Annotated in this window: 54 protein-coding genes and 18 pseudogenes (1 of these 72 running past the window's edge); 48 read left to right on the forward strand and 24 right to left on the reverse strand. The window is 71.8% G+C overall.

The features are described from left to right. Positions 1–29, reverse strand: a pseudogene (locus ACZ8AI_RS07535) (MFS transporter); its annotated part reaches 274 nt to the left of the window's first position; the annotation flags it as partial. Positions 30–307: 278 nt separating this feature from the next. Between ACZ8AI_RS07535 and ACZ8AI_RS07540 the strand changes: the two are divergent. Continuing rightward, a complete protein-coding gene (locus tag ACZ8AI_RS07540) occupies positions 308–964 on the forward strand; it encodes a TetR/AcrR family transcriptional regulator (protein WP_464857725.1) in 657 nt (218 codons plus the stop codon). 171 nt (positions 965–1,135) lie between these two features. Here the strand turns inward: ACZ8AI_RS07540 and ACZ8AI_RS07545 are convergent, their stop codons facing one another. Together ACZ8AI_RS07545 and ACZ8AI_RS07550 are read right to left on the reverse strand one after the other, a co-directional pair. Further along, the gene (locus ACZ8AI_RS07545; RefSeq protein WP_464857727.1) at positions 1,136–1,978 is read right to left on the reverse strand and encodes a dolichyl-phosphate-mannose--protein mannosyltransferase; all 843 of its coding nucleotides are present in this window, start codon (positions 1,976–1,978) and stop codon (positions 1,136–1,138) included. Between the two features lie 178 nt (positions 1,979–2,156). Beyond that, positions 2,157–2,777: pseudogene (locus tag ACZ8AI_RS07550) on the reverse strand (phospholipid carrier-dependent glycosyltransferase); the annotation flags it as partial. A 44-nt stretch (positions 2,778–2,821) separates the two neighbouring features. Between ACZ8AI_RS07550 and rsmI the strand changes: the two are divergent. The 4 genes and pseudogenes from rsmI (at position 2,822) to rsmA (ending at position 7,102) form a co-directional block, all read left to right on the forward strand. Further along, positions 2,822–3,644: pseudogene (rsmI, locus tag ACZ8AI_RS07555) on the forward strand (16S rRNA (cytidine(1402)-2'-O)-methyltransferase). A 120-nt stretch (positions 3,645–3,764) separates the two neighbouring features. Beyond that, complete coding sequence (gene metG, locus ACZ8AI_RS07560; protein ID WP_071290785.1) at positions 3,765–5,342, forward strand: methionine--tRNA ligase; 1,578 nt, start codon at positions 3,765–3,767, stop codon at positions 5,340–5,342. Continuing rightward, positions 5,339–6,247 (forward strand): TatD family hydrolase, encoded by a 909-nt coding sequence (locus tag ACZ8AI_RS07565; RefSeq protein WP_464857730.1) that lies wholly within the window; start codon positions 5,339–5,341, stop codon positions 6,245–6,247. The genes metG and ACZ8AI_RS07565 overlap by 4 nt, the downstream gene beginning before the upstream one ends. Positions 6,248–6,249: 2 nt before the next feature. Next, a pseudogene (gene rsmA, locus ACZ8AI_RS07570) lies at positions 6,250–7,102 on the forward strand (16S rRNA (adenine(1518)-N(6)/adenine(1519)-N(6))-dimethyltransferase RsmA). A 150-nt stretch (positions 7,103–7,252) separates the two neighbouring features. Here the strand turns inward: rsmA and ACZ8AI_RS07575 are convergent. Together ACZ8AI_RS07575 and ACZ8AI_RS07580 are read right to left on the reverse strand one after the other, a co-directional pair. Then, positions 7,253–7,486 (reverse strand): annotated as a pseudogene (locus ACZ8AI_RS07575) (pentapeptide repeat-containing protein); the annotation flags it as partial. A gap of 31 nt (positions 7,487–7,517) precedes the next feature. After that, a complete protein-coding gene (locus ACZ8AI_RS07580; protein ID WP_464857732.1) occupies positions 7,518–7,907 on the reverse strand; it encodes a hypothetical protein in 390 nt (129 codons plus the stop codon). A gap of 252 nt (positions 7,908–8,159) precedes the next feature. Between ACZ8AI_RS07580 and ACZ8AI_RS07585 the strand changes: the two genes are divergently transcribed. Next, a complete protein-coding gene (locus tag ACZ8AI_RS07585) occupies positions 8,160–8,537 on the forward strand; it encodes a hypothetical protein (protein ID WP_464857734.1) in 378 nt (125 codons plus the stop codon). A 124-nt stretch (positions 8,538–8,661) separates the two neighbouring features. Here the strand turns inward: ACZ8AI_RS07585 and ACZ8AI_RS07590 are convergent, their stop codons facing one another. Beyond that, positions 8,662–9,450 (reverse strand): SDR family oxidoreductase, encoded by a 789-nt coding sequence (locus ACZ8AI_RS07590; protein ID WP_464857736.1) that lies wholly within the window; start codon positions 9,448–9,450, stop codon positions 8,662–8,664. A 53-nt stretch (positions 9,451–9,503) separates the two neighbouring features. On the opposite strand from ACZ8AI_RS07590, the pseudogene ACZ8AI_RS07595 reads away from it, so the two are divergent. The 7 genes and pseudogenes from ACZ8AI_RS07595 to ACZ8AI_RS07625 form a co-directional block, all read left to right on the forward strand. After that, positions 9,504–9,686, forward strand: a pseudogene (locus ACZ8AI_RS07595) (helix-turn-helix domain-containing protein); the annotation flags it as partial. Between the two features lie 139 nt (positions 9,687–9,825). Further along, positions 9,826–10,356, forward strand: coding sequence for an MmyB family transcriptional regulator (locus tag ACZ8AI_RS07600; protein ID WP_464857738.1), 531 nt, complete (start codon positions 9,826–9,828; stop codon positions 10,354–10,356). Between the two features lie 52 nt (positions 10,357–10,408). Continuing rightward, on the forward strand, positions 10,409–10,726 hold the full coding sequence (locus ACZ8AI_RS07605; RefSeq protein WP_464857740.1) for a hypothetical protein: 318 nt from the start codon (positions 10,409–10,411) through the stop codon (positions 10,724–10,726). Positions 10,727–10,741: 15 nt separating this feature from the next. Then, entirely contained in the window at positions 10,742–11,407 is a 666-nt protein-coding gene (locus ACZ8AI_RS07610) for an ATP-grasp domain-containing protein (RefSeq protein ID WP_464857742.1), read from the forward strand. 87 nt (positions 11,408–11,494) lie between these two features. Further along, positions 11,495–12,544 carry an LLM class flavin-dependent oxidoreductase gene (locus ACZ8AI_RS07615; protein ID WP_464857744.1) on the forward strand — a complete coding sequence of 350 codons (1,050 nt, stop codon included), beginning with the start codon at positions 11,495–11,497 and terminating at the stop codon, positions 12,542–12,544. After that, positions 12,544–13,863, forward strand: a pseudogene (locus tag ACZ8AI_RS07620) (O-acetylhomoserine aminocarboxypropyltransferase/cysteine synthase family protein). Before ACZ8AI_RS07615 ends, ACZ8AI_RS07620 begins: the two are co-directional and overlap by 1 nt. Then, complete coding sequence (locus ACZ8AI_RS07625; protein ID WP_464857746.1) at positions 13,860–14,792, forward strand: 4-(cytidine 5'-diphospho)-2-C-methyl-D-erythritol kinase; 933 nt, start codon at positions 13,860–13,862, stop codon at positions 14,790–14,792. Before ACZ8AI_RS07620 ends, ACZ8AI_RS07625 begins: the two are co-directional and overlap by 4 nt. A 3-nt stretch (positions 14,793–14,795) precedes the next feature. Here the strand turns inward: ACZ8AI_RS07625 and ACZ8AI_RS07630 are convergent, their stop codons facing one another. Genes ACZ8AI_RS07630 through ACZ8AI_RS07640 form a run of 3 tightly spaced genes read right to left on the reverse strand, consistent with a single transcriptional unit; the run spans position 14,796 to position 16,458 of the window. After that, entirely contained in the window at positions 14,796–15,041 is a 246-nt protein-coding gene (locus ACZ8AI_RS07630) for a hypothetical protein (RefSeq protein WP_464857748.1), read from the reverse strand. Continuing rightward, positions 15,038–15,721 (reverse strand): hypothetical protein, encoded by a 684-nt coding sequence (locus tag ACZ8AI_RS07635; protein ID WP_464857750.1) that lies wholly within the window; start codon positions 15,719–15,721, stop codon positions 15,038–15,040. Before ACZ8AI_RS07635 ends, ACZ8AI_RS07630 begins: the two co-directional genes overlap by 4 nt. Beyond that, positions 15,718–16,458 (reverse strand): glycosyltransferase family 39 protein, encoded by a 741-nt coding sequence (locus ACZ8AI_RS07640; protein WP_464857752.1) that lies wholly within the window; start codon positions 16,456–16,458, stop codon positions 15,718–15,720. The genes ACZ8AI_RS07635 and ACZ8AI_RS07640 overlap by 4 nt, the downstream gene beginning before the upstream one ends. 91 nt (positions 16,459–16,549) lie before the next feature. On the opposite strand from ACZ8AI_RS07640, the gene ACZ8AI_RS07645 reads away from it, so the two are divergent. The 8 genes and pseudogenes from ACZ8AI_RS07645 (at position 16,550) to ACZ8AI_RS07680 (ending at position 21,806) form a co-directional block, all read left to right on the forward strand. Continuing rightward, the gene (locus ACZ8AI_RS07645; RefSeq protein WP_464857754.1) at positions 16,550–16,957 is read left to right on the forward strand and encodes a TOBE domain-containing protein; all 408 of its coding nucleotides are present in this window, start codon (positions 16,550–16,552) and stop codon (positions 16,955–16,957) included. Next, positions 16,954–17,205, forward strand: a pseudogene (locus ACZ8AI_RS07650) (ThiF family adenylyltransferase); the annotation flags it as partial. The gene ACZ8AI_RS07645 and the pseudogene ACZ8AI_RS07650, both read left to right, overlap by 4 nt. After that, complete coding sequence (locus ACZ8AI_RS07655) at positions 17,114–18,016, forward strand: ThiF family adenylyltransferase (protein WP_464858121.1); 903 nt, start codon at positions 17,114–17,116, stop codon at positions 18,014–18,016. The pseudogene ACZ8AI_RS07650 and the gene ACZ8AI_RS07655, both read left to right, overlap by 92 nt. A 26-nt stretch (positions 18,017–18,042) precedes the next feature. Continuing rightward, positions 18,043–18,864 (forward strand): molybdate ABC transporter substrate-binding protein, encoded by an 822-nt coding sequence (gene modA / locus ACZ8AI_RS07660; RefSeq protein WP_464858122.1) that lies wholly within the window; start codon positions 18,043–18,045, stop codon positions 18,862–18,864. 81 nt (positions 18,865–18,945) lie between these two features. Further along, complete coding sequence (locus ACZ8AI_RS07665; protein WP_464857756.1) at positions 18,946–19,683, forward strand: ABC transporter permease; 738 nt, start codon at positions 18,946–18,948, stop codon at positions 19,681–19,683. A gap of 23 nt (positions 19,684–19,706) precedes the next feature. Beyond that, positions 19,707–19,970: pseudogene (locus tag ACZ8AI_RS07670) on the forward strand (ATP-binding cassette domain-containing protein); the annotation flags it as partial. 62 nt (positions 19,971–20,032) lie between these two features. Then, a pseudogene (locus ACZ8AI_RS07675) lies at positions 20,033–20,092 on the forward strand (hypothetical protein); the annotation flags it as partial. A 615-nt stretch (positions 20,093–20,707) separates the two neighbouring features. Beyond that, positions 20,708–21,806 (forward strand): annotated as a pseudogene (locus ACZ8AI_RS07680) (calcium:cation antiporter). On the opposite strand, the gene moaA reads toward ACZ8AI_RS07680, so the two are convergent. From moaA to ACZ8AI_RS07700, 4 genes are all read right to left on the reverse strand, one after another. Continuing rightward, complete coding sequence (gene moaA, locus ACZ8AI_RS07685) at positions 21,781–23,250, reverse strand: GTP 3',8-cyclase MoaA (RefSeq protein WP_464857758.1); 1,470 nt, start codon at positions 23,248–23,250, stop codon at positions 21,781–21,783. The pseudogene ACZ8AI_RS07680 and the gene moaA overlap by 26 nt on opposite strands. A gap of 84 nt (positions 23,251–23,334) precedes the next feature. After that, the gene (locus tag ACZ8AI_RS07690; RefSeq protein WP_464857760.1) at positions 23,335–23,790 is read right to left on the reverse strand and encodes a hypothetical protein; all 456 of its coding nucleotides are present in this window, start codon (positions 23,788–23,790) and stop codon (positions 23,335–23,337) included. A 165-nt stretch (positions 23,791–23,955) separates the two neighbouring features. Beyond that, on the reverse strand, positions 23,956–24,126 hold the full coding sequence (locus ACZ8AI_RS07695; RefSeq protein WP_464857762.1) for a hypothetical protein: 171 nt from the start codon (positions 24,124–24,126) through the stop codon (positions 23,956–23,958). Between the two features lie 9 nt (positions 24,127–24,135). Beyond that, positions 24,136–24,456, reverse strand: coding sequence for a hypothetical protein (locus tag ACZ8AI_RS07700; protein ID WP_464857764.1), 321 nt, complete (start codon positions 24,454–24,456; stop codon positions 24,136–24,138). A gap of 112 nt (positions 24,457–24,568) precedes the next feature. Between ACZ8AI_RS07700 and ACZ8AI_RS07705 the strand changes: the two genes are divergently transcribed. From ACZ8AI_RS07705 to ACZ8AI_RS07725, 5 genes and pseudogenes are all read left to right on the forward strand, one after another. After that, positions 24,569–25,459, forward strand: a complete 891-nt coding sequence (locus ACZ8AI_RS07705) for a cytochrome b/b6 domain-containing protein (protein ID WP_464857766.1) — start codon at positions 24,569–24,571, stop codon at positions 25,457–25,459. Between the two features lie 31 nt (positions 25,460–25,490). Beyond that, entirely contained in the window at positions 25,491–25,865 is a 375-nt protein-coding gene (locus ACZ8AI_RS07710) for a hypothetical protein (RefSeq protein WP_464857768.1), read from the forward strand. A gap of 39 nt (positions 25,866–25,904) precedes the next feature. Then, the gene (locus tag ACZ8AI_RS07715; protein WP_464857770.1) at positions 25,905–26,489 is read left to right on the forward strand and encodes a molybdopterin-dependent oxidoreductase; all 585 of its coding nucleotides are present in this window, start codon (positions 25,905–25,907) and stop codon (positions 26,487–26,489) included. A 49-nt stretch (positions 26,490–26,538) separates the two neighbouring features. Then, entirely contained in the window at positions 26,539–26,805 is a 267-nt protein-coding gene (locus ACZ8AI_RS07720) for a hypothetical protein (RefSeq protein ID WP_464857772.1), read from the forward strand. A 642-nt stretch (positions 26,806–27,447) separates the two neighbouring features. Continuing rightward, positions 27,448–27,621: pseudogene (locus ACZ8AI_RS07725) on the forward strand (prephenate dehydratase domain-containing protein); the annotation flags it as partial. A 292-nt stretch (positions 27,622–27,913) separates the two neighbouring features. On the opposite strand, the gene ACZ8AI_RS07730 reads toward ACZ8AI_RS07725, so the two are convergent. Next, positions 27,914–28,849, reverse strand: a complete 936-nt coding sequence (locus tag ACZ8AI_RS07730; protein WP_464857775.1) for a diacylglycerol/lipid kinase family protein — start codon at positions 28,847–28,849, stop codon at positions 27,914–27,916. Between the two features lie 142 nt (positions 28,850–28,991). Next, positions 28,992–29,387, reverse strand: a pseudogene (locus ACZ8AI_RS07735) (diacylglycerol/lipid kinase family protein); the annotation flags it as partial. A 104-nt stretch (positions 29,388–29,491) separates the two neighbouring features. On the opposite strand from ACZ8AI_RS07735, the pseudogene serS reads away from it, so the two are divergent. From serS to ACZ8AI_RS07750, 3 genes and pseudogenes are all read left to right on the forward strand, one after another. Beyond that, a pseudogene (gene serS, locus ACZ8AI_RS07740) lies at positions 29,492–30,756 on the forward strand (serine--tRNA ligase). After that, entirely contained in the window at positions 30,753–31,607 is an 855-nt protein-coding gene (locus ACZ8AI_RS07745; protein ID WP_464857777.1) for an HAD family hydrolase, read from the forward strand. Before serS ends, ACZ8AI_RS07745 begins: the two are co-directional and overlap by 4 nt. A 141-nt stretch (positions 31,608–31,748) precedes the next feature. Further along, on the forward strand, positions 31,749–32,354 hold the full coding sequence (locus tag ACZ8AI_RS07750; RefSeq protein ID WP_464857779.1) for a GrpB family protein: 606 nt from the start codon (positions 31,749–31,751) through the stop codon (positions 32,352–32,354). Here the strand turns inward: ACZ8AI_RS07750 and ACZ8AI_RS07755 are convergent. Both ACZ8AI_RS07755 and ACZ8AI_RS07760 read right to left on the reverse strand, forming a co-directional pair. After that, positions 32,329–32,778 (reverse strand): hypothetical protein, encoded by a 450-nt coding sequence (locus ACZ8AI_RS07755; protein WP_464857781.1) that lies wholly within the window; start codon positions 32,776–32,778, stop codon positions 32,329–32,331. The genes ACZ8AI_RS07750 and ACZ8AI_RS07755 overlap by 26 nt on opposite strands. Positions 32,779–32,815: 37 nt before the next feature. Continuing rightward, positions 32,816–33,514 (reverse strand): SDR family oxidoreductase, encoded by a 699-nt coding sequence (locus tag ACZ8AI_RS07760; protein WP_464857783.1) that lies wholly within the window; start codon positions 33,512–33,514, stop codon positions 32,816–32,818. Between ACZ8AI_RS07760 and ACZ8AI_RS07765 the strand changes: the two genes are divergently transcribed. Next, positions 33,513–34,061, forward strand: coding sequence for a winged helix-turn-helix transcriptional regulator (locus ACZ8AI_RS07765; RefSeq protein WP_464857785.1), 549 nt, complete (start codon positions 33,513–33,515; stop codon positions 34,059–34,061). The genes ACZ8AI_RS07760 and ACZ8AI_RS07765 overlap by 2 nt on opposite strands. A 645-nt stretch (positions 34,062–34,706) precedes the next feature. Here the strand turns inward: ACZ8AI_RS07765 and ACZ8AI_RS07770 are convergent. The 3 genes and pseudogenes from ACZ8AI_RS07770 to ACZ8AI_RS07780 form a co-directional block, all read right to left on the reverse strand. After that, positions 34,707–35,588: pseudogene (locus ACZ8AI_RS07770) on the reverse strand (glycoside hydrolase family 36 protein); the annotation flags it as partial. A 186-nt stretch (positions 35,589–35,774) separates the two neighbouring features. Further along, positions 35,775–36,275, reverse strand: a complete 501-nt coding sequence (locus ACZ8AI_RS07775) for a DeoR/GlpR family DNA-binding transcription regulator (RefSeq protein WP_464857787.1) — start codon at positions 36,273–36,275, stop codon at positions 35,775–35,777. Continuing rightward, positions 36,175–36,615 (reverse strand): DeoR family transcriptional regulator, encoded by a 441-nt coding sequence (locus ACZ8AI_RS07780; protein ID WP_464857789.1) that lies wholly within the window; start codon positions 36,613–36,615, stop codon positions 36,175–36,177. Before ACZ8AI_RS07780 ends, ACZ8AI_RS07775 begins: the two co-directional genes overlap by 101 nt. Positions 36,616–36,700: 85 nt before the next feature. Between ACZ8AI_RS07780 and ACZ8AI_RS07785 the strand changes: the two genes are divergently transcribed. From ACZ8AI_RS07785 to ACZ8AI_RS07820, 8 genes and pseudogenes are all read left to right on the forward strand, one after another. Continuing rightward, entirely contained in the window at positions 36,701–37,078 is a 378-nt protein-coding gene (locus ACZ8AI_RS07785) for a family 4 glycosyl hydrolase (protein ID WP_464857791.1), read from the forward strand. Then, on the forward strand, positions 37,035–38,015 hold the full coding sequence (locus ACZ8AI_RS07790) for a family 4 glycosyl hydrolase (RefSeq protein WP_464857793.1): 981 nt from the start codon (positions 37,035–37,037) through the stop codon (positions 38,013–38,015). The genes ACZ8AI_RS07785 and ACZ8AI_RS07790 overlap by 44 nt, the downstream gene beginning before the upstream one ends. A 22-nt stretch (positions 38,016–38,037) precedes the next feature. Beyond that, complete coding sequence (locus tag ACZ8AI_RS07795) at positions 38,038–39,396, forward strand: extracellular solute-binding protein (RefSeq protein ID WP_464857795.1); 1,359 nt, start codon at positions 38,038–38,040, stop codon at positions 39,394–39,396. Between the two features lie 8 nt (positions 39,397–39,404). Next, positions 39,405–40,112, forward strand: a pseudogene (locus ACZ8AI_RS07800) (carbohydrate ABC transporter permease); the annotation flags it as partial. A 412-nt stretch (positions 40,113–40,524) separates the two neighbouring features. Continuing rightward, complete coding sequence (locus tag ACZ8AI_RS07805; protein WP_464857797.1) at positions 40,525–41,265, forward strand: carbohydrate ABC transporter permease; 741 nt, start codon at positions 40,525–40,527, stop codon at positions 41,263–41,265. 44 nt (positions 41,266–41,309) lie between these two features. After that, complete coding sequence (locus ACZ8AI_RS07810) at positions 41,310–42,017, forward strand: SIS domain-containing protein (protein ID WP_464857799.1); 708 nt, start codon at positions 41,310–41,312, stop codon at positions 42,015–42,017. Beyond that, the gene (locus tag ACZ8AI_RS07815; RefSeq protein ID WP_464857801.1) at positions 41,963–42,457 is read left to right on the forward strand and encodes a phosphoheptose isomerase family protein; all 495 of its coding nucleotides are present in this window, start codon (positions 41,963–41,965) and stop codon (positions 42,455–42,457) included. The genes ACZ8AI_RS07810 and ACZ8AI_RS07815 overlap by 55 nt, the downstream gene beginning before the upstream one ends. Positions 42,458–42,640: 183 nt before the next feature. Continuing rightward, a pseudogene (locus ACZ8AI_RS07820) lies at positions 42,641–43,444 on the forward strand (BadF/BadG/BcrA/BcrD ATPase family protein); the annotation flags it as partial. Positions 43,445–43,533: 89 nt separating this feature from the next. On the opposite strand, the gene ACZ8AI_RS07825 reads toward ACZ8AI_RS07820, so the two are convergent. Both ACZ8AI_RS07825 and ACZ8AI_RS07830 read right to left on the reverse strand, forming a co-directional pair. Beyond that, the gene (locus tag ACZ8AI_RS07825) at positions 43,534–44,556 is read right to left on the reverse strand and encodes a LacI family DNA-binding transcriptional regulator (RefSeq protein ID WP_071290816.1); all 1,023 of its coding nucleotides are present in this window, start codon (positions 44,554–44,556) and stop codon (positions 43,534–43,536) included. 66 nt (positions 44,557–44,622) lie between these two features. Beyond that, a pseudogene (locus tag ACZ8AI_RS07830) lies at positions 44,623–45,856 on the reverse strand (Gfo/Idh/MocA family protein). Positions 45,857–46,057: 201 nt separating this feature from the next. Between ACZ8AI_RS07830 and ACZ8AI_RS07835 the strand changes: the two are divergent. The 8 genes from ACZ8AI_RS07835 (at position 46,058) to ACZ8AI_RS07870 (ending at position 51,365) form a co-directional block, all read left to right on the forward strand. Beyond that, on the forward strand, positions 46,058–47,029 hold the full coding sequence (locus tag ACZ8AI_RS07835; protein ID WP_254785899.1) for a carbohydrate ABC transporter permease: 972 nt from the start codon (positions 46,058–46,060) through the stop codon (positions 47,027–47,029). Positions 47,030–47,045: 16 nt separating this feature from the next. After that, positions 47,046–47,987, forward strand: a complete 942-nt coding sequence (locus ACZ8AI_RS07840) for a carbohydrate ABC transporter permease (protein WP_071290818.1) — start codon at positions 47,046–47,048, stop codon at positions 47,985–47,987. A 23-nt stretch (positions 47,988–48,010) separates the two neighbouring features. Beyond that, a complete protein-coding gene (locus ACZ8AI_RS07845) occupies positions 48,011–48,142 on the forward strand; it encodes a hypothetical protein (protein WP_464857805.1) in 132 nt (43 codons plus the stop codon). After that, positions 48,139–49,389, forward strand: a complete 1,251-nt coding sequence (locus tag ACZ8AI_RS07850) for an ABC transporter substrate-binding protein (protein ID WP_464857807.1) — start codon at positions 48,139–48,141, stop codon at positions 49,387–49,389. The genes ACZ8AI_RS07845 and ACZ8AI_RS07850 overlap by 4 nt, the downstream gene beginning before the upstream one ends. Positions 49,390–49,482: 93 nt before the next feature. Further along, the gene (locus tag ACZ8AI_RS07855) at positions 49,483–49,953 is read left to right on the forward strand and encodes a BLUF domain-containing protein (RefSeq protein WP_071290819.1); all 471 of its coding nucleotides are present in this window, start codon (positions 49,483–49,485) and stop codon (positions 49,951–49,953) included. Between the two features lie 89 nt (positions 49,954–50,042). Then, entirely contained in the window at positions 50,043–50,654 is a 612-nt protein-coding gene (locus ACZ8AI_RS07860; protein WP_464857810.1) for a ScbR family autoregulator-binding transcription factor, read from the forward strand. Positions 50,655–50,658: 4 nt separating this feature from the next. After that, positions 50,659–50,919 (forward strand): hypothetical protein, encoded by a 261-nt coding sequence (locus ACZ8AI_RS07865; protein ID WP_464857812.1) that lies wholly within the window; start codon positions 50,659–50,661, stop codon positions 50,917–50,919. Continuing rightward, positions 50,916–51,365 (forward strand): luciferase domain-containing protein, encoded by a 450-nt coding sequence (locus ACZ8AI_RS07870; protein ID WP_464857814.1) that lies wholly within the window; start codon positions 50,916–50,918, stop codon positions 51,363–51,365. The genes ACZ8AI_RS07865 and ACZ8AI_RS07870 overlap by 4 nt, the downstream gene beginning before the upstream one ends. 39 nt (positions 51,366–51,404) lie before the next feature. Here ACZ8AI_RS07870 and ACZ8AI_RS07875 read toward each other — a convergent pair whose 3' ends face one another. Further along, on the reverse strand, positions 51,405–51,833 hold the full coding sequence (locus ACZ8AI_RS07875; RefSeq protein WP_083402567.1) for a BLUF domain-containing protein: 429 nt from the start codon (positions 51,831–51,833) through the stop codon (positions 51,405–51,407). 113 nt (positions 51,834–51,946) lie between these two features. Here ACZ8AI_RS07875 and ACZ8AI_RS07880 point away from each other — a divergent pair, with 113 nt between their 5' ends. After that, a complete protein-coding gene (locus ACZ8AI_RS07880) occupies positions 51,947–52,708 on the forward strand; it encodes a DUF3800 domain-containing protein (RefSeq protein WP_464857817.1) in 762 nt (253 codons plus the stop codon). A gap of 68 nt (positions 52,709–52,776) precedes the next feature. Here ACZ8AI_RS07880 and ACZ8AI_RS07885 read toward each other — a convergent pair whose 3' ends face one another. Further along, positions 52,777–53,970, reverse strand: a complete 1,194-nt coding sequence (locus ACZ8AI_RS07885; protein ID WP_464857819.1) for an MFS transporter — start codon at positions 53,968–53,970, stop codon at positions 52,777–52,779. 57 nt (positions 53,971–54,027) lie between these two features. Between ACZ8AI_RS07885 and ACZ8AI_RS07890 the strand changes: the two genes are divergently transcribed. After that, positions 54,028–54,750, forward strand: a complete 723-nt coding sequence (locus tag ACZ8AI_RS07890; RefSeq protein WP_464857821.1) for a histidine phosphatase family protein — start codon at positions 54,028–54,030, stop codon at positions 54,748–54,750. Positions 54,751–54,783: the final 33 nt, after the last annotated feature.

Genomic DNA, 54,783 nt, shown 5'->3' on the forward strand with positions numbered 1-54,783 from the left:
TTCACGATGGTCGCGTCGAGCACGACCATCAGCTGCCGCGAGGGCGATGACCGCCAGGGCGATCCAGCGGTGGTTGGCCTTGGCGGGGGTGGTGCCGGGATTCGTGGGTGCTGCCCCGGTGGGGGTCGGCACGGTTCGTTCTGCCGTCACGGCAGCCTCCTTCGAGAAGGTGGAGGGAGGAACGCGCGCCGTCGGGCGTCCTCGGGGAGGAACAAATGGATGCGACGCATCCGTTTGTGAGCAGTGTAGACCGAAACGGAAGGTTCGCATCCACTTATTCCCAGAAAGTTCAACTACGTTCGACGTCGTGAGCACCACCGACTCCGCTGAACTCGAGCGCCCCCTCCGAGCCGACGCCGCCCGCAACCGCGAGCTCATCCTGCAGACCGCTCGGAAGTGCTTCGCCGAGCGCGGCCTGTCCGTCACGCTCAACGACATCGCGCACGAGGCCGGGGTCGGCGTGGGGACCGTCTACCGCCGGTTCGCCGACAAGGACTCCCTGATCGAGGCGCTCCTCGCCACCAAGTTCGAGGCGATGAACGACGCAGCGGCCCGCGCCGCCGACGAGACCGACCCGCGTGAGGCGCTCCGGGTCTACCTGATGGGCGTGTTCGAGTTCCGCGCCCGCGACCGCGCGCTCGCCGACGCCATCGTCCGTGCCGGCAAGTCCCGCCCGTCGATCGTGCACGAGCGCGACCGGCTCGAGTCGCAGGTGAGCGAGATCATCGGTCGAGCCAGCGCCGCCGGCGTCGTGCGGGCCGGTTTCGACTACCGGGACCTGCCGATGCTGACCACGATGGTCGGCTCCGTCGCGGACGCCACCCGTGCGCACGACCCCAACGCGTGGCGTCGCTACGCCGAGCTCGTCATCGAGGGCGTGCTGCCCGGCGGGACGGAGGCCCCGATGCTCGGTGCGCCGCTCGACCGCGAATCGATCGAGCGGGCGCTGCACGCCCAGTCCTGACGGGCGCTCCGCGCCGTCGTGACCATCTGACGGCCGCAGGCGCCTGCCCGAGCCGCACCGCGCCTCCAGGCCGTGTACCGGCCGGCCGCCCGCGGCAGCCCGACCGCTACAGCCCGACGCGACAGCCCGACGCGACAGCCCGACCGCGACAGCCAGACAGTCAGCGAGCCGCTACAACCAGCTGGGCACCCAGTAGTGCGACCTGATGAAGTCCCACGGCATCTGGATGCCGGTCCACATCGGGTACCAGTACGCCGACGCCAGCACCACGACCCCGAGGTACACGCCGACCCAGACCACGGCACGGGTCCGTCGTGGCCGCGGGTCCGTCCGCCTCCCGAGCACCAACCCGACGGCGGCGGCCAGGGCCATCACCATGAAGGGCTCGAAGGCGATCGTGTAGAACTGGAAGACCGTCCGGTTGACGTACAGCAGCCACGGCAGGTACCCGGCCGCGACGCCCATCAGGACGAACGCGTACTCCCACTGGCGCCGCAGGACCCAGAGCACGAGCAGGGCCACGGTCGCGATCACCGCCGCGTACCAGATGAACGGGTTCGCGATGCCGGTGATCGCCTCGCCGCACCGGGTCGCCGTGCAGCCGTCCTGTCCGGCGTTCGTGCCGACGTAGTACATCGACGTGGGCCGCTGCATGACGAGCCACAGCAGCGGGTTCGCCTGGTACGAGTGCGGCGTGTGCAGGCCGATGTTGAAGCCGTAGATCTCGGACTGGTAGTGCCACCAGTTCTGCAGGCTGTCCGGCACCCACGACAGCACGCCGGTCCAGCGCTGCCCGCCGGAGGCGATCCAGTTCCGGTCCCAGCCGTCCTTCGAGACGAACCACCCGGTCCACGAGGCCACGTACGTCACCGCGGCGATCGGCACGGTGAGCAGGAACGAGACGGGGGCCTGCTGCAGCCAGGCGCTCGACGACCAGAACTCCACGCCGGCGCGCTTCCGCAGCATCATGTCCGTCAGGACGGAGTACACGGCGAAGAAGGCCAGGAAGAACATGCCGGACCACTTGGTCGCCGTCGCGGAGTCCGAGCGCGAGCCCCATCGCGAACAGCCAGGGCCGCCACCACATCACGGGGCCCCACAGGGTGTCGCGTCCGGCCGCGGAACGCTCCGCGACCCAGCGGTCGAGCCGACGCGCGGTCCACCGCCGGTCGAGCAGCAGTGCACCGAAGCCGAGGACCACGAAGAACGTCAGGATGCCGTCGAGCAGCGTCACCCGGGACAGCACGATCGCCTGCCCGTCGACCGCCAGGAAGAACCCGGCGAGCGTCCCGATCAGCGTCGAGCGGAACAGGGACCGGGCGATCACCGCCGTGAGGAACACCGTCGCGATGCCGAGCACCGCCACCGCGAAGCGCCAGCCGGCCGAGTCGTCCGCGCCGAACAGCAGCATCCCGAGACCGATGAGGTACTTGCCGAGCGGCGGGTGCGCGATGAACTCCGCCGCGCTCGTGAACAGCGACGTCTCACCGGAGGCGAACCGCTGGTCCGTCGTCGGCAGTGAGTCGTCGTTCGGGTTCGCCGGCCACGTGCCCTCGTACCCGAGGTGCACGATCGACCAGCCGTCCTTGACGTAGTACGTCTCGTCGAACACCAGCGAGTGCGGGTGCCCGAGGTTCACCAGGCGCAGCACCGCGGCCAGCAGGGTCACCGCGAGCGGACCGGCCCAGCGCCAGGCGGCGACCCGCCACGAGACCGACAGGACACGCCCCCACCAGTCGTCGAGGCGGGAGCCGACCGGCCCCGCGGGGACGGCGGTGCGGTCGTCGGTCAGCTCGCTGGTCATCGCGCACATCCTACGGATGCGGGCGACGGCCGTGCTGCGACGAGAATGGTCGTGTGATCGTCCTCGCAGCAACGCCCATCGGCAACCTCGGCGACGCCTCCCGGAGGCTGGTCGAGACGCTCTCGAACGCGACCGTGGTGGCGGCCGAGGACACCCGGACAGCGATCCACCTGATGCGCGCGCTCGGGATCGAGAACCGGCCGCGGCTCATCGCCCTGCACGAGCACAACGAACGGGCGAAGGCCGCCGAGGTCGTGGAGCTCGCCCGCGACGAGGACGTGGTGGTCCTGACCGACGCCGGGATGCCGGCGATCAGCGACCCGGGCTTCCCGCTGGTCGAGGCCGCCGCGGCAGCCGGGGTGACGGTCACGGCGCTGCCCGGGCCGTCCGCGGTGCTCATGGCGCTCGCCGTGTCCGGGCTGCCCACCGACCGCTTCAGCTTCGAGGGGTTCCCGACGCGCAAGGCGGGGGAGCGCCGCCGGCTGTTCCGCGTCGCTGGCCGGCGAGCAGCGCACGATGGTGTTCTTCGAGTCGCCGCACCGGCTGGCGGACACGCTCACCGACATGGCCGCCGGCTTCGGCGCCGACCGACGAGCCGTCGTGTGCCGCGAGCTCACCAAGCTCTACGAAGAGGTGCGACGCGGCTCCGTCACCGAGCTCGCGGAATGGGCTGCGGAGGGGGTCAAGGGCGAGATCTGCATCGTGGTCGAGGGGTCGTCCGGTTCCGGCGACGACGTCTCGCTCGAGGACGGCGTCCGGCTCGTGCTCGAACGCGTCGCCGCCGGCTCTCGCATGAAGGAAGCGGCGGCCGCCGTCGCGGACGCGACGGGGCTGTCGAAACGGGACCTCTACGAGGGCGCCCTGGCCGCTCGGTAACAGGACCGGGTGCCGGACTGGAGGCGCGGGACGGCCCCGCCACGGGCCTCCCGTCCGGTTCTCCACAGGCTGCGCGCGGGGCGCGTCATGCGGTCCCGGTGCGCCCGTAGGATGGTCCGCATGTCCGACGGGTCCTCGTTCAGCATCACCACGCCGATCTTCTACGTGAACGACGTGCCCCACATCGGGCACGCCTACACCGAGGTCGCCGCGGACGTCCTCGCACGCTGGCACCGGCAGCGCGGCGACGACACCTGGCTCCTCACCGGCACCGACGAGCACGGGCAGAAGATCCTGCGGACCGCCTCGGCGAACGACGTCACGCCGAAGGAGTGGGCCGACCGGCTCGTGACCGACGCCTGGAAGCCCCTGCTCGACACCGTCGACGTGGCGAACGACGACTTCATCCGCACCACCGACGAGCGCCACGAGCGGGGCGTCACGGCGTTCCTGCAGAAGCTCTACGACGACGGCTACATCTACGCCGGCGAGTTCGAGGGCTTCTACTGCGTCGGGTGCGAGGAGTACAAGCAGCCGAGCGACCTCGTCCCCGGCACCGGTGCGTACGAGGGGCAGCAGGTCTGCGCGATCCACTCGATCCCGGTCGAGGTGCTGTCCGAGCGCAACTACTTCTTCCGGATGTCCGACTTCGAGCAGCGGCTGCTCGACCTGTACGAGTCGAACCCGCTGTTCATCCAGCCGGAGAGCGTCCGCAACGAGATCATCTCCTTCGTCAAGCAGGGGCTGCGCGACCTGTCGATCTCGCGGTCCAGCTTCGACTGGGGCATCACGATCCCCTGGGACAGCGACCACGTCCTCTACGTGTGGTTCGACGCCCTGCTCAACTACGTCACGGCGCTGGGCTACGGCAGCGACGACGACGAGGCGTTCCGGCGACTCTGGCCGAGCGTGCACATCGTCGGGAAGGACATCGCCCGGTTCCACGCGGTGATCTGGCCGGCGATGCTCATGGCGGCCGGGCTGCCCGTCCCCGAGCGGGTGTTCGGCCACGGCTGGCTGCTCGTCGGCGGCGAGAAGATGTCGAAGTCGAAGCTGACCGGCATCGCGCCGTCGGAGATCACCGACACGTTCGGCTCGGACGCGTTCCGGTACTACTTCCTCCGCGCGATCACCTTCGGGCAGGACGGCAACTTCAGCTGGGAGGACATCTCCGCCCGCTACCAGGCCGAGCTCGCGAACGGCTTCGGCAACCTGGCCTCGCGACTCGTGGCCATGCTGCAGAAGTACTTCGACGGTGCCGTGCCGTCCCGTGGCGAGCTGTCCGCGTCCGACCAGGCGATCGACGACCTGGCGGTGTCGGTCACCGAGCGCGCCGACGCGGCCATCGCGGCCTTCGCCCCGCACGAGGCGATCGCCGCCGTGTGGGAACTCGTCGACGCCCTGAACGGCTACATCACCGAGCAGCAGCCGTGGGCGCTGGCGAAGGACGACGCGAACCGCGAACGCCTCGGCACCGTGCTCGCCACCGCGCTCCGCGGCCTCGGCACCGTCGCGGTGCTGCTCTCCCCGGTCATGCCGAAGGCGACCGAGAAGCTCTGGGCCTCGATCGGTGCCGGCGGTTCCGTCGCCGAGCAGCGCGTCGACCGTGCGTGGGAGTGGCAGGGTGCATCGCAGGTCGTGCCGCTCGAGAGCGGGCTCTTCCCGCGCATCGAGCAGGCGGAGCAGGGCGCAGCGTGACCGACGCGCACCTCCGCTCCCGCGGCGACGGGGACGGCTCCAAGCGGGACCTGACCTACCCGCCGCTGCCCCAGGCGCTCGTGGTGCCGGTCTACGACAACCACACGCACATGGAGATCGCCGATGGTGGCGACGGTGCGCTCGACTACCGCGAGCACCTCGACCGCGCGTCGAGCGTCGGAGTGCGTGGTGTCGTGCAGGTCGGCACCGACCTGGCGACCTCGGAGTGGTCGGCCGCGATCGCCGCGCGCGAGCCCCGGGTCCTCGCCGCCGTCGCGCTGCACCCGAACGAAGCACCGGTGCTGCACGACCAGGGGCTGCTCGACGAGCACCTCGCCGGGATCGAACGGCTGGCCGCGCTGCCGCGGGTCCGGGCGATCGGCGAGACCGGGCTCGACTTCTTCCGCACCGGCGAGGACGGCCGCGACGCCCAGATCCGCTCCTTCGAGGAGCACATCCGCATCGCGAAGGAGCACGACCTCGCGCTGACGATCCACGACCGCGACGCGCACGACGCCGTCGTCGAGGTCCTCGATCGCGTCGGTGCCCCCGAGAAGACGGTCTTCCACTGCTTCTCCGGCGGTCCCGACCTGGCTCGGCTCTGCGCCGAGCGCGGCTGGTTCATGTCGTTCGCGGGCACGGTCACGTTCAAGAACGCTGAGCCCCTGCGTGAGGCCCTGCGCGTCGCACCGCGGCACCTGGTCATGATCGAGACGGACGCGCCGTTCCTCACCCCGACGCCGTTCCGCGGCCGGCCGAACGCGCCGTACCTCATCCCGATCACGCTGCGGTCGATGGCGGACACCCTGGGGACGGACGCCTCGATGCTCGCGGCGCAGATCGCCTCGACCACCGAGCTCGTCTACGGGGCGTGGGACGCCGAGCCCGTCACCGTGGACGAGTGACCGTGGCGAGCCTGCTCGGCCCGGCGGAGATCCGGGACCTCGCGGCCAAGCTCGACGTCACCCCGACGAAGAAGCTCGGCCAGAACTTCGTGCACGATGCCAACACCGTCCGTCGGATCGTCGCGTCCGGCCGAGTCACGCCGGACTCGAAGGTGCTCGAGATCGGCCCCGGGCTCGGCTCGCTGACACTCGGGCTCACCGAGACCGGCGCGTCCGTCACCGCGGTGGAGATCGACGGCCGTCTCGCGGCCCAGCTGCCCGCGACCGTCGCCGCCATGCAGCCGGACGCCCGGCTCCGGGTCGTGCACCAGGACGCCCTCGCCGTCACCGCCGACGACCTTCCGGAAGCGCCGACGCACGTCGTCGCCAACCTGCCGTACAACGTCTCCGTCCCGGTGCTGCTGCACCTGCTGGCGACGTTCCCCTCGATCGAGCGGGCATCCCGTGATGGTGCAGGCCGAGGTCGGGTACCGCATCGCCGCCGACCCGGGCAGCAAGGTCTACGGCTCGCCCAGCGTGAAGGCCGCCTGGTACGGCTCGTGGTCGATCGCCGGACAGGTCAGCCGCCAGGTCTTCTGGCCGGTGCCGAACGTCGACAGTGTGCTCGTCGGCTTCGACCGGCACGACCAGCCGGGCGACGAGCGGCTGCGTGCGCAGGTGTTCGCGCTGGTCGACGGTGCCTTCCAGCAGCGGCGCAAGATGCTGCGGCAGAGCCTGTCGGGCGTGCTCGGCGGGAGCACTCGTGCGTCCGAGCTCCTCACGGCAGCCGGGGTCGACCCGACCGCTCGTGGCGAGATGCTCAGCGCCGACGACTTCGTGCGCCTCGGCCGGACGGTCCTGAGCGCCGCGGAGTAGCACCCGTCGTCGCTGGCCCCGTACGCCAGTGGCCGGGGCGCTGGAACCCGCCCGCAGCAGCGTCTCGGCGTCACCCCGGGCAGCGTTGACCTGCATCTGGGTCAGGAACAGCGCGCCGCGGAGGTCGGCGCCGCGCACGTCCGCGTCACGGAGGTCCACTCCGAGCACGTCGCACCGGTCGAGCGTCGTCCCGCGCAGGTCGGCGGCGATCGCGAGGCTGCCGCGCAGGGTCCGCCCGCGGAGGTCGCCGCGACGGAGGTCGGCACCGACGAGGTCCGACCCGGGCACGAGTCGAGGGTCCGGCGGTCCCGTCCGCACCCCCGCACGAGCGCGTTCGCTGGCCTCGACCAGGAGCGGGCGAGCCCGGTCGTACTCGGCGTCCACGTCGAGCGCGGCGAGGTCCTCGGGGGTGCCGTCACTCAGTCGACGGACGCGCTCGAACGCCTCGGAGCCACCGAGCGGCGTCGGCGTCGGCGTCGGCGTCCGGCCGGTCGCGGCTCGCGAGCGTGACCGCCTCGTCGAGGTACCGCAGCAGGTCGTGCAGTCGCCGGACGATCGGGAACGTCGCGAACATCGACCGCTGGGTCTCGGCGTCGTCCCGCCACGACCGCCCGGCGAAGGTGTGCTGCGAGACCTTCTGCCCGGCGCCGGAGCAGTCGAACACCGTGCAGCCGGAGAACCCGCGGTCGCGCAGGTGCGGGTGGATCCGGCAGCCGTCCGCCTCGTCGAGGTTCTCGCAGGGCTCACCGGCGGCCTTGTCGAACGGGAAGTCGGCGGACTTCGCGAACGCCAGGCGACGCAGCACAGCCCGAAGCAGTTCGCGCAGTCGGCGCCGAGGTCCTCGCGGCGGCCGAGGGCCACGCGTGTCCGTGTCATCGATCCATCATGTCGTGCCGGGCAGGGTCCTCCGCGTCGCGGGGCCAACTTCGTCCACGTCGATGTCCGATCCGGACGGCGGAACCCGGGGATCACGGTCCGGATCCGACGCCGCCGGCTCCGGCACCGACCACCCGCCTGACGCGCCGCCACCGTTCGCCGACGCCGTAGGCTCGCGGACGTGCGCGCACCACGTTCCCGGATCGCTTCGGCGATCACGCTCCTGTTCCTCGTCGGGGGTGCCCTCGTCGTCGTCCTCGCGGTCGTCGCCGTGGCACGGGACGTCCGGGACGACGCCGCGTGGGCCGCGATCGTCCTCGGCGTGGCCCTCGCCGCCTGGGGCGTGTGGTTCCACCGGCTCGCCGACGCCGACGCCGACGCCGACGCCGACTCCGAGGTCGGCACCCCGGGCACGGTGCCGGAGGCAGGACGCACGCCGACACCGCACTCCGGCCTGATCGGGACGGCCGCGATCGCCGGGATCATCGTCGCGGGTGGCTACTGGCTCCTCCGCGGGCCCTCGACCGTGGTGTCGCCGAGTCAGTGGTCGTCGCCGTGATCGTGTTCGGCCTGTGGCTGCTGAACCGCAGCCTCGACGCACGGATCCGCCGCCGCCGTGCCGACGAGGCGGACGAGGCGGACGGGACCGCGTAGGCCGTCCCGATCGGCCCGCGACAGCGCGCTCAGTGTCCGCGGGACGCGAGCATCTCGAGCAACTGCTGGTGCGTGCCGTCGCGCTCGGCGAACCGGAGGGGCTGCACGTTCTGCACCAGGATCTCCGGGGAGGCACCGGACTCCAGCAGCGCCATGACCTCGTCCGAAAACGCGTCGAGCTCCATCCCGCCGAAGTCCGCGCCGCCCATCAGGTCGGTCTTGACCGCCGGCGGCACGAGCTCGAGCACCGACACGGACGACCCGACGAGCTGCTGCCGGAGCGCCTCGGTGTAGGCGTGCACACCGGCCTTCGTGGCGCTGTACGTCGGGGTCGCGGTGAGCGGCACGAACGCCAGGCCCGACGAGACGGTGACGACGGTCGCGGCCGGACGGGTAAGCAGGTGCGGCAGGAAGGCGTCGATGAGCCGGATGGTGCCGACCAGGTTCGTCTCGATCGTGGCGAGGGCGTCGTCGATGTGGGCGGGGGAGCGGAGGTCCTCGTTCCGCATGATGCCCGACATCGTGACGAGGGTGTCGAGCGACGGGTAGGCGTCGAGCACGCTCGCGGCGGCGGCGGTGATCGACGCCGCGTCGCTGACGTCGATCTCGACCGTGCCGAAGCCGTACTCGTCGTGCAGGGACGACAGGAGCGCGGCGCGGCGTCCGCCGATGACGACGGTGCTGCCCGCGGCCTGCAGCCGCTGGGCGAGTGCGAGCCCCAGGCCCGAGGTGGCGCCGGGGATGAAGACGGTGCTGTTCGTGATGTCCATGTCGACCACGATGCGCGTGCGCCGAGGTGACAACCAGAGCGCGCTCATCGGGGGACCGCCGATCCCTGGCAACCCTGAACGGAACGGTCCAGGATCGGAGCATGGACCGCGCCGCACTCGCCGACTTCCTCCGCCGCCGCCGCGAGCTCCTGCGCCCGGAGGACGTCGGGCTCGGCACCGGGCCACGGCGACGGACCCCGGGTCTCCGGCGCGAGGAGGTCGCAGCCCTGGCCGGGATGAGCGTCGACTACTACACGCGCCTGGAGCAGCAGCGCGGCCCGCAGCCGTCCGAGCAGATGGTCGCGGCGATCGCCCGGGCGCTCCGCCAGCCTCGACGAACGCGATCACCTGTTCCACCTCGCCGGCCAGAACGCCCCGGTCCGGCTGCACCGCTCCGACCACGTCGACCCGGCGATCCTCCGCGTGCTGGACCGGCTCGAGGACACCCCGGCGATCGTCGTCAGCCACCTCGGGGAGACCCTCGTGGAGAACCGGCTCGCGGCTGCCCTGCTCGGCAGCTCGGTCGGACTCGCGGGCAACGACCGGTACCAGGCGTGGCGGTGGTTCGTGACCGGCGACGAACGGACGAAGTACGCGCCGGAGCAGCACGAGCGACTGGCCCGCGTCGTGGTCGCGTCCCTCCGGGCGGCCGTCGGGCTCGCCGGCCCCGGCGACCGTCGGGCCGTCGCGCTCATCGCGGAGCTCGAGGAGCGGAGCCCGGAGTTCCGGGAGATCTGGGCGCTGCACGAGGTCGCCAGCCGCTGGTCGGACAACAAGACGATCGTGCAGCCCGAGCTGGGCCCCATCACGGTCGACTGCCAGGTGCTCCACGCCGACGACCAGGCGCAGGCGCTCCTGCTCTTCACGGCGCCCCCGGGTTCCGAGGACGCGCAGAAGCTCGAGCTCCTCGGCGTCCTCGGCACGCAGCAGTTCCAGCCGGAGTCCACGAGGTAGCACCGCGTCACACACTTGGGCGCGTGCGGTATACCGTGCCTAAGGTGGGCGGGTGAGCACTCCCCGCGTGTACGTCATCCACGAGAACCCCGAGTGGTTCCCGCCGCTCGCCGCCGCCTTCGAGGCCGAGGGCGTGCCGGTCGAGGAGATCCTCCTGACCGAGGGGCAGATCGACCTCGGCGCAGAGCCGGAGCCCGGCGTCTACTGGAGCCGGATGTCGGCGTCGAGCCACACCCGCGGGCACGAGCACAGCAAGGAGTACACCCGCGCGGTCCTCGGCTGGCTCGAGCGCGCCGGCCGCCAGGTGGTCGGCGGCAGCCACGTGCTCGAACTCGAGGTCTCGAAGGTCGCGCAGCACGGGTTGTCGTAGCGGGCCGGGTTCGACGTGCCCCGCACCACCGCGGTGTTCGGCACGACGACCCTCAAGCAGGCGGCGAAGGACTTCACGAACGGCCAGGACGTCCCGTTCATCACGAAGCACAACCAGGGCGGCAAGGGCCTGGGCGTGCGGCGGTTCGACTCGCTCGCCGAGTTCGACGCCTACGTCGACAGCCCCGAGTTCGAGGCTTCGGTCGACGGCATCACCCTGCTGCAGGAGTACCTGACGGCGCGCGAGCCGTTCATCACCCGCGTCGAGTTCGTCGGCGGCGAGTTCGTGTACGCCGTCCGCGTCGACACGAGCGCCGGCAGCTTCGAGCTCTGCCCCGCCGACGCGTGCGAGGTCCCGCAGACCATCGCGGGAGCAGTCTGCGACGTCCCCGGCACCGAGACCGTCGGCGCGCCCCCGGCGTTCGCCGTCCGGACCGAGATCACCGCCGAGCACCCGCTGGTCCAGCAGCTCCGCACGTTCCTCGCCGACCAGCGCATCACCATCGCGGGCGTCGAGTTCATGGAGACCACGGACGGACGGACCGTCGTGTACGACATCAACACGAACACGAACTACAACCCCGCCGTCGAGGAGACCGCGCCGGCCTCCGGCCCGCGCTCCATCGCGAAGTACCTCGGTGGGCTGCTGGAGACGCAGTACGCGGCGCAGCTCACGGCCTGAGAACGCAAGAACCACCGGACTGGAGGCCCGTGGCGGGCCCGCCCCGCGCCTCCCGTCCGCCTTTCCCTCACCACCCAAGGAACACACGTGCGATTCGGATACTGGACCCCGCTCTTCGGCGGCTGGCTGCGCAACGTCGACAACGAGCACATGCCGGTCACCTTCGACTACGTGAAGCGCTTGGCGCAGCGCGCCGAGCGGATCGGCTTCGACCTCACGCTCGTGCCGGAGCTCAACCTCAACGACATCAAGGGCACGGCCGCGCCCTCGCTCGAGGCGTGGTCCCTCGCGGCGGCGATCGCGGCGACGACCGAGCGCCTCGAGATCATGGCGGCGATGCGTCCGGGCTACCACCTGCCGGCCGTGACGGCGAAGCAGGCCGCGACGATCGACGACATCTCCGGCGGCCGCTTCACCTTCAACGTGGTGAGCGCCTGGTGGGCGGAGGAGGCCAAGCAGTACGGCGGCATCTTCGAGCACGACGACCGGTACAAGCGCACCGCGGAGTTCGTCGAGGTCATGAAGGGCCTGTGGCGGGAGACCCTGTACTCGTTCTCGGGCGAGTACTACGACATCCAGAACGCCCACCTCGAGCCGAAGCCCCGCGTGACCCCGCGGATCTACGCCGGCGGTGAGAGCGAGGCCGGCAAGGCCGCGATCACCGGGTACGCCGACGCGTACGTCACCCACGGCGGCACCGTCGACGAGCTGCGCACGAAGATCGACGAGATGAAGCGGCGCCGTGTCGACGCCGGTCTGCCGCCGTTCGAGGCGTTCGGCATGGCGGCCTACGTCATCGTGCGCGAGACCGAGGAAGAGGCGCAGGCCGAGCTCGCCCGGATCACCGACGTGCAGCACGGCAAGGCCTACGAGTCCTACCAGGACTTCATCTCGAAGTCGCAGCTCGAGCACGTGCCCTCGCTGGAGGACTACTCGGTGTCGAACCGCGGCCTCCGCCCCGGTTTCGTGGGGACGCCGTCGCAGGTGGCGGACCGCATCCGGGAGTTCGAGGACGCCGGGGTCGACACGCTGCTGCTGCAGTTCTCGCCGCAGCTCGAGGAGATGGACCGGTTCGGCGAGCAGGTCATCCCGCTCGTGCGGCCGTCGGTGGGCGTGCCGGCGGAAGCGGTCGTCTGATGGGCAGCGCCGAGGACGGCTGGGCGTTCGAGACCCGGCAGATCCGCGCGGGCTGGAAGTCGGACCCGGGCTTCGGCGGCAACGTCCCGCCGATCGCCCAGACGGCGGCGTTCGTCTACCCGTCCGGCGAGGACGCGGCTGCGCGGTTCATGCTCGACGCCCCGGGCCACACGTACTCGCGGGTGAACAACCCGTCCGCCGCGGCGCTCGAACGTCGGATCGCCGACCTCGAGGGCGGGGTCGGCGCGCTGGCCCTGGCGTCGGGGCAGGCCGCGACGTCGCTCGCGGTGCTCGGGGTCGCCCGCGCCGGCGACCACGTCGTGTCGAGTGCTTCGCTCTACGGCGCGACGTACACGCTGTTCGCGTCGACGCTGCGCGACCTCGGCATCGCGTTCACCTTCGTGCAGGACCCGACCGACCTCGACGAGTGGGCCGCGGCCGTCCGTCCGGAGACCCGCGCGTTCTTCGGTGAGTCGATCCCGAACCCGCGCGGCGACGTCCTCGACTTCGCCGGGGTGGCCGGGGTCGCGCACGACGCCGGCGTGCCGCTGATCGTCGACAACACCATCGCGACGCCGTACCTGGTCCGTCCGATCGAGCACGGCGCGGACATCGTCGTGCACTCGGCGACGAAGTACCTCGCCGGGCACGGCAGCACCATCGCCGGGCTCATCGTGGACAGCGGGAACTTCGACTGGGCGGCGTACCCGGAGAAGTACCCGCAGCTCGCGACGGCGGCGGAGTCCGGGTTCGCGAACACGGACTTCGCCGCGAAGTTCGGGCGTCGTGCGTTCATCCAGCGCACCCGGTCGAAGCTGTCCGCCGACCTCGGTCCGGCGATCGCGCCGTTCAACGCCTTCCTCGTGCTGCAGGGCATCCAGACCCTGTCGCTGCGGATGGACCGCCACGTGTCGAACGCGGCCGCGGTGGCCTCGTGGCTGGACGCCCACGACCAGGTGCTCGGCGTGCACTACGCCGGGCTGCCCTCGTCGCCGTGGCACCACCTACAGCAGCGCTACGTGCCGGCCGGTCCCTCCGCGGTACTGGCCTTCGACCTGGACGGCGGGGTGGAGGCCGGGCGCCGCTTCGTCGCCGCGCTCGAGCCTTCGACCACGTCTCGAACATCGGCGACGTGCGCTCCCTCGTGGTGCACCCGGCGTCCACCACGCACGTGCAGATGACCCTCGTCGGAGCGGGCGGCCGCCGGGGTCGGCGACGGCCTGATCCGGCTGTCCGTCGGCCTCGAGCACATCGACGACATCACGGCCGACCTGGCGCGGGCTTCGCAGCAGCCGCATCGGGATAGGTTGGGGGCATGACCACGCTGGCCGCACCGACCCGCGTGCGGACGCGCGCCCCCGGCAAGATCAACGTGTACCTGTCCGTCGGTGCGCTGCAGGACGACGGTTACCACGACGTCGCGACGGCGTACCAGGCGGTCTCGCTGTACGAGGACGTCTCCGCCGAGCTCGACGACGAGTTCTCGGTGACGTTCACGGGGCCGATCGACACCAGCTCGGTGCCCGTCGACGAGTCGAACCTGGCGATCCGGGCCGCTCGGCTGGTGGCCGACGCGTCCGGGTACCGCGGCGGGGTCCGGCTGACGATCGACAAGCAGGTCCCGGTGGCTGGCGGCATGGGCGGCGGATCGGCCGACGCCGCCGCGACGCTCCTGGCCGTGGACACCCTGTGGGGGACCGCCCTCGGGCGCGAGGAACTCCTCCGGCTCGCGGCCCAGCTCGGTGCCGACGTGCCCTTCGCCTTCGCGGGCGGCACGGCGGTCGGGACCGGCCGCGGCGACGAACTCAGCCCGGCGCTGGCGAAGGGTGAGTTCCACTGGGTGCTCGCGCTGAGCGACGACGGGGCTCTCCACCCCGGCGGTGTACCGCGCACTCGACGAGCACCGGGAGCGCTACCGCGCCGACATCGCGCCGGCACCGACGACCCCGTGGTCGAGGCGAACGTGCTGCAGGCCCTGCGCGCCGGCGACCTGGACCTGCTCGCCGACTGCCTGCACAACGACCTGCAGGCGCCGGCGATGCGCCTGCAGCCGTCCCTGGCGTCGACGCTCGAGATCGGCGAGAAGGCCGGGGCGCTCGCGGGGCTCGTGTCGGGCAGCGGTCCGACGGTGGCGTTCCTCGTCGCCGACCGCGACACCGCACTCGAGGTGCAGGTCGAGCTGAGCGCCGCGGGCATGGTCGCCGTGCGCGCCGCCGGCCCCGTGCACGGCGCACGCGTGGTGCACTGAGCGTCAGCCGCGCACGAACTCCGTGATGACCACGGTGCCGGTCGTCCAGTGCTCCTTCGCCGTGAAGCCGTGCTCGGCGAGCACCGACGCGGTCTCCGGCTCGATGTTCCGCGCCTTCACGGTGCCGCCGACGAACCACACCGTGTCGATGTCGTCGAGCCGGCTCGGGATCGTCGTCGCGAGGTCGCCCGTCTGGTTCCAGAGGACGCCCGCCTCGGCGCCGACCTTGCGGACGCCGAGGTCGGTCATGCCTGCGAACGCCTCCCGGGTAGGGACACCCGGATGATGTCCGCCGTGCTGCCGGGGTGTCCGTAGACGCTGCCGAAGACGACGCCCTCGTCCGCGTCGACGCGGTTGGCGTTCCGTTGGGTCTCGATGATCGAGGCGGCGCGCGCCCAGGTCGAGTCCTGCTTGGCGAGCGGTTCCTTCACGGCGATCGCGGTCGGCACCGACAGCACGAGGACGACCGCGACGGCGCCGGCGAGCAGCGCCTTCGGCCGGATGAGCGTGAGCGCCAGGGCGATGAGCAGCGCGACGAACGGCAGGCTCAGGGTCGCGTACTTCGGGGAGTAGAGGTGCTTGCCCATCGCGGTGGCGAGCACGAGCGCTGCCGTGGGGATGACGACGAGGGGCACCGCGACGCGGACGGCCTGGGCCCGGACGAGCGCGCGGACGGAGGGGGAGCGCCGGTGCGCCTCGACGAGCACAACCACCACGCCGAGCACCATCAGCGTCCAGGCGACGGCGGCGTACACGTTCACGGCCCCGAACCAGGCCGTGGCGAACACCTGCGCGCCGGTCCGTTCACCGATGCCGGCGATCCAGGACACCTGCTTCGACTGCGATGCGATCGTCACGACGACCGGGGACACCGCGACGGCGGCGATCGCGGACGCGACGGCCCAGCGGAGCAGGACACCGCCCGTCACGAGCGGGGCACCGGGAGGGTCGGTGTGCGGTGCACGGTCGCGCGCCGCACCTCGAGCCGCCGGACCGCGATGGTCCAGAGCAGCGTCACCGCGTGCGCGACGACCGCGAGCGAGAGGTACACGTTGAACGTCACCGCGACGAGAGCGAGCGCGCCGTACGCCAGCCACCAGTGCAGGCTCCGGCCCGTGCGGGTGCGATGGACCGCGGTCAGCCCGACGAGCGTCAAGCACACCGCGAGCGTGGTGATCGTGGCGTAGGGACGGCCCTCGGACCCCGCCCACTGCACGCGCGGCAGGGCGAGGAACACCAGACCGGCGGTGATGCCGAGCCGCCGCCCGCCGATTCGTCGGCCGAGCGCCACGACGAGTCCCGCCGCGACGCCGACGGCCAGCGCGCTCGGGAACCGCAGCGTGAACGGTGTGTACCCGACGAGCCAGAACCAGACGTGCATGAGCGAGTAGTAGAGCCCGTGCACGGCGTCGACGTTGTGGAGCTCCGCCCACAGCTGCGCCCAGGTCCGCTGCGCGCTGGTGACCGTCGCGGCTTCGTCGTACCAGAGGGACGGCACCCACGCGAAGGCGGCGGTGACGAGCACGCCGATCGCACCGATCGTCAGTTCCGGGGTCCGGACGACGGCGCCGGCCATGCTCGAGCCGACCGCGCGCACCCGCGACCGGACCGGCGCCACACCCGTCGATGCGGGGACGCTGATGGTGCCGGTGGGTGGTGCAGTCACGGTCTGGACGGTAGCCGGACCGGCTGGGCGGCGACCCGGCGTCCTCGCGGCCGTCTCTGAGAGTTCCGCATACCGGTATGGTGCGAACACCATGACGAAGCTCCGCATCCGCGACGCCGCGCGGTACCTCGGCGTCAGCGACGACACCGTCCGCCGGATGGTCGACGGTGGGACGTTCACCCGGTCCTCCGACGCCTCCGGCCGCACCGTGGTCGACGGACGAGAACTCGCGGCGCACATCCGCGGCAGCGGCGCGCAGCTCTCCGATCCGTCCGGCTCGCGGAGCTCGGCACGCAACCGGTTCGTCGGCATCGTCACCGACCTGGTCGTGGACGGCGTGATGGCGCAGGTGGAGCTGCAGAGCGGCCCGCACCGCATCGTGTCGCTGATGAGCGCCGAGGCGGTCCGTGACCTCGGGCTCGAGGTCGGCGCGGTCGCGGTGGCCTCGGTCAAGGCCACCATGGTGTCCGTCGAGGTGCCGGTGGAGGCAGCGGAATGACGACCGACGACGTCTCGGCCGGTCGACGCCGACTGACCTCCCGCACCGCGGCGCTCGACGGCGCCGGGGACCGAGCCGTCCGTGCCCTGGCCCGGGCGAGCGTCCTGGTCGTCGGTGCCGGCGGCCTCGGGGGGCCGGTGCTCACCTACCTCGCCGGTGCCGGGCTCCGCCGGGTCACGGTCGTCGACCACGACGTCGTCGACGCGTCGAACCTCGCACGCCAGACGCTCTTCGCCGCGGCGGACATCGGCCGGTCGAAGGCCGAAGTGCGCTGCGGAGCGGGTGCGCGGCGTGGACCCGGAGCTCGAGGTCGTCGCGATCGCCGGGTCGTTCCACCCCGACCAGGTCACCGGGCACGACGTCGTGGTCGACGCGGCCGACAGCGTCGAGGTGACGCGGGCGATCTCCGACGCGTGCGCGCGCGCCGGGGTGCCGTTCGTCTGGGGCACGGTGCTCGGGCTCGACGGCCAGGTCTCGGTCTTCCACGACAGTGGTTCGGAGCCGATCGACTTCCACGACCTCCATCCCGACGCACTCCCAGACGAAGGGTCCTGCGCACTCGACGGCGTGCTGCCCGCACTGTGCGGTGCGATCGGCTCCGTGATGGCCGCGCAGGTCACCGCCCTGGTCGCCGGGATCGGGGAGCCCCTGCTCGGTCGGGTCCTGACGGTCGACGCCCGCCGCTGGCGCTGGACCGAGAGCGCGCTCCGCCGTGGCCCGGCGTCCCGACGTCCACTGCCGACGGTCGACGACGCCCCACCGCGCATCGCGCCGTCGGCACTCGCCGAGCAGCTGCGCGGACCGGGCGACCGCCCCGTGCTCGTCGACGTGCGCACACCGGCGGAGCTGGCCACCGGGGTCATCGCCGGCAGCCTCCGTCCGGACGCCCTCGGGGCGGCGGACACCGGCGAGGCTCCGGTCGTCGTGGTCTGCGCCAGCGGCGTCCGTGCCACGGCCTGGGCCAGGAGCGCCCGCGCCGAGGGACGTGCGGCGACCGTGCTCGACGGCGGCATCGAGGCCTGGCGCCGCGAAGGGCACCCGACCGCGTCACTGGACTGAGGCGCACCTGCGGCTACGATCGACCCATGACGACGCACGCGCGGACGCGCTCCGCCCTGATCGCCGCTGCCGCGTGCGCCATCCTGGTCCTCGCCGGGTGCTCGACGACGGCCCCGAGCGCGAACGGCGGTGCCGGCGGCCCGACCGCGACGGGCAGCGCCGCCGCCGGGCCCACCGGGACGATCACGGTCTTCGCCGCCGCCTCACTGCAGCAGACCTTCACCACGCTCGGCAAGCGGTACGAGGCGGCCCACCCCGGCACGACGATCTCGTTCTCGTTCGCCGGTTCGAGCGACCTCGTCACCCAGATCCAGAACGGCGCCCCGGCCGACGTGTTCGCCTCCGCCGACGAGGCGAACATGGCGAAGCTGGAGCAGACCGACCTGGCGGCCGGGTCCCCGCGGGACTTCGCCACGAACGCGCTCGAGATCGCGGTGGCACCGGGCAACCCGAAGCACATCGAGGGCCTGCGCGACCTGACGTCGTCGCACGTCCAGCTGCGGACCTGTGCGGCCCCGGTGCCGTGCGGCGCCGCGACCGCGAGGGTCGAGCGGGCAGCCGGCGTCGACCTCCGGCCGGTCAGCGAGGAGCAGTCCGTCACGGACGTCCTCGGGAAGGTCGAGTCCGGGCAGGCGGACGCCGGACTCGTCTACGTCACGGACGTCCAGGGCGCTGACGGCATGGTCGACGGTGTCCCCTTCGACGCCGCGGCCGACGCCGTCAACACGTACCCGATCGGCGTGCTCCGCGACGCGGCGAACCCGTCCCTCGCCCGGGCGTTCACGGCGTACGTCCGGTCCGCGTCCGGCCAGAAGGTGCTCGCCGCGGCCGGCTTCGGGAAGCCCTGAGCCGTGCCCGCACCAGCATGACCGCCGCACCGAGCGCACGGACCCCCGTGCCGTGGTGGCTCCCCCTCCCCGCCGTCCTCGGTGGGCTTCTTCGTCGTCGTGCCCGTCCTCGCCATGGTCGGCCGCGTCGACTGGACGTCGTTCGGGTCCCTCGTCACGTCGCCCGCGTCGCTGAGTGCCCTCGGCCTGAGTCTCGGGACCGCGGCGGCCGCGACGGGCATCGCCTTCGTGCTCGGCTACCCGCTCGCCGTGCTCTTCGCCCGCTCGACGTCACGCTGGGTGGGCGTCGCACGGGCCCTGGTGCTCCTGCCGCTCGTGCTGCCGCCGGTGGTCGGCGGGCTCGCGCTCCTGGCGGCGTTCGGCCGGCTCGGCGTCGTGGGGGCGTTCCTCGACGACCACGGACTCCGCATCGCCTTCACCACCACCGCGGTGGTCATCGCGCAGACCTTCGTCGCGATGCCGTTCCTGGTCTCCTCGATCGAGGGTGCCCTGCGCGTCGGCGGCGACCGGTACGAACGGGTCGCCGCGACGCTCGGCGCCGGCCCGACCCGCACCTTCCTGACGGTCACGACCCCGCGGGTGCTGCCCGGCATCCTGTCCGGGCTGGTCCTCTGCTTCGCGCGGGCGCTCGGCGAGTTCGGTGCGACGCTCACCTTCGCGGGGAGCCTGCAGGGCGTCACCCGCACGCTGCCGCTCGAGATCTACCTGCAGCGCGAGATCGACCCGGACACCGCCGTCGCGCTCGCCCTGGTCCTGGTGGTCGTCGCCCTCGTGGTCATCGGCGCCTCCACGCTGCGGACACGGACGGTGCTCGCGTGAGCGGCGGACTGCGCGCCCACGTCGTGGTCCCCGAGCGCGACGTCGACGTCCACCTCGAGATCGGCCCCGACGAGTGCGTCGCGCTGGTCGGCCCGAACGGCGCCGGCAAGTCGACCGTCGTCGAGGCGCTCGCCGGCCTGCTGCGCACACGGACCGGCGAGGTCGTCCTCGGCGGACGCGTGCTCACCGGCACACCGGCCCACCGCCGCGGCGTCGGCCTGGTCGCGCAGCGCGCCGACCTGTTCCCGCACCTGTCGGTCGCCCGCAACGTCGCGTACGGTCCGCGCGCCACCGGTTCGGGCGGCCGGGAGCGCGCCACCGGTCCGCCACGGCCCTCACCGCGGTCGGAGTGGCTGGCCTGGCAGACCGAGCGCCGGGGACGCTGTCCGGCGGGCAGGCGCAGCGCGTCGCCATCGCCCGGGCCCTCGCCACCGACCCGGCGCTGCTGCTGCTGGACGAGCCCACCTCGGCCCTCGACGTCGACGCCCGCGCCGAGGTCCGGACGGCCCCTCCGGACGGCGCGCACCGGTCGACCCACGCTGCTCGTCACGCACGACCCGCTCGAGGCCGTCGCCCTCGCCGACCGGATCGTGGTGCTCGAGGCCGGCCGGGTCGCCGAGGCCGGTCCCACCGCAGCGGTCCTCGGGCGCCCCACGAGTGCGTTCGCGGCCTCGTTCTCCGGGTTGACGCTCGTCCGTGGGACGGCCACGGCGGGTGGGATCGCGCTGGACGGCGGAGGCGAGCTGGCGTCGGCGACCGGCACCGTGCCTCCCGGCCGCCCCGCCCTCGCCGCCTACCACCCGACGGCCGCCGTCCCGAGCCGCACCGGTGCCGGGCCGGCGCGCGTCGTGACCGCGCTCGAACCGCGCGACGGCCTGGTCCGGGTGCGCGCCGGCGGACTCGTCGCCGACGTCACCGTGTCCACCGCAGCCGGGCTCCGCCTGGTGCCGGGCGAGACCGTGCGGATCGCCGTGGACGCCGCCGAGGTGGCGGTCTACGAGCCGGGCGGTGCGAAGATGTCCTGATGCGCACCTGGATCGCCAAGGCCTGGCCCGTCGGGGTCCCCGTCATCGCGGCGATCGTGCTCGTGTCCTCGTGGGGACGGTACGACCTCGGGACGGCCGTGGTGGTGCTCGTGGCCGTCGTCCTCGCCGGCACCGTCCTCGCCGCCGTGCACCACGCCGAGGTCGTCGCACACCGGGTGGGGAGCCGTTCGGGTCCTCGTGCTCGCCGTCGCCGTGACGATCATCGAGGTCGCGCTCATCATCTCGCTGTCGAGCTCCGGCGGCGCGCAGGCCGAGACGCTGGCGCGGGACACGGTCTTCTCGGCGGTGATGATCACGATGAACGGGCTCGTCGGGCTCGCGATCCTGATCGGCACGATCCGGCACAACACCGTGCGCTTCAACCAGGAGGGCGCCTCGGCGGCGACGATGACCGTCGCGGCCCTCGCCGTGCTCACCCTCGTGCTGCCGACGTTCACCACCGGCACCGACGACTCGTCGTTCACCGGCGCCCAGCTCGTCTTCGTGGCGCTGGCCTCGCTCGCGCTCTACGGCCTCTTCGTCGTCACCCAGACCGTGGCCCACCGCGACTTCTTCCTGCCGGTGAACCGCACCGGCGGGGTGCTCGAGGAGTCCGAGGACGCCCACGCCGCTCGCCCGACCAGCCGCGCCACCCTGGTGTCGCTCGGCCTGCTGCTGCTCGCCCTCGTCGCGGTGGTCGGCCTGGCCAAGGTCGAGTCGCCCGCGATCGAGGCCGGCGTCGCCGCGGTCGGGTTCCCGCCGTCGTTCGTCGGCGTGGTGATCGCGCTGCTGATCCTGCTGCCCGAGGGGATCGCGGCGTCGAAGGCCGCGGCGCGGAACCGGATCCAGACGAGCCTCAACCTGGCGATGGGGTCGGCGATGGCGTCGATCGGCCTGACGATCCCGTCGATCGCCGTGGCGTCGCTGTTCATGCCGGGGACGCTGCTGCTCGGCCTCGGGTCGGCGCAGATCGTGCTGCTCGCGCTGACGATCGTCGCGGCGGTGCTCACCGTGCTGCCCGGGCGTGCGACGCGGCTGCAGGGTGGCGTGCACCTGGTGATCTTCGCCGCGTTCATCGTGCTGTCCGTCTCCCCGTAGGGCGGGGCGGGCGACCTTCCGCGCGTAGGAGGACGATTCGCGCGTAGGAGGCAGGAACTTCCTGCACCCAATGCGCGATTCCGCTTCCCATTGCATGCGTGATGGGCAGGAACGCTCGACAGGACCCGCTCAGCCGCCGGCGAAGGGCGGCATCACGTCGACGACGGCCACCCCGGCGAGCGACGTCGACCGGTCGCGGGTGGTCACCCCGTCGACCAGGTACGAGCACCGCTCCTGCAGCGTCGCCCACCGTGCCGGATCGGCAGCGTCCACCGCTCGGAGCGCGTCGTCGAGCACGTCGGACTCGGTGCGGACCTCGTCCACGCCGACCGCAGCCCGCGCGGCCGCGAAGAACCGCAGCGTCGTCACGGTCAGCCCGCCGATCGCGCTCATGCCGCGCGTCGGGTGCACGAGGTCGTCGGTGTCGTCGCCGTGGTCGCGCGGCTTCGTCCACATGGCGCGACGCCAGAGTTCGGCGACGTCGTCGTCGGTCGCGCCGGCGCGCATCGGGCCGAGCACGCCTCGTCTCGTCGTCGGAGAAGAGGCAGCTCCGGACGTTGCCGTCGGCGGTCAGGCGCGTCCGGGTGCAGTCGGCGCAGAAGGACTCGGTGATGCTCGCGATGATGCCGATCGTGCCGAGCTCGGCACCGACACTGCCGTCGGGACGGCGTTCGAGCACCCGGAAGCGCTCGGCGGGGGCGCCGTCCCGTGGGGCGTCGTCCGGCACGAGGGCGAACGACTCCGACAGCATCGCGCGCGTCTCGGCGGCGGTGATCATCGACGTGCGGTCCCAGGCGTGGTCGGGGTCGAGCAGCATCTGCTCGATGAACCGGAGCTCGTAGCCGCGGTCGAGGCACCAGCGCATCAGGTCGGGCGCGAGCTCGTCGTTCACCCCGCGCAGCAGCACGGCGTTGACCTTGATCGCGAGTCCGGCGTCGTGCGCGGCCGAGAGTCCGGCGATGACCTTGTCGAGGAACGGGCGCCGGGTCACGGTGGTGAAGACGTCGGGGTCGACGGTGTCGAGCGAGACGTTCACCCGTCGGAGCCCGGCGTCGAACAGGGCCTGCGCTCGGTGCGCCAGGCCGATCGCGTTCGTGGTGAGCGAGAGCTCCGGCGCGTCCGGCAGCGCGGCGCAGCGGGCGATCACGTCGACCAGGTCGTGCCGGAGCATCGGCTCGCCGCCCGTGAAGCGGACCTTCCGGACGCCGAACCGCTCGGAGCCGAGTCGGACCAGCCGCTCGATCTCGGCCGCGGTCATCAGGGCGTCGTCGGGTGCGAAGGGCAGTCCCGCGGCGGGCATGCAGTACGTGCAGCGCAGGTTGCAGCGCTCGGTGAGCGACACCCGGAGGTCGACGGCGCGACGGCCGAACCGGTCCAAGAGTCCAGCGGCGTCACCGCGCGCGGGGTCGCCGCCGGTCGAACCGAGCAGGGTCGCTGGTGCCATGAGCGTCAGCGTACGGGTCGAGCCGCCGGAACGACAGCCGCCGTCCCCAGCGCACCCACTCGGTCCGGCTGGTGCGGGCGACCGTCACGACCACGATGACGAGCACCGCCGCAGCGAGGCCACCACCGGTACGCGTCGACGGAGGGCCACACGCCCGCGCAGGGCGATGGCGAGCCCGATCGACAGCCACTCCCACCGGCCGGAGAGCACCACGAACGGGATGAGCAGCAGCGCGTACCAGGGGTAGCGCGGGCTCACGGCGAGGAACGTCACGCCGATCATGAGCACCTCGCCGGACCACGGCCGCGCGGGGTCGGCCAGCCGCCAGGCCACGAACGCGGCGAGCAGCACGAGCAGCCCGACGACCACGGTGCCGGCGTCGCCCTGGAACACGAGGGACACGAGCGCGAACCGGGAGCCGTCCTCGTAGCCCTCCTCGGACAGGTACCCGGGCAGGTAGCCGAGCACGTCGAGCCCGGTCGAGGCACGTACGGCACGTACAGCAACCCGAACACGGCGATGCCGACGGGGATCGCCCACCAGTTCCGCCAGCGCCCCGAGGAGCTGTGGGTAGACGATCGCCGGGATGAGCTTCGTCGCGGTCGCCGCGCCGAGGGCGATCCCGCCCCAGGATCGGTCGACCGAAGGCGACGAGTGCGACCCCGGCGGTGGCCAGCGCGGCGCCGAGGACGACGTGCGAGTTGGTCACGGCCTCGGACGCGACGAGGGCGACCACGCCCAGAGCGCCGCCCACCACGTCGGGCGCCCGACCCGACGCAGGGCGGCGACGAGTCCGAGCGTCACGCCGAGGGACACGAGGAGCCCGGCGATCTGGAACGGCATGTACTGCGCTGTGGCGGGGACGAAGGCCCGCACCCCGGCGAACTACAGCTGCGCCATCGGCGGGTAGATCGTCGTGACGTCCGGCCGGTTGATCGCCACGCAGTGTCCGGAGGCGCCGTCGCCGGGGAGCCCCGGTACCGCGGCTCGAGGGGGTCGCACGTGCCGTCGACCTTGTCCGGGAACAACCAGTCGGGCCGCAGGTGCGCCAGCGCCCCGACTGGGGCGTGTGCGCGTAGGGCGAGACTCGGCGGCGCGCACGATGCCGTCCCAGGCGTAGCGAGCAGAGTCGGTGCTGGTGTTCGGTGGGCCGACGAGGGCCGCGAGACCGATCACCACGGCGCCGCCGACGACGAGCGAGGTCATCCAGCGGACGGGCATCGAAGCGGAGCGCGAAGACGGCTCCGGCGAACACCGTCCAAGCGATCAGGGTCCACGCAACGAATGGGGAACGATGACCGGACCGGAGGAACCCCAGATGCGTGATGCCGAAGGCGATGACGCCCGCCAGGGCCAGCACGCCGACGACGGCCAGCACGGTCGGCAGGAGTCGGCCGGGCCGAAGTCGTTCGCTCATGATGCGTCGAGGTTATCGGCGGTCCGGGGGCTGCTGCTGGATGCACGATCCGCGATGGCCTCCCTGAACCGGAACGCCCGTTCGGCCGTCGTCTTCGGTCGCCTGCTCGGCGTCGCGTTCCTCGTCTGCTTCGGCACCGGCGTCTACAGCTACCTGCTCCAGCAGCCCCTGCCCGGCATGCGGTTCCCCACGCAGCCGGCGCAGCTCTACCAGTTCACCCAGGGGCTCCACATCACCACGGGCATCGCGATCATCCCGTTGCTCCTCGCGAAGCTCAACGCCGTGATGCCGGCGCTCGTGCAGGTCCCGCCGGTGCGCGGCGTGCTGCACCTGCTCGAGCGGCTGTCCATCGCCGTCCTGGTCGCGTCGGCGATCGTGCAGGTCGGCACCGGCCTGCTCAACACCTACCAGTGGTACCCGTTCCCCTTCCCGTTCAAGCAGGTGCACAACGCCCTGGCCTACGTCATCATCGGGTCGCTCATCGTGCACATCGGGGTGAAACTGCGGCTCATCGGACGGTACTGGCGGAAGCGCGACTCCTACGACGCCAATGGACGCTTCGTCGCGGATCCCGACGCCGGCAGTGAGCTGCTCCCGCCCGGACAGGAGGCACGGGGTGCGTCCGCCTCGCAGCCCACCGCCGCGCCGACGGTCGCCGCCTACCCCCGCGGCCTCACCGGCCGGGTGCTCCGCTGGGTCGACGGCGCTCCCGCCTCAGGAGCACAGGCGGACCCGACGGAGGTGAGCCGCGCCTCCAGGCCGACTACCGGACGCGACCCAGGGTCGACGTGAGCGGATCGCACCACGCGGGTTCTGACGGGGCGTGACGGCCGCGACCGCGGGTGTCGTCGTCCTGACGGCGGGGCAGTCGAACCGCCTGGCCGAACCGTTCAACGTGTTCGGCGCACGGCAGCGGCACCGTGGACCGAACGACCTGCCGGTGAACCGACCGCTCCGCGCGGCGCCGGGGTGCTCGCGACCGCGACCGCCGCCGACTGGAGCCTGGTCGTGGTCGGCCGTGACGTCACCCGCTCGTTCTCTCGTCGTCGAACTCGGCAGGCGCCTCGGCACGGCCGAGGCGGAACTGCCGATCTCGTGCGTCGAGGGCTGGAGCCAGATGGCGACCTGGAAGGGCGTGCGGATGCGCGACCTGCTGGCCGCGGTGGCTGGCCGAGCCGGGCCTTGCAGCAGGTGGTGACGAGCCCGAGCAGCACGGCGGGTACCGTGCGTGATGGACATGGCCGGAGTATCGCCGAAGACCTCGACCACCCTCATCGCCCTCGAGCTGAACGGGCAGAAGCTCGACCTGACCACGGGTTCCCCGGCGCGCATCATCGCCCCGGGTCGACCCGGTGTGCTGGGTAGACGAAGCTGGATCGAGAAGATCGAGGTGATCGCGACGAGGGCAGCGCGCATCGCGCTGGGTCGTGGTCGGCGTGCTCGTCATCGCGTTCGGGGCGCCGTCATGGTGACGACGGTCCGGACCGAACCGGATCTGGGGCCTGGCGACGTGGCTGCTCGGCGCCGAGGTGCTCCACGACGCGATCCTGTCGCCGTTCGTCGTGGCGGTCGGGCTGTCTCCTGCGCCGGACCGGTCGCACGATCCGGGTGTGGGCGCTCGTCGTCGCGCAAGCGGCCGTTGCAGGTCGGCAGCGCGCTGGCGCTCGTGGTGCTGCCGGAGATCGCGGCGAAGCACCACGGGCAGAAGAACCCGACCGTCCTGCTCGTTCGAGTACGGCGCGCGGCTGCTCGCCGTCGAGGGCGTGATCCCTGCCCTGGTCGTCGTCGCGGTGCTCGTGATCGCGGTCGTGGTCGGACGTAGTGACTGCAAACCACTGGTTAAAGCAACAACCATTCGGTAAGATGCACCCATGAGCGACGGGACCCCCTGGCTGACGCGCGAACAACTGCGCGCCTGGATGAAGCTCGTCGCCGCTTTCATGGAGCCCTCCAGTTCCGCGGCGCTCAACCAGCAGCTCCGGCGCGACGCGGACCTCGCGCACTTCGACTACATGGTCATCGCGATGCTGGGTCCGGAGACCGACTCGCGCACCCTCCGGATGTTGCCGGCGCCTCGCCTCGGCCACGAACGCGCTCGCTGCCTCGGCTCTCCCACGTGGTGGTCGCGGCTCGAGTAGCGCGGCTTCGTCGCCCGTGCCCGTCGACCGGGACGACCGGCGCGCCAGACCGACGTCCGGCTCACCGACGACGGCTACGCGGCCATCGTCGACGCGGCACCCGACCACGTCCGCACCGCTCGCCGCGTGGTCGGCCTGATGCGCTGTCCGAGGAGCAGGTCGGACAGCTCGACGGGATCGCCGCGGCGGCTCGCCCGGCCTGGACCCGGAGGGCCGGTTCGCGCGGCCCCGAACTACCTGCAGCGACGACGCCAGACACCGCCATCTGCGAGGCGCGAGCCCACCGGCACGGCGACGGACTGAGCCGGTCGTCACACGCGCCGGGTGGCGGCACCGGTGCTGCAATAGGCTCGCCGCGCTGAGAAGAGCAGGCTGCGCCGTCCGACACGTACTCCTACCTCGGACCCGCTCGGCACGTTCACCGAGGCGGCCCTCAAGCTCGTCGACGCGGCGGCCGTGCAAGCTGGCGGAGCGTGAACACCGCCGGCGAAGCCCTCGACGACGTCGTCAGCGGCCGCTCGGTCGGCGCCGTGATCGCCATCGAGAACAGCGTCGACGGCGAGTGCCAGCGCCACCCAGGACGCCCCCGCCCGATCCCCGGCGTGCGGATCGGGAGCGTACTTCGTCCCCGTCGACTTCGTCCTGGTCGCCCGACTCGGCACCGAGCTCGCCGACGTCCGGACCGTGAACGCCCACCCCGTCGCGTACGCGCAGACGCACCACTGGCTCGAGGCGAACGTCCGCGGGCACGGGCACATCCCGGTGTCCTCGAACGTCGCGGCCGCCGCTGCCCTGCTCGACGAGCACCCCGTCGCCGACGCCGCGGTCGCACCGCCCGGCATCACCGACCACTACGCGCTGGCGGTGCTGGCGTCCCTCGATCGGCGACACCGCCTCCGGCGGTCACCCGCTTCGTCCTGGTGTCGAAGACCCTCGCGCTGCCCGAACCGACCGGCGCCGGACAAGACGAGCGTCATCGTCGAACCGCCCGCCGACCACCCCGGTGCGCTCGTGGACATGCTCGGAGCAGTGCCCGCGACGTGCGGTAACGGCCAACATGGGGCTGCTGTCCTCGGCGCGGCCAGATCGGCGACGATTGCTTCCGCCGCTACCGGTTCGTCATCGACCTCGACGGGCACGTGCAGGACGAGCGAGTGGCCGACGCGCTGCTCGGCCTGCGCCGGTTCAGCCCCCTGCGTGATGCTTCGGCCGTACCCGCGCCGACGGGGTCCGCCCCGAGGTGCCGGCGCGCTACTCGGACGAGGCGTTCGTCGAGGCGCGCGCGGACTGGCTGCGCGCATCGTGGCCGGCGAGCCTGGACGCGCGCCGACGCGCGGCTGCCCCGCGCGGGACGCGTCCACTTCCGCAAAACGCAACGTCGGCGGTTGTTCGCAGTGAAGTACCGCCGCGAGCAACCGCCACAGTTGCGTTTTGCGGGCTCGGCTCGGCCAGCGCAGCGCAGCGCAGCCCAGCTAGCGCCTCGCGCCCGCCGCGCGCCGGGTGCGGCTCGACCGCGGGGATGCGGACGTCGAGCGAGTCGGGGTCGATCCGGGCCCGCGAACGCGACGATCTGGCCCACGGGGTCGCCGTCGATCTCGAACTCGTCCGGCTTCTCGAGGCGCAGCGTGAACTCCTCGCCCTGCATGTAGCGGAGCGGCCGTTCCTGCTTCGCGGCGTTCGTGATCCGACGGCCGATGAGCGTGTCGGAGAGCGCCGAGCGACGGAACGAGCGCAGGATCGCGTTCTCCCAGAACACCCGCGCCCCGATCCGCACCCAGCCGAAGAACCCGCGCGGACGCATCACGACGATGTCGAACACCCCGTCGTCGATCTCGGCGTCCGGCAGCAGCATCGCGTTGGCCTGCAGCATGCCGCAGTTACCGACGATGACGGAGTGCGCCCGCACCGAGCCGTTGCGCGCCGACTCGTCGAGGCGGTACCGGAACTCGAAGCCGTCGGTGTCCTGCACGGAACGCAGCAGCGAGTCGAGGTACGCGAGCCAGCCGACGCGTTTCTTCAGCTCGGGCCGGGTGTTCGCGAGCATGCGGGCGTCCAGCCCGAGGCCGGCCATCACGACGAAGCCGAACTTGTCGCGGGAACTCGTCGGGGCGCTCGACCTCGAGCAGGCCGAAGTCGATCGGCCGGTCGTGCCCGGCGAAGATCGCCTTCGCCATCCCGCCCAGGTCGTCGAGCGGCAGCTTCATGTTGCGGGCGAGCAGGTTGCCCGTTCCGCTCGGCAGGAGCGCCAGCGAGGCGTCGGAACCGTGCACCACCTCGGCGACGGCACGGACGGTCCCGTCACCACCGGCGGCGGCGATCACGTCCGCGCCCGCTTCGAGGGCAGCACGGGCCTGGCCGCCGCCCGGGTCCTCCTCCGTGGTCTCGAACCACAGGGTCTCGGCCCAGCCGGCTTCCTGCTGGTGCTTCGCGACGGTGCTCTTGAGGGTCGGCAGGTGGACCTTGATCGGGTTGTAGACCACCGCGGCCGTCCGTTGCTCGGTCTGGAGGGCGTCCTGCTCCGCAGGCGCGGTCTCCGAAGGTCGACATGCTCCAACGGTACCGACGGGGAGCGCCGGTGGCATACGGGACGCGACCGAGAATCGGCCTGGAGGCGCGTGGCGGGCCCGCACCGCCTCCAGGCCGGCTCGGACCCGGCCCGCAACCGGCGCTGGGTAGGGATGACCCGGTGATCGATCCCCAGCTGCTGGCGACAACCCGGACGTCATCAAGGCCTCGCAGGAGGCGCGGCGCGTCCGTCGCCGTCGTCGACGAGGCCGTCACCGCGGACGCCGCACGGCGTGGCGCGATCACCGGTGTTCGAGGCCCTCCGGGCCGAGCAGAACGCCTTCGGCAAGACCGTCGTGAAGGCCCTGAAGGACGAGAAGGCCGCGCTCGTGCAGCAGGCCCAGGCGCTCGCCGCGAAGGTGAAGGAGGCCCAGGCCGAGGTCACTGCCGCCGAGGACACCTTCAACACCGTCGACCGCGCGATCCCGAACGTGGTGCTGCCGGACGTGCCGAAGGGCGGCGAGGACGACTTCGTCACGCCCCGCACCGTCGGCACCAAGCCTGAGTTCGACTTCGAGCCGAAGGACCACGCCGACCTCGGTGAGCACCTCGGCATCATCGACATCCCGCGCGGCGTCAAGGTCTCCGGATCGCGCTTCTACTTCCTCCGCGGCCTCGGCGCGCGCCTCGAGATCGCGCTCATGTCGCTCGGCCTCGACCGTGCGATCGCCGCCGGGTTCGAGCCCCTCATCACGCCGACGCTCGTGCGCCCCGAGACGATGGCCGGCACCGGCTTCCTCGGTGAGCACGCGGCCGAGGTCTACCGGCTCGAGGCCGACGACCTCTACCTGACCGGCACGAGCGAGGTCGCGCTCGCCGGCTTCCACGCCGACGAGATCCTGCCCCTCGACGACTCCGGCGACGGGTTCCGCTACGCCGGCTGGTCGACCCGCTACCGGCGCGAGGCCGGGTCGGCGGGCAAGGACAACCGCGGCATCCTCCGCGTGCACCAGTTCAACAAGCTCGAGATGTTCGCCTACGTGCACCCGGACCAGGCCGAGGCCGAGCACGAGAAGCTCGTCGGGTACCAGGAGCAGATGCTGCAGGACCTCGGGCTGCACTACCGCGTGATCGACGTCGCCGGCGGCGACCTCGGCACGAGTGCCGCGCGCAAGTTCGACATCGAGGCCTGGGTGCCGACACAGGCACCTTCTACGAGCTCACCTCGACCTCGAACTGCACCACGTTCCAGGCCCGACGCCTCGACATCCGCTACCGCACCGAGAGCGGGAAGACCGCGCCGGTCGCCACCCTGAACGGCACGCTCGCGACGACCCGCTGATCGTCGCGATCCTCGAGACCCACCAGCGGGCCGACGGCTCGGTCGCCGTGCCGGAGGTCCTCCGTCCGTACCTCGGCGGCGTCGAGGTGATCGAGCCCCGATGAGCGTGCAGGGGCGGTTCGTCGACGGCGGTTCGACTCCGGGGGGTCCGTCCGGACCAAGCGGTGGCTCGTCGCGCTCGGACATCGACGGCACCACCATGCGGGAGGACGGCGTCGTCACCGAGACCGTGGTGGCCGCACTCCGCGACGCCGAGGCCGCCGGGCACGAGGTCATGCTCTCCACCGGCCGCAGCGAGGGCATGACCGTCCCACTGCTCGAGACGCTCGGCATCCGACCGAAGTACCTCGTGTGCGCGAACGGCGCCCTCACCCTCGCCCGCCGGTCCGACGGCAGCTACGAGCGGGTGCACGTCGAACGCTTCGACCCGTCCGAGGTCCTGCAGATCGTGCACGGCGCACTCGAACACGCGGCGTTCGGCGTCGAGGACGAGGCCGGGCACTTCCTGCTCTCCGGCAACTTCCCCGACGACGCGATGACCGTCACCGGTGAGCACGTGCCCTTCGAGCGGCTGCTCGGCGTCGAAGCCACCCGCGTCGTCGTCATCTCGCCCGGCCACGACACCGAGGACTTCCTGCAGATCGTCGAGCAGATGGGCCTGCACAAGGTGTCGTACTCGGTCGGCTGGACGTCGTGGCTCGACATCGCTCCCGAGGGCGTGACGAAGGCCACCGCCATGGAACGCGTGCGCGAGTGGCTCGACGTCCCGCGCTCCCGGGTCTTCGCCGCCGGAGACGGGCGCAACGACATCGACATGCTGCGGTGGGGCGTCGACCTCGGGTCGTGGCGTCGGATGGGGCAGGCGCCGGAGGACGTCATCGAGGCGGGCAACGAGCTCACCGGCGGTGTGACGGACGACGGGCTCGCCGCTGCGCTGGACTCCCTGCCGCGCTGACGCGGTCGCGTGCTCCGGCGGTGTGGCCCGGAGGCTCGGCTAGACTTCCCGGGACGCGGTCACGTCTCCGCCACGTGGCCGCGTCACTGGAGGGTTGTCCGAGCGGCCGATGGAGCCTGTCTTGAAAACAGGTGGGCAGAGATGTCTCGTGGGTTCGAATCCCACACCCCGCAGGAGCGCGATCGTGATCGAGGTCGTCGAGTACCGCGCCTCGTGGCCCGAGCGGTTCGCGGAACTCCGCGCGGCGTGGCCACCGCCGCGCTCGACGCCGCTGCCGTCCCGCACCGGGTCGAGCACGTGGGCAGCACCGCGGTGCCTGGCCTCGCTGCGAAGCCGGTGATCGACGTCGACTTGGTGGCGGATCCCGAGCACGTCACGGCCGCGGTGCAGGCGCTCGCGACGATCGGCTTCGAACCGCGCGGCGACCTCGGCATCCCCGGCAGGCAGGCCTTCCGGACGCCCGACTGGTTCGCCCCGAGCAACACGTACGTCGTCGCCGCGGGGCTGCTCGCGCTGCGGAACCACCTGGGCGTGCGTGACGTCCTGCGATCGGACACCGCCCTGCGCGACGAGTACGCCGCCGTGAAGCGGCGCGCTGGCCGGACGGCGGCGGACATCGACGACTACCTGGAGCAGAAGAGCGACGTCCTCGACCGCATCCTCCGCGCGGCCGGACTCACCGACGAGGAGCGCAGGTCGATCACCGCGAGCACCCGCGGCATCACCGGCCGCGGCGCCCACGGCTGACCTCGCGGGACGCTGCCGTCAAGGCGTGTACGGCTCGTGCGGCCAGGGGCGCGACGAGTCGTCCGCCGGTCAGCTGGAGGGACAGCGCCACCCCGATACCGGACCCGATCACGAGCCCGAGGACCGCGAACGCCACGGCCGAACGACCCCCCTGTCGGGCGAGCCGCGCGGTGAGCAGCAGCAGGGCCACGCCCACCACGTGGCCGATCACGAGCCCGGCCACTCCCGTCGGGATGCCCGGGTTCGCGCCCGTCCGGTCCGGGGTCGCGCCGCGCGTGGACTCCTCGGAGGCCAGGTACAGCCAGAGCCAGGACCCACCCCCGCCGACCACGCCGAGCGCGACCGTGACCCAGTACAGCGCCGCCCAGCCCGGGGACGTCCAGCCCGACCCTCGTTCGGACACAACAACCCCCGTCGTCACCATGCGGTCATGGTAACGGCGGGGGCTGCGTCCGCCGAGGTCAGACCGTCGCGGCGAGCCCCGGGTACAGCGCCACCAGCGGCGCGCTCAGCCCGGCACGGACGTCGCGGCTGATCTGGTCGGCGAGGACCTCGTGCTCTCCGGCCTCGACCGCGTCCCAGATCGCGCCGACGATCACGGCCGGGTCGGCCTTCTCGACGTCGAGGTCGGTCGTCATGCCGGTGTCGGTGTACCCGAGGTGGGCGCCGACGACCTGCGTGCCCTGCGGCGCGAGCTCGAGCCGGAGCGAGTTCGTCAGCGACCAGAACGCGGCCTTCGACGCCGAGTAGCCGGCGCCGAGCGCGATCCAGCTCAGCACGGAGTGGATGTCGACCAGCGCGCCGCCGCGGAGCGATCCCGCGAACGCCTTGGCGACGCGGAGCGCACCGAAGACGTTGGTGGCGAAGACGCGCTCGACGTCCTCGACGCTGGTCTCGAGGAGTGGGGCGGACCCGCCGACGCCGGCGTTGTTCACGACGATGGTGACGTCGGACGCGGCGCGGGCTGCGGCCTCGACGCTCGTCTGGCTGGTGACGTCGAGGACGAGCGGCACGATGCGCTCGTCGTCCCAGGTGCGCGGGGAGCGGGCGGTCGCGTAGACCTTGGCGGCGCCGCGGTCGAGCGCCTGCTGGACGAACTCGGCGCCGAGGCCGCCGTTCGCTCCGGTGACGAGGACGATCGCGTTGGTGAGGTCGGTCATGAGGGGCTCCAGTCGAGGAAGTTGGGTACGAAAAGTGAACCTAGCACGTTGTGTCCGGATTCCGAACCCAGGTAGGGTGATCGCATGCTCGGCATCCTCGGCGGCGACGAGCGCTGCCCCATCGCACGGTCCCTCGACGTCCTCGGCGAGAAGTGGACGCTCGCTGATCGTCCGCGACGCCCTCGCCGGCTCGACGCGCTTCAGTCAGTTCCAGCAGAGCCTCGGCGTCCCGCGCGAGGTCCTCACTGCCCGCCTCGGCTCACTCGTCGACGGCGGCGTGCTCGAGCGGACCTCCTACAAGCCCGACGGGGGTCGAGCGCGCGAGGAGTACGTGCTCACGGCGGCCGGCCGTGACCTCTCGCTCGTCCTCCTCGCCCTCGGCGGGTGGGCGGACCGTCACCGTCCGTCCGAGCGGACGACGGACCTCCGGTTCGTCGACGAGGAGACCGGCGACCCGGTCGAGGCAGCCGCGCTGACGCAGGGCACGCACCAGCGCGTGCCGCTGGAGCGACTCACCGCGGTGACGGAGCGCGCGTCGGTCGCGTGACCGGCTGACGGCCTGGAGGCACGGTGCGGGCCGGCACCGCGCCTCCCGGCCCGCGAGTGGTCGCGACCAGGGCGACCCGCCGTGGCGGGGTCCGCGACCGAGCGACTCGCGCCCGATCCGCGCCTCGGCGACGGGAGGCCCGAAGTCGACCACGCGTCCGTCGACCTCGAAGCGGTACCGGGCCAGGCGACGGACCCGTGGCTGGTGTCCGAGGAAGTCCGCGAGTCCCGCGCGCTCCGCCGGCGCCAGCTGCTGGACCGGGTCCGACGTGGACCGGAACCCGCAGACCCGAGCGAGGTCCGCGAGCAGTGCGCGTTGGTCGGGAGCGAGGGTGTCATCGCCGTCGTGGAAGGACACCACGTCCGGGTCGATGCGGTAGAGCGGGCTCATCCAGACGCGTTCCAGCGGGCCGACGAGCCCGTTGAGACCGCCCTCGTGGCTGGGGTCGGGCACGGCGGCGGCGCTCGCCCAGAACGAGGCGGTGTCCGGTCCGGCGCGCATCGCGTCGAGGAGGCCGATCGACGGGAGCATCGGCGCGCCGCAGCCGAGCAGGTGCACGTCGGGGCCGACGACGTCGCGGACGAGCTGGATCGCGTCGCGGTAGACGGCTTCGCGGTCCCCGTCCCGGTGTCGGACGCCGCGCAGGGCGGCGGCCGACAGGAAGTCGAGCTTGCAGTACCGGAAGCCCCAGTCGACGACGGAACGGAACACGGCGGTCAGGTGGTCCCGCACCGCCGGCAGGGTGGTGTCGAGCGCCCAGTAGTGCGTGTCCCAGTTGTGCCCGGCGACGATCGGACCACCGCCGTCCTCACGCTGCACGAGCCAGTCCGGGTGCTCGCGGGCGGTGCGCGAGTCGGGCAGGCAGATGAACGGCGCGAGCCACAGGCCGGGTCGAGCGCCGCGTGCTGCGATGCGCTCCGCGATCGGGGCGAGCCCGTCGGGGAACCGGTCGTTCGGGGTCCAGTCGCCGACCATCTCCTCCCACCCGTCGTCGACCTGGACGACGTCGAAGGGCATTGCCCCGAGGGCGTCAACGGACTGCTCGATCCGCTCGGCGTCGATGTCCTCGAAGAACGAGTACCAGCTGCACCAGACGGTCGAGACGGACCCGGCGTCCGCCGAGGTGCCGAAGTGCTCGGCGAGCTGCGCGGCGTAGGCGGCGAAGACGGCATCCTCGTCGCCGGTGCCGACGAACCACGGGCCGCCGGGGGTCTCGGTCCGGCCCCAGAGCGTGCCGGCGTCCGCGCCCGCACGCGGCACGCCGAGTCCGAGCGCGCCGAGGAGCACCACGCGGCCGTCGGCCAGGGCGACCGCGACCGCGCCGTTGCCCTCGTGCCGATCGGGTGCGTCGTTCGCCGCGTCGTCGGCCGTGACGGTCCGGTCCGGGTCGCCGGAGATGCGCAGGGGGCGCTTCGTCGATCGGGGTCCACCCCGTCGGTGACCACGAGGTCCAGCCGTGCCGGTGCACCTCGACGGCGTCCTCGCCGTGCGCGATCGTGATCGGGCCCGCGGGCAGGAGCCAGCCACCGGGCACCGGGACCGCGGCTGGGTCGTCCGGCTCGCCGGCGGCGGGCAGCCGCACGGTCCGCCCGGTCCGGAGCGCCTGCGGGGTCACGTCGTCGTCCTGCACGGTCGGCAGTATGCCGGGCGGTGGCGGCGGCGCGACCAGGGGCCGACGGCAGGTGCGCAGTCGGTCTGCGCGATCCCGTCCGCTCAGTCCGTCTCGTGCGCCCGGGTGCTGACGACGTGCACCCGGACGCCGAGGTCGGTGATCCGCTGGAGCTCCGCCGGGTCCGCTCCGTCGTCCGTGACGAGGTCGTGCACACCGCGCATGCCGACCACGGGTGCGAGCGTCGTCCGGCCGATCTTCGACGAGTCCGCCACGACGATCGTCCGCTGGGCGTTGCGCACCATCGCCGCGTTCGTCCTGGCCTCGGTCTCGTCGTGCGTGGTCGCCCCGCCGACGGCGCTCACCCCGTCCATGCCGACGATGGCGGCGCCGACGTTCATCGCCGCGAAGGCGTTCTCGGCCAGGACACCGACGAGCTCGAACGAGTGCGGGCGGATCGTGCCGCCGGTCATCACGACGCGCAGGTTCGGTCGGGCGCCGATCTCACTGGCGGTCGTCAGCGAGTTCGTCACGATGGTCAGGCCGTTCCGGAACACCAGGGAGCGTGCGACCGAGGCGGCCGTGGTCCCGCCGCCGATCGCCACGGCGAAGGGCCCGTCTGGCAGGAGCGCGGCGGCGGCCCGACCGATGCGCTGCTTCACGCCGGGCGCCTCGTCCCTCGCGCAACCGGACGGGGATCTCGGACGTCGGCACCGCCATCCGCGCGCCGCCGTGCGTGCGCGCCAGCAGCCCTTGTTGCTCGAGGTCCGCCAGGTCACGACGGGCCGTGGCGGCGGAGACCCCGAGCGTGGCGACGAGGTCCTGCAGGGTGATCGCGCCCTGCTCGGTCAGCAGCTCGAGGATCGCGCGCATCCGACGGGACCGCTTGCCGGAGCCGGACGCCGGTGGCGTCGATGCCAGGGCGGATGTGCGCTCGTCGAACATGAGAGCGAGCGTAGCGGTCAGTCGTTCTGATCGTTTCGATCGGAATGCTGGTCGGATCGCGCCGAAGGTTCCAGGATTCCTCACCATGACCCGTGTTGCGTTCATCGGTGCCGGCAGCGTCGTCTTCACCCGACAGCTGCTGGCCGACCTCCTCGGCTACGAGGACCTGCCCACGCTCGACCTCCGGCTCCACGACGTCGACGAGCGCCGCCTCGCCGTCGCCGAGGGCACCGCCCGTCAGGTGAGCGAGCGTCTCGGACGCCCGCTCACGGTGACGGCCACCACCGACCGGCGCCGTGCGCTCGCCGACGTCGACTTCGTCGTCGACATGGTGCAGATCGGGGGCATCGAGGCCACCCGCCGCGACCTGGAAATCCCGGCTCGTCACGGCCTGCAGCAGACCATCGGCGACACGATCGGTGTCGGCGGGGTGTTCCGGCCCTCCGCACGTTCCCGTTCCTGACCGGCCTGCTCGAGGACATGCGCGCCGTGGCCCGGGCGCGATCCTGCTGAACTACACGAACCCGATGGCGATGAACGTCTGGTGGGCGAACGTCGTCGCACCCGAGATCACGACGCTCGGCCTCTGCCACAGCGTCTACTGGACGGCGAACGACCTGGCCGAACTGCTCGGCCTGCGCGTCGAGGACACCCGGTTCCGGGCGGCCGGCGTCAACCACCAGGCGTGGCTGCTCGACTGGACGCACGAGGGCGAGGACCTCTACCCGCGGCTGCGGGAACGGATCCGGCAGGACCCCGAGCTGGAGCGCCGGGTGCGCGTCGAGGTGTTCCGTCGCGTCGGCGCCTACCCCACGGAGACCAGCGAGCACTCGTCCGAGTACCTGTCGTGGTTCCTGCGGTCGGCCGACCAGATCGAGCGCTTCCGGCTGCGCCCGCTCGAGTACGTCGGCATCTCGGAGGAGAACGTCGCGGAGTTCGAGGCGGCCGAACGCGCCCTGGCGGACGGCGCGCCGCTCGAGCTCGAGCAGGGAGCTGCCGAGTACGCGCCGCAGGTGATCCACTCGCTCGTCACGGGCACCGAACGCGAGATCCACGCGAACGTCGTCAACCACGGGCTCATCGACAACCTCCCCGACGGCTGCGTCGTCGAGGTCCCGACGACCGTCGGCGCCGGCGGGGTCACCCCGCAGCCGATGGGGTCGCTGCCGACCGTCGCGGCTGCCCTGAACCGCTCGTACGTCTCGGTGAACGAGCTCACGATCCGAGCCGCACGGGAGGGCGACCCGCGGGCACTCCGGCAGGCGGTCCTCGTGGACCCGAACGCGTCGTCCACGCTCACGCCCGCGCAGATCTGGGACCTCTGCAACGAGCTCGTCGCGGCGCACGGCGACCTGCTGCCGGAGCCGCTCCGCGTCCAGCTCGACCCGTCGGCGATCTGACCGTCCCACCGACCCGAACGCGATGACGAAGGAGTCCGCAGTGACCGGAACAGGAACCCGCCGCGCCCCGATCGGCGGTCGACGGCGCGGGCGGTGGATCGCCGCGGCGGCCGTCCTCGCCGTGACCGCCTCGGCGCTCGCCGGCTGCGCCACGAAGGGCGCCACGACGCTCGACACCACGGCGCCCGTGCACCTCACGATGTGGTCGGGACAGAGCGACGAGGCCGAGAAGCTGCTGCAGGGCCTCGTCGACGAGTACGAGCGCGACCACCCGAACGTGACGATCGACATGTCGCCGGGCGCGTCCTCGACGGACGAACTCCTGCAGAAGCTCGCGGCGTCCTTCGCCGGCAACGACTCACCGGACATCTCGTACACGTTCGGGTCGCGGGCGAGCCAGCTCGAACGGTCCGACCGCACACTCGACCTCCGCGACACCGTCGCCGAACCGGACGTGCACTGGGACGAGTTCACCGCCGCCGCCCGCGACACCGCCCAGCCCACGGGCGGGAAGGTCATCGGGTTCCCGGCGGTCGTCGACAACATCTCGCTGCTCTACAACACGAAGGTCTTCGACCGCGCCCACGTGGCGTACCCGACCGCCGACTGGACGTGGGCGGACTTCCGGAAGGCCGCGAAGCAGCTCACCGACGAGGAGCGCAACACGTTCGGCTACGGCTACTCGGTGTCCGGCAGCGAGGAGACCACGTGGCAGATGTGGCCGCACCTCTGGCAGGAGGGCGGGTCGATCCTGTCGAAGGACCGCAAGCGCGCCGCGTTCGACTCCCCGGCCGGCGTCCGGGCGCTCACCTTCCTGCGCGACATGGCCGTCCGGGACAAGAGCGTCTACCTCGACCAGACGGACACGAAGTTCGCGCAGCTGTTCGAGAGCGACCGGATCGGCATGATCACCTCCGGACCGTGGGAGCTCTCCGCGCTGAAGACCGCCGGCACGTCGTACGGCGTCGTCCAGCTGCCGGGGACCGACGGCGACCACCAGACGGTGTCCGGTCCCGACCTGTGGACCCTCTTCGACAACCACGACGTGAACCGCGCGTACTGGGCGACGGACTTCACGAAGCGGCTGACCGCGCAGGAGCAGGACGAGCGCTTCAACGTCGCGGTGGGCAACCTGCCGTTGCGATCGAGCGAGGCGACGAGCGAGGCGTTCCGGAAGCAGGCGAAGGCCCTCCCCGGACTCGACGTGATGCAGGCGAACTCCGCGAACGCGAAGCAGACCCGGCCGACCGTCCCCGGCTACAACGGCCTCTCCGAGGCGTTCGGCAACGCCGTCGCCCACGTCCTGCAGGGCGAGGGCGACCCGAAGACCGCACTGCGGCAGGCGAGCGTCGCCGCCGACAAGGCACTCCGCCAAGGCTAGGAGGACCCATGACCACGTTCGCACTCCGCCCCACCGAACCCGCGAAGCGCCCGGACGACCCGGGGAAGACCCGCCGCCGTCGTCGGTCCGCCGCGGCCGTCCGCGAAGGGCTGGCCGGCTGGGGCTTCGTCGGCCCCGCGCTCCTGATCGTCCTCGGGCTCACCGTGTTCCCCGGCGTCTGGGCACTGATCCTGTCGTTCCAGAGCTGGGACGGCTTCAGCCCGGCGACCTTCATCGGCGGGCAGAACTACGCCGACCTGGTGACCGACGACGGCGTCCGCGCCGCTGTCGTGCACACCGTGCTCTACACGGTGCTGTTCGTCCCCGCGTCGCTGCTCCTCGGACTGGCGCTCGCCGTCGCCCTGAACCGGCGCATCCGGTTCATCGGGTTGTACCGGACCGCGATCTTCGTGCCGTTCGTCGCGTCGGCGGCCGCCACGGGCATCCTGACCACGTACCTGTTCAGCCCGCAGTTCGGCATCGTGAACAACGTGCTGCGGGTCCTGCACCTGCCGCAGCAGGGCTGGCTGGAGGACCGTGGCGAGGCGATGCTCGTGATCGTCATCATGTCGCTCTGGGGCCAGGCCGCGTTCACCACCGTCATCTACCTCGCCGCGTTGCAGGACGTCCCCGGCGACGTGATCGAGGCCGCCCGGATCGACGGCGCGAACGCGTGGCAGACGTTCTGGCGGGTGGTCTGGCCGCACCTCGGCCCGGTCACCGCGTTCGTCGCGATCTACCAGACCCTGCAGGCCGTGCAGCTCTTCGACCTGGTCTACGCCAGCCACGCGGGGCGGTCCCCTCGACGCCACGCAGACGATCGTCTACTACCTGTGGAAGACCGCGTTCCAGAACCTGCGTGTTCGGGTACGGCTCGGCGATCGCCTACGGCATGTTCTTCGTCACCCTCGTCGCCACCGTCGTCGTCACCCTCGTGCAGCGCCGCGCGGGAAGGAGCTCGTTCTGATGTCCACCGAGACCCAGGTCCTCGACACCCCGTTGCGGCAGGACGTCTCGACGGCGTCCCGCTCGGACGGCGCGGTCCGTCGCCGGCGCCGCTGGCCGTTCAGCCCCTGGCACCTGCTGCTCCTGCCGGTGTCGCTGCTCTTCCTGCTGCCCTTCGTCGAGATGTTCCTGACGTCCGTGGAACCGGCGTCGGAGATCAACAAGTTCCCGCCGTCGTTCTTCCCGACGCAGTTCACGCTCAGCGGCTACGCGCGGCTCTTCGCCGACTCGGACATCCTGCACTGGTTGCTCAACACCGTGATCGTGTCGTCGTCCGCGATCGTGTCGCACCTCGTGCTCTGCTCGCTCGCCGGGTACGGCTTCGCACGGCTGCGGTTCCCGGGCCGCACCTTCGGCTTCCTGGCGATCCTCGCGACGATCATGATCCCGTCGCAGCTGCTGATGATCCCGACCTACGTGATGTTCGCGCGGCTGCACCTGGTCGACCACCTCGGCGCGGCGATCGTGCCGTGGCTGGCGTCAGCGTTCGGCATCTTCCTGATGCGCCAGTTCTTCCTGTCGCTGCCGGCGGAGCTCGAGGAAGCGGGGATGATCGACGGCTGTAACCGGCTGCAGGTGTTCTTCCGCATCGTGCTGCCGCTCGCACGCCCGGCCCTGGCGACCCTGGCGATCTTCACCCTGCTCGGCTCGTGGAACGACCTCGTCTGGCCCCTGGTCGCGATCAACAACGACCACGCCTTCACGCTGCAGCTCGGCCTCACCAACTTCCAGGGGTTCCGGCGGACGGACTGGTCGTTGCTCATGGCGGGGAACGTGGTCGCCACCCTCCCGCTCATCCTGTTGTTCCTGGTCGCCCAGAAGCAGTTCGTCGCGACCATGGCGTCGGCGGGCCTCAAGGGCTGACCGCCCGCGAGCCGAACCGCCCCGCCACCACCGAAAGGAAGACCGTGACCGCAGACGTCACCATCCCCACCAGCGCCACCCTCGGCGAGATCCACCAGCAACCGCAGGCGTGGCGGGACCTCGCCGTGCTCCTCGGCCGGGCGCGGGAGGACCTCGACGCCTTCCTGGGGCGGGCACTCGAGGACGCCCGCACCCGCGTGGTCTTCACCGGCGCGGGCACGTCGGCCTTCGTCGGACGCATCGCCGCGGAGTCGCTGCGCGGACGGACCGGTCGCCGCTTCGACGCCGTGGCGAGCACCGACCTCGTCGCGGCCCCGCGGACGGTGCTCGCCGAGGACGTCCCCGTCCTCCTGGTGTCGTTCGCCCGGTCCGGCAACTCCCCGGAGAGCACCGCGGCGACGGAGCTCGTGGACGCCCTGGCCCCGGTCGCCCACCACCTGGTCGTCACGTGCGACCCGACCGGGGCGCTGGCGGTCGGGCACCGCGACCGCGCGGACTCGTTCGTGCTCGTGATGCCGCCGCAGACGAACGACACCGGCTTCGCGATGACGTCGAGCTTCTCCAGCATGCTGCTCGCCGCCCTCGTGGCGTTCTCGCCGTCCGACGCCGCCGCGCTCGACCGGGTCGTCGCGTCGGGGAGCGGGCCCTCCGCGCGGAGGACGACCTGCACCGGATCCTCGACCGGGCACCCCGGCGGATGGTCTACCTGGGCGGCGGCGCGCTCGCCGGGCTCGCCGAGGAGTGCGCGCTGAAGACCCTGGAGCTCACCGCTGGGGGCATCGCGGCGTTCCACGACACCCCGCTCGGGTTCCGGCACGGACCGAAGGCGGTGCTCGACGACGAGACGGTCGTGGTCGTCCTCCGCTCGGCGGACCCGAGGGTGCGCCGGTACGACGACGACATCGTCCGCGAACTCCGTGCCGATCGGCCGGGCCAGGTGGTCGTGGTCGGCGCAGACGGCCTGCAGGACGCCGCCGACGGGGACCTCGACCTCGCCTTCCCGGAGGCCGAGGGACTCGACGACGGCCTGCGCGCCGTCGCACTCGTCGCCGTCGCGCAGCTCCTCGCGCTGCAGGCCTCGGTGCGGCTCGGCTGCACGCCGGACAACCCGTTCCCGGACGGCTCGGTGAACCGGGTCGTCCAGGGGGTCGTGATCCACCCGCTCGACGCCGTGCACGGAGCGCGGCCGTGACGCTGTTCCTCGGCCTGGACGGCGGCGGCACCAAGACCGCCGTCGTCCTCGCCGACGGCGACGGGACGGTCGTCGCCCGGTGGCGCGGGCCGGGGTGCTCCTGGCTCGACGACGGTCTCGACGCGGTGGCGACCGTCGTCGCCGACGGGACCCGCCGGGTCCTGACCCTCGGCGGGGCGGTCCGCCGACGACGTCACGCACGCGTTCTACGGCCTCCCCGGTCACGGCGAGTCCGCGAGCACCGACGGCGCGCTCGACGCCCTGCCCGGCGCCGCCCTCGGCCACGACCGGTACACCGTCGGCAACGACATGCTCGCCGGCTGGGCGGGCTCCCTCGGCGGTCGGGACGGCATCAACGTCATCGCGGGCACGGGGTCGATGGCCTACGGCGAACGCGGCGACCGCACCCACCGGGTCGGCGGCTGGAGCGAACTGATCGGCGACGAGGGTTCCGCGCACTGGGTGGCGCGCCGCGGCCTGAACGCCTTCAGCCGGATGGCCGACGGACGGCTCCCGCGGTCGCCGTTGCACGCGCTCCTGCGGGAACGGACCGGCATCGTGGCGGACCTGGACCTCGTCGGTCTCGTCATGCAGGACCTGCAGGGCGGTCGCGCCGCGGTCGCCGCGCTGTCGCGCGTGGTCACCGCCGCCGCCGCGGTGGGAGACCCGGTGGCCGCCGAGATCCTCGACGACGCCGTCGACGAACTCGTCGAGCAGGTGCGTGTCGTCGCGGACGTGCTCGGGGACGACCCGGACGGTGCGCCGACCACGGTGTCGTCCTCGGGCGGGATGTTCTCGGACGACGGCTTCCGGGGCCGGTTCGTCGCACGCGTCGCCGACGAGCGCGGCGAGGACGCGCGACCGCGCTTCGCCCTGGTCGAGCCGGCGCTGCCGCCCGAGCTCGGCGCCGTCGTCTACGCGATCCGGCGAGCCGGCGAGCCGGTCCCCGTGGCCTGGCAGGACGGGGCCGCGACGGTCCAGCACTGACCGGACGGACGGTCGCAGCGACGGCAGACCGGGGCCTGGAGGCGCGGGGCGGGCCCGCACCGTGCCTCCAGGCCCACAGGTGGGGGACGTCACCGACGCGCGTCGCACCCGCAGCTCGCACCGAGCACCAGCTCGGCGGGCACCAGGTCGCGGTGCCACTGGTTGTCGGCGTCCAGACCGAGGACCCGGTCCACGGCCGCCGCGGCCATCGTCTCGATCGGCTGGCGGACCGTCGTGAGCTGGGGGTTGGTGTAGTCCGCCTCGGCGGCACCGTCGAAGGAGACGACCGCGACGTCGTCGGGTGCGGAGAGTCCCAGTTCCCAGAGCGCGCGGAGGACGCCGACGGCCTGCATGTCGGAGCTGACGAAGACGGCGCGTGGGCGGTTCTCGTCGGCGAACATGCGGAGGCCGGCCTCGTACCCGCCGCGGCGGTTGAAGTCCGTGCGGACGATCGGTCCGTCCGGCAGGCCAGCGTCGCGGAGGGCACGCATCCAGCCCTGTTCGCGGAGTTCCATCGACCCCGTGTGGCCCATCACCAGGCCGATCGACCGGTACCCGTGCTCGACGAGGTGTCTCGTGCCGTCGTACGCGCCGCGCAGGGCGTCCACGCCGATGCTCGGGTGGTCCGGCACCTCGAAGAAGGTGTTGAGCAGGACCATCGGGATGCCCGGGTCGGTGACCCGCGACAGGTCCGGCCGGGTCAGGATGCTCGTGACGATGATGCCGTCCACCTGCCGGGCGGACAGGGTGCGCAGGCGGTCGAGCTCCTGGGTGGCGTCACCGTCGCTGTTCGCGAGCAGGACGTCGTACCCGCGTGCGGCGGCCGCGTGCGTGACGGCGACGGCGAGCTCCGACCAGAAGGGGTTGTCGAGCTCCGGGACGATCAGGCCGAGCATCTTCGACGATCCGGTGCGGAGGGCCTGTGCGCTGGCGTTCGGGCGGTACCCGAGGACGCGGATGGCCTCGCGGACGCGGGCGGCCGTCTCGGTGGCGACGGGGCGTGGGCCGTCGTGCACGACGTAGCTCACGACCGAGGTGCTGACGCCGGCGTAGCGGGCGACGTCGGCGCGGGTCACCGCCCTCGGGTTCGTCGGGACGGTCACGTCAGCCACTTTCGTCGGGTCCGGAAGCCGCGTTCGGGTGCCGGCCCGTGCGGACCGACACCCGAACACCACTTGCTACTCGCTCGCGATACTAGACGAGGACCCCGTCGCAGCCGGCTCAGGGGCGTCGCCGAAGTCCGGCACCTCGAGGCGGACGCCGCCCTGCAGCGCGGACTGGTGCGCGATGATCCCCGGCAGGGTGAAGCGCGCGGCGGTCCAGGCGTTCACCGGCGGCAGGGTGCGGTCGACGACCGCGCGGACGAAGTCGTCGGCGAGGAACTGGTGGCTGCCCTCGTGCCCGGTCGGCACGCCGGCGTACTCGGCCGGCAGGCGGTCGGTGTCGTGCACCTCGGCGTAGCCGGAGACGAACGCGTCGCGGAGCGAGGGGTCGACGCCGGCGAGACGCGGGTCGTCGAGCTCCATGGTCGCCTGCGTGTTGATCTTGTCGCTGATGTCGTGCGAGTCCTCCTTGTCCTGCCAGACACTGACCTTGGCGAGCTGCTCGAAGCTCGCCTCGGTGCCGAAGTAGCGGAAGCGGGACTCGCGGATGTGCGACGGGTACTTCCACGCGGCGCATCTCGTTGATGCGCATGACCCCGCCGTTGTCGAGCTCGAACAGGGCGGTGGCGTTCGAGAAGTCGTTGTCGAACTGGCTGACGTCCTTGTCGAAGACGCCGTCGCCGCGGTCGTCCTTGACGCCGATGCAGCTGACGCTGACGGCGTGGCCGGGGATCGCGCCGAGGACCCCGCCGACCGAGTGGGTCGGGTAGAGCATCGGCGGGTAGCTGGCGGTGCGCTTCCAGTCCTCGCCGCCGCTGAACTGGTACGCGGCGTAGAAGCCGAGGTCCATGTCGTGGACGTAGTCGCCCTCGGAGTAGAAGACACGGCCGAAGGCGCCGTCGGCCACCTGCTTGCGGGCGAAGACCGTCGCCGGGTTGTAGTAGCTCGTCTCGCCCATCATGTAGGTGAGGCCGGTCTCGCGGACGGCCTCGATGATGTCGCGGATCTCGTCGACGGAGATCGCCATCGGCACGGCCGAGTACACGTGCTTGCCGGCGCGGAGGGCCTTGACGACGAGCGGCCCGTGGGTCCATCGCTGGGTGAAGATCGCGACGGCGTCGACGTCCGAGGCGAGCACGGCGTCGAAGTCCGGGAACGTGCCGTCGAGGTGCTGCGACTCGACGAGCTCGGACGCGCGGTCGTCGACGAGGTCGGTGACGAAGACGCGGTCCACGTCGGGGTGCAGCTTGAACAGCTTGGCGAACTGGGGGGCGAACTGGCCCGCGCCGACCATTCCGACAGAGATCATCAGTGACCTTTCCAGGGGTGTGGTGTGCGTCGCCGAGCAGGTCGCTCCGATGCGATCGCAGGCCATGCTCGCACGGTTGTCTACTCGTGACAACCCCTGGATACCGGGGGAGAACAAACCCTTGCCACCAGGTGTCCCCACGTGTAGATTCCCGGCTCACGGACTGCCGCTTGTCAGTCCACCGCAGACGAAGGAGTCGCGATGGCCACCGAGAGCCCCGTGTCGTCACCCCTGACGACCGCCCGCCCACGGAGGGATCGGTCCGCCGAGCTCGCCCGTGCACGGACGTCCTCCCCACGACGCCGACCCAGGAACGACCTGTGGCTCGCACTGGTCTTCATCGCCCCGGCGGCGATCGGGTTCGCGGTCTTCCTGGCGTGGCCGACCGTCCGGGGGATCTACCTCAGCTTCACCTCGTACAACCTGCTCACCCCGCCCGAGTTCACCGGTCTGCAGAACTACGTGCGGCTCGTGCAGGACTCGATCTTCTGGCACTCGATGGTCGTCACCGTCGAGTACGTCCTCATCAACATCGTCATCCAGACGGTGGTCGCGCTGTTCATCGCCGTGATGATGCACCGTCTGACGAAGTCGACCTTCGTGCGCGGCATCGTCCTCGCGCCCTACCTGGTGTCGAACGTCGTCGCGGCGCTCGTCTGGCTGTGGATCCTCGACACGCAGCTCGGCATCGGCAACGAGATGCTCGCCGCCCTCGGCCTCGACCGCATCCCGTTCCTGCAGAGCGACGTCTGGGGCATCCCCTCGATCGCGCTCATCAACGTCTGGCGACACGTCGGCTACACGGCGCTCCTCATCTTCGCCGGGCTGCAGTCCCTGCCCGAGACCGTCTACGAAGCCGGACGCATCGACGGTGCGAGCGAGTGGAAGATGTTCTGGCGGATCACCGTGCCGCTCCTCCGCCCGATCCTGTCGCTCGTGCTCATCATCACCGTGATCGGGTCCTTCCAGGTGTTCGACACCGTCGCCGTCACCACGCAGGGCGGTCCCGCGAACGCCACGAACGTCGTGCAGAACTACATCTACAACCTGGCCTTCGGCCGGTTCCAGTTCGGCTACGCCTCCGCGGTGTCGGTCGCGCTCCTCGTCGTCCTCAGCATCATCACGATCATCCAGTACCGCCTCACCCGCTCGGGTGAGTCGGACCTGGACTGAACGGAGCGTTCCGATCATGACCACCACCCTCACCCGCTCCGTCACCACGAAGCGTCAGCCCCGGCCCGGGGCCGCCCACCGCCGTCGTCCCTCGGTCGGCCGCGTCCTCGCCTGGATCGCGATGATCGCCGTCATCGTCATCACCCTGTTCCCCTTCTACTGGATCCTCCGCACCGCACTGTCCTCGAACGGCGCCATCAACTCCGACCCCACCTCGCTGCTGCCGGTCGGCTTCAGCCTGGGCGGGTTCGAGCGGGTGTTCGGGCTGCAGTCCACGAAGGAGGCCCTCGAGCAGGGCGGCTCCGGAGCAGCGCTGAACTTCTGGCGCTACCTCGGCAACTCCGTCGTCGTCTCGACCCTGGTCACCGTCGGCCAGGTGTTCTTCTCCGCCGCGGCCGCCTACGCCTTCGCACGGCTGCGCTGGCCCGGTCGCGACAAGGTCTTCGCGGTGTTCCTCGCCGGGCTGATGGTCCCCGCGATCTTCACGCTGCTGCCGAACTTCGCGCTGATCAAGCAGCTCGGCCTCGTCGACAACCTGCTCGGCATCGCCCTGCCGACGATGTTCATGACCCCGTTCGCGGTGTTCTTCCTCCGGCAGTTCTTCCTCGGCATCTCGAAGGAGGTCGAGGAGGCCGCACTCATCGACGGCGCCGGGAAGATCCGGGTGTTCTTCCGCCTGGTCATCCCGATGGCCGCGGCACCGATCGCGACCCTCGCCGTGCTGACGTACATCACCAGCTGGAACGACTACTTCTGGCCGCTCATGGTCTCGTACACCGACAGCTCGCGCGTGCTGACGGTCGCGCTCGGCGTCTTCAAGTCGCAGACCCCGCAGTCCGGCACCGACTGGGCGGGCCTGATGGCCGCGACCCTGGTGGCGGCGCTCCCGATGATCGTGCTGTTCGGCCTCTTCGCCAAGCGCATCGTCAACTCCATCGGTTTCTCCGGGATCAAGTGACCCGGGTCGGACAGGACGACACCATGACGAACGAACTCTCCCGCCGTGCACTCTTCGCCGGCGGTGCCTCCGCCCTCGCCCTCGGTGCGCTCGCCGCGTGCTCCTCGCCGAGCCGGGGACCGGCACGGCGTCGCGGAGCGGTGCCACGACCGTGAGCTACTGGCTGTGGGACTCCAACCAGTTGCCCGCGTACCAGGCGGTCGCCGAGGCGTTCCACCAGGAGCACCCCGACATCACCGTGAAGATCACGCAGCTCGGGTGGAACGACTACTGGACGAAGCTCACCGCCGGGTTCATCGCCGGCACCGCGCCCGACGTCTTCACCGACCACTTGACGAAGTTCCCGCAGTACTCCGACCTCGACGTCCTGTACAAGCTCGACGAGCTCGAGGCCACCAAGGGCATCCGCGACGACGACTACCAGTCCGGGCTCGCCGCGCTCTGGAAGGGCAAGGACGGCCACCGGTACGGGTCACCGAAGGACTGGGACACCATCGCGATGTTCTACGACAAGAAGTCGATGGCGAAGGCCGGGGTCTCCGACGCGGAACTCGCCGCGCTCGAGTGGAACCCGGACGACGGCGGGTCGTTCGAACGGATGCTCGCGCACCTGACCGTCGACGGCAAGGGTCGCCGCGGGGACGAGCCCGGCTTCGACAAGCACGACGTCGCGGTCTACGGCATCTCGTCGAACGGCTCCGGCGGCGACGGGTTCGGGCAGACGCAGTGGTCGCCCTTCACCGGGTCGACCGACTGGTTCTACACGAACGAGAACCCGTGGGGCGACAAGTTCCGCTACGACGAGAAGGTCGTGCAGGACACCCTCGCCTGGTACTACGGACTCGCCGAGAAGGGCTACATGGCGAAGTACGGGGTGTTCTCCACCACCACAGGTCCGGAGGTGCAGCTCGGTGCCGGCAAGTGCGCGCTGTCGTTCAACGGCTCGTGGATGATCGGCTCGTACCTGAACATGAAGGACCTCGACATCGCCCTCGCGCCGACGCCGGTCGGGCCGATCGGCCACCGCGCCTCCATGTTCAACGGGCTCGGCGACTCGATCACGAAGCAGGCGAAGAACCCCGAGGCAGCCGCCAAGTGGGTCGCGTTCCTCGGCAGCGACACCGCGCAGGAGATCGTCGGCAAGGCCGGCATCGTGTTCCCGGCACGTCCCGCCGGCACCGAGGCCGCCGTCGCCTCGTTCCGGGAGCGCGGGCTCGACGTCTCCGCGTTCACCCGGCAGGTGGAGGAGCAGACCACCTTCCTGTTCCCGGTGACGAAGAACCCGGCCGACGTGCAGGCGTTGCTGCAGCCCGCGTTCGACGACGTCTACGCGAACGGCAAGTCGATCCGGACGCTCACCGGGATCAACGAGGAGGTCAACAACCTGCTCGCGCTCACCTGACGAGCGCCGCGGATCGTCCGCACACCGCGAGCACCGGTGCGGTGTGCGGACGACGCGTTGATCGGCGTCGGGGCTCGGCCCAGACTGGCGGGGATGACCTCCCTCGAATCACTCGTGTACATGTCCGTCGCCGTGGACGACCTGACCGACGACCAGCTGGTCGACATGCTGCGCGAGGCGCGGCTCCGCAACGAGGCGCTCGGCGTCTCCGGCCTGCTCCTCGCCAAGGGCGGCCGCTTCATGCAGGTCCTCGAGGGGCCCGCGTGGAGCGTCGAGGACCGCTTCGCCGCCATCGAACGCGACCCGCGCCACCGCGAGGTCAAGTCGCTCTCGCGCGAACCGATCGACGCTCGCCGCTTCGACGGCTGGGCGATGGCCTTCGGCAACCCGTCGGACGCCGAGGTCCGCGAGGAACCCGGCTTCAGCACGTTCCTGACGGAGCGCTCCGGTCTGCCGACCGGCCTGGCAGGAACGCCCGCCGACTGGCTCCTCCGCTGGTTCCGCGGCCGCGACCTGCTGGACGTCCCGCAGGAGCGCGTCAGCCTGGCCCGGCACGCCGCCTGACCCCGTCCGTCGCGTCGCCGACGCGACCACCCTCGGACTGGAGGCGCGGTGCGGCCCGCACCGCGCCTCCCGTCAGTGAGACTGGAACCGTGGAACGACGTGCGCTGATCCTGGTGGCCGCGGCCGAGGAGTTCGACCGCGCCGGGTACGCCGCCGCGACCGTCGCGGGCATCGCCCGCACCGCGGGCGTCTCGCAGGGCGCCCTGCACTTCCACTTCCCGACCAAGCTCGCGATGGCGCTCGCCGTCATCGACGAGCAGAACGCCCGCACGTTCGACGTCGTGAGCCACGCCGACACCTCGCCGACGGCAGCGCTCATCGCCGCGTCGAAGGGCATCGCCGACCTGCTCCGCACCGACCCGATCGTGCGCGCCGGCATCCGGCTGTCACTCGAGCGCGGCGAGTTCGCGGCGGCGACCGTCAGCTTCTACGAACAGTGGATCGCCGGCATCGTCGACGTGTTCCGGCTCGCCGTCGCCAGCGGCGAGCTCCGGACGGAACTGACCGCCGAGCAGCTCGGCGCGACGCTCGTGCCGTACTTCACGGGGGTGCAGCTCGTGTCCGACGTCCGGACCGGTCGAGCCGACCTGCACCAGCGCGTCGGGACCATGTGGCACGTCGTGCTCGCGGCGACCGCCGATCCACGGCACCGTGAGCGCCTGCTCGGGGTCGCGGACGAGGCGTTCGCCCCGGCAGACTGAGGACATGAGCCTCCCCGACGGTGCGCGGAGCACAGCCCGCGTGCTGACCACGGTCGCCACGGTCCTCGTCACCGTCGGCTTCGTCGCCGTCTCGGTCGCGTTGTGGTCCCTGTTCGTCACGGTGGACGACGGCGGCGGAGCGAACATCGGCGGCGGGATCCTCGCGCTCTTCGGACTCGCGGTGGGCGGCCTCGGCCTGGTGCTGCTCGTCGTGAGCGGTGTCGTCGCCGTGACCCGGCGCATCCGCGGCAGACTGTCGACATGACGAAGCCTCGTGCAGGAACGGTGCCCACGACCTCGGTGGAGGGGCCGCACCGTCAGGTCGACCAGCTCGCACCGCCCGAGATGTGGGGGCGACTCGTGGCCGCGGTGTTCGCGCTGCCCGATGTCGTCGAGGGGCACAGCCAGGTCTCACCGGCGAGCTCGCGTGCGGTCTTCACCACCGACCGCGAGGTCGAGTCGGCGCCGGAACGCTCCCTCGCGCCGGGGCGTCGGCTCGAACCCGTCCACCTGCACGGCGTGGACGACACGAGCGTGCACCTCGTGCTGCCGCCGGAGCGGGGCCGGGAGCTGATGGCGTCGGGCTGGGCGGAGCCGCACGGCTACGCCGACTTCGGGACCGAGTTCATGGTGTACGGGCCGCGCGACGAGGACGAGCTCGCCGTGGTGGTCGGGATCGTCGAGGAGAGCCTGGCGTTCGGGCGCGGCTGAGCTCACGCTCGCCTGCGTTCGGGCTCCGGCGTGCCGGGTTCAGACGTCGCGGAGTTCGCGGTCGCGGAACCACTTGAGGAGCCACGCCGCGGTCGTGCGGTCGAACGACCGCGGGAAGTCCACGGTGTCGGACAGGAACGGGCTGAAGCCCTCCTCGGCCGCGACGTCCGCATCGTCGAGCGAGCGGTACGCCATCGACCAGCCGTCGAACCGGCGGCGCTCGATGTCCTCGCGGATGAGTGACTTCACCTCGCCGTGGCGGCGGTCCTTCGCGATCACCTGGAACCGGTCGTCGACGCTGAACGCGGGACCCTCGAGCAGCTGCATGAAGCGGCCGTCCTTGGCCAGCAGGATGCCCGAGACGCCGAGCGCCTCGTTCCGGAGCCGTGCTTCGCGCAGCAGCTCGGCGAGCGCGGCGTCGTCGAAGGGGACGACCGCGCGGCTCATGTAGACGATGGAGACGAGCACGGGTTCATCCTGGTGGACGGGGCACGGTCGCGCGAATCATGTCCGCGATCCGCCTTTGCATCCGACATGTGGACAAGTCCGATTCCGGGGGCCGACGTTCGTACACTCGCCGCGTGCCCGATCCGCTCTCCCGACTCATCTACGTGGATGACTCCGGTCATCAGTCGTCAGGCTTGTGCGTGTACGGCTGGGTGCACTTCGCACCGGACCGATGGGCGGCGGTCCTCGGTCGTTGGCTCGACGTACGGAGGCTCCTGCAGCAGGAGTACGGCATCGACGTCGACTCGGAACTGCACTCGACCGACCTCGTGAACGGGCGCGGAAGAGTCTCGAAGCGCGTTCCGCTCCGATACCACCATGGCGGCGGGGTCTACTGGAAGGACTTCGGGCAGGACGTCGCAAGGCTGTTGCTCGGAGAGATCGGTTCGCTCGAGGGGCTGACGTTGGGGGCCGTCTTCCAGCGATTCGCGCCGCATCCGGACCAGGAGACGAAAGCGTCTGTCTACCGGAAGCTCGTCGGCCGCTGGGAGGAGCAACTGGCGGCCGAAAGTGGGCTCGCGCTCGTGTTCGTCGACGGGAACGGCACCGATCACAGTTACCGAACGGCGCATCGAGCCCTCGAGCTCCGCGACCGGCGAGTCATCGAGGACCCGGTGATGACCGACTCGGCACAGTCGCAGTTCGTGCAGATCGCAGACCTCGTCGCGTGGAGCGCGTACACGTCGGTCGAGCGACCGTCGCGGCACGAGTTCGCATGGGGCTGGTACGACCGCTACCTGTCCGTCCGTGATCCGAACCGCGCGCCGCTCGACCTCGCCGATCAGTCGCAGTTCGTCGGCACAGGGCAGCGCCAGAGAAACAGCGAGACCCCCTGATCCGCGGTACCGCGGGGGGGTCTGCACTCGCAATACTGCCATACCAGCGTCCGCGCGGCAACCGGTCGTCAGGTGCCCACCGTCGTGCGCGCGGTCTCCGTGTGGGCCCGACCGCGGGTGGCCGGCGCCGCCAGCAGCGCGACGACGAGCAGCGCGGCGGGCACGAGCATCGCGGTCTGCAGGCCGAGGTGCTCGCCGAGGAAGCCGAGCGCGGGCGGCCCGGCCAGGAACGCGATGTAGCCCGCGGTCGCCACGACGGACACCCGCCGGTCGCCGTCGGTGGGGTGGTCGCCGGCGGCCGAGATCGCGAGCGGGAAGCCCAGGGCGATCCCGAGACCCCACACGCCGGCGGCGGCCGCGGTGAGCCACGGGCTGGGCGACACGACGACGAGCAGCACTCCGACGACCCCGACGATCGCGCACACCCTGATGACGGGGGCCCGACCGAACCGGGCCACGAGCGGCGACCCTGCCGAGCGTCCGACGAACATCGCGAGGGCGAACCCGGTGAAGACCAGGGAGCCGGTGACCTCCGGGGCGTCGTGGTCGGTCGTCATGAGGAGGGGGAGCCAGTCGCTCGCCGCCCCCTCGGCGAAGGCCATCGCCAGGGTGATCACCGCGATGAGCAGGACCTGCACCGTGATGACGGCGCGGAGCCGGGGCGTGGCGGCGGCGACGTCGGACGGCTCGGCGGGGGTCGTGCGGGGGAGCGGGCGGAGGTTGGTCGCCGCGAAGGTCGCGAGCCCGGCCATCACCACCGTCGCGATGAGCAGGTGCACGAGGACGGGTGTCCGGACCGCGGTGAGGGCGATGCCCACGACTCCGCCGATCACGGTGCCGAGGCTGAAGCAGGCGTGCAGCATCGGCACCACCGGGCGGGAGAGCTGTCGCTCGACCGCTGCGGCCTCGACGTTGAGGCCGATTTCGGCGACGCCGGACCCGAAGCCGATCAGGAACAGGCCCGCCCACACGCCGACGGGTGACTGCGCGGGCGTGAGCAGCGCGACCAGCAGCATCCCGGTGACCGGCAGCGCTCCACCGAGGACGATGAGCGGCCGGGTGCCGAGCCGCCGCACGAGGGTGCCGGCGCCGAGGATCCCGATCATCGACCCGATCGACAGCCCGAGCAGGACGAAGCCCATCGCCTCGATCGACGCGCCGAGTTCGTCACGGACCGCGGGTGTGCGGGTGATCCACGACGCGATCCCGAACCCGGTCATCGTCGACGTGGCGAAGAGTGCCGCGCGGTGGCGCCCGATCATGGGTCCATCAGAACGTTTCAACGAGGCGACGTCAAGGGTGCGCCTAGGATCGGGCACATGGCGACCGTCCTCCTCGTCCGGCACGGACGCACCACCGCGAACGCGACCGGGGTGCTCGCCGGCCGGACGGCCGGGGTGGCGCTCGACGCCGTCGGCCGGCAACAGGCCGCGCGCACCGCGGACCGGATCGCCGCCGTGCCGCTGGCCGCGGTGGTGTCGAGTCCGCTCGAGCGGTGCCGGCAGACGTCCCGGGCACTGCTCGAACGACAGGCCGGTTCCCCGGAGACGCGGATCGAACGGGCGATCACCGAGTGCGACTTCGGCGACTGGCAGGGCCGCAAGCTCGCCGACCTGGCGAAGGAGCCGCTCTGGCGCACGGTCCAGGCGAACCCGAGTGCCGTCGTCTTCCCGGGCGGTGAGTCGATGCAGGGCATGCAGTCCCGCGCGGTCGCCGCGATCCGCCGCATCGACGCCGAGGTCGAGGCGGCGCACGGCCCCGGTGCCGTCTGGGTCGCCGTGAGCCACGGTGACGTCATCAAGTCCGTCCTCGCCGACGCGCTCGGCATGCACCTCGACCTGTTCCAGCGCATCGCCGTCGGCCCCGCCTCGGTGTCCATCGTGCGCTACGGCGAGCACCGTCCCGAGGTCGTCGCGTCGAACACCGAATCGGGCGACCTCGCCTGGCTGGCCGCCGCCCCGGCACCGACCGGTGACGCCGCGGTCGGGGGCGGAGCGGGCCACGACGACGCACCCGCAGAGCCAGGCCCTGCCAGACCCTGAACGAGTGTCGCCGGGCGCTCCTACAATGCGGGG

This window comes from Curtobacterium sp. AC273, from assembly GCF_979253735.1.

Bases quoted from the DNA above. Each gene is read 5' to 3' on its own strand.
- ACZ8AI_RS07545 (WP_464857727.1), bottom strand. From the start codon at position 1,978: ATGTTCTTCCTGGCCTTCTTCGCCGTGTACTCCGTCCTGACGGACATG.
- metG (WP_071290785.1), top strand. From the start codon at position 3,765: ATGTCCGACGGGTCCTCGTTCAGCATCACCACGCCGATCTTCTACGTG.
- ACZ8AI_RS07590 (WP_464857736.1), bottom strand. From the start codon at position 9,450: ATGAGCGCGCTCTGGTTGTCACCTCGGCGCACGCGCATCGTGGTCGAC.
- ACZ8AI_RS07625 (WP_464857746.1), top strand. From the start codon at position 13,860: ATGACCACGCTGGCCGCACCGACCCGCGTGCGGACGCGCGCCCCCGGC.
- ACZ8AI_RS07630 (WP_464857748.1), bottom strand. From the start codon at position 15,041: ATGACCGACCTCGGCGTCCGCAAGGTCGGCGCCGAGGCGGGCGTCCTC.
- ACZ8AI_RS07645 (WP_464857754.1), top strand. From the start codon at position 16,550: ATGACGAAGCTCCGCATCCGCGACGCCGCGCGGTACCTCGGCGTCAGC.
- modA (WP_464858122.1), top strand. From the start codon at position 18,043: ATGACGACGCACGCGCGGACGCGCTCCGCCCTGATCGCCGCTGCCGCG.
- moaA (WP_464857758.1), bottom strand. From the start codon at position 23,250: ATGGCACCAGCGACCCTGCTCGGTTCGACCGGCGGCGACCCCGCGCGC.
- ACZ8AI_RS07700 (WP_464857764.1), bottom strand. From the start codon at position 24,456: ATGACCTCGCTCGTCGTCGGCGGCGCCGTGGTGATCGGTCTCGCGGCC.
- ACZ8AI_RS07705 (WP_464857766.1), top strand. From the start codon at position 24,569: ATGCGTGATGCCGAAGGCGATGACGCCCGCCAGGGCCAGCACGCCGAC.
- ACZ8AI_RS07715 (WP_464857770.1), top strand. From the start codon at position 25,905: ATGGCCGGAGTATCGCCGAAGACCTCGACCACCCTCATCGCCCTCGAG.
- ACZ8AI_RS07720 (WP_464857772.1), top strand. From the start codon at position 26,539: ATGAGCGACGGGACCCCCTGGCTGACGCGCGAACAACTGCGCGCCTGG.
- ACZ8AI_RS07730 (WP_464857775.1), bottom strand. From the start codon at position 28,849: ATGCTCGCGAACACCCGGCCCGAGCTGAAGAAACGCGTCGGCTGGCTC.
- ACZ8AI_RS07745 (WP_464857777.1), top strand. From the start codon at position 30,753: ATGAGCGTGCAGGGGCGGTTCGTCGACGGCGGTTCGACTCCGGGGGGT.
- ACZ8AI_RS07750 (WP_464857779.1), top strand. From the start codon at position 31,749: ATGTCTCGTGGGTTCGAATCCCACACCCCGCAGGAGCGCGATCGTGAT.
- ACZ8AI_RS07755 (WP_464857781.1), bottom strand. From the start codon at position 32,778: ATGGTGACGACGGGGGTTGTTGTGTCCGAACGAGGGTCGGGCTGGACG.
- ACZ8AI_RS07765 (WP_464857785.1), top strand. From the start codon at position 33,513: ATGAGGGGCTCCAGTCGAGGAAGTTGGGTACGAAAAGTGAACCTAGCA.
- ACZ8AI_RS07760 (WP_464857783.1), bottom strand. From the start codon at position 33,514: ATGACCGACCTCACCAACGCGATCGTCCTCGTCACCGGAGCGAACGGC.
- ACZ8AI_RS07780 (WP_464857789.1), bottom strand. From the start codon at position 36,615: ATGTTCGACGAGCGCACATCCGCCCTGGCATCGACGCCACCGGCGTCC.
- ACZ8AI_RS07785 (WP_464857791.1), top strand. From the start codon at position 36,701: ATGACCCGTGTTGCGTTCATCGGTGCCGGCAGCGTCGTCTTCACCCGA.
- ACZ8AI_RS07795 (WP_464857795.1), top strand. From the start codon at position 38,038: ATGACGAAGGAGTCCGCAGTGACCGGAACAGGAACCCGCCGCGCCCCG.
- ACZ8AI_RS07805 (WP_464857797.1), top strand. From the start codon at position 40,525: ATGTTCCTGACGTCCGTGGAACCGGCGTCGGAGATCAACAAGTTCCCG.
- ACZ8AI_RS07815 (WP_464857801.1), top strand. From the start codon at position 41,963: ATGGTCTACCTGGGCGGCGGCGCGCTCGCCGGGCTCGCCGAGGAGTGC.
- ACZ8AI_RS07835 (WP_254785899.1), top strand. From the start codon at position 46,058: ATGGCCACCGAGAGCCCCGTGTCGTCACCCCTGACGACCGCCCGCCCA.
- ACZ8AI_RS07840 (WP_071290818.1), top strand. From the start codon at position 47,046: ATGACCACCACCCTCACCCGCTCCGTCACCACGAAGCGTCAGCCCCGG.
- ACZ8AI_RS07845 (WP_464857805.1), top strand. From the start codon at position 48,011: ATGACGAACGAACTCTCCCGCCGTGCACTCTTCGCCGGCGGTGCCTCC.
- ACZ8AI_RS07855 (WP_071290819.1), top strand. From the start codon at position 49,483: ATGACCTCCCTCGAATCACTCGTGTACATGTCCGTCGCCGTGGACGAC.
- ACZ8AI_RS07865 (WP_464857812.1), top strand. From the start codon at position 50,659: ATGAGCCTCCCCGACGGTGCGCGGAGCACAGCCCGCGTGCTGACCACG.
- ACZ8AI_RS07870 (WP_464857814.1), top strand. From the start codon at position 50,916: ATGACGAAGCCTCGTGCAGGAACGGTGCCCACGACCTCGGTGGAGGGG.
- ACZ8AI_RS07885 (WP_464857819.1), bottom strand. From the start codon at position 53,970: ATGATCGGGCGCCACCGCGCGGCACTCTTCGCCACGTCGACGATGACC.
- ACZ8AI_RS07890 (WP_464857821.1), top strand. From the start codon at position 54,028: ATGGCGACCGTCCTCCTCGTCCGGCACGGACGCACCACCGCGAACGCG.